The organism is Limnohabitans sp. (genome assembly GCF_040401135.1).
In the GTDB taxonomy this organism is placed as follows: Bacteria; Pseudomonadota; Gammaproteobacteria; order Burkholderiales; family Burkholderiaceae_C; genus Limnohabitans.
This window is the reverse complement of the sequence record NZ_JBBAOV010000009.1, coordinates 17,632-65,280: the sequence shown is the minus strand read 5'-3', so window position 1 is coordinate 65,280 and position 47,649 is coordinate 17,632. Positions and strand designations below refer to the sequence as shown.

General features: G+C 56.3%; 47 protein-coding genes and 1 pseudogene. 7 read left to right on the top strand and 41 right to left on the bottom strand.

Going from position 1 to position 47,649, the window contains the following annotated elements; all coding sequences use genetic code 11:
- The 29 genes and pseudogenes from hisF to pilM form a co-directional block, all read right to left on the bottom strand.
- Positions 1-470, bottom strand: a 470-nt coding sequence (hisF, locus tag ABWP81_RS04300) for an imidazole glycerol phosphate synthase subunit HisF (RefSeq protein ID WP_353139828.1), incomplete at its 3' end; no start/stop codon positions are given.
- 18 nt (positions 471-488) lie between these two features.
- A complete protein-coding gene (locus ABWP81_RS04295; protein WP_353139826.1) occupies positions 489-1,409 on the bottom strand; it encodes a D-hexose-6-phosphate mutarotase in 921 nt (306 codons plus the stop codon).
- Positions 1,402-2,142, bottom strand: coding sequence for a 1-(5-phosphoribosyl)-5-[(5-phosphoribosylamino)methylideneamino]imidazole-4-carboxamide isomerase (hisA, locus tag ABWP81_RS04290; protein WP_353139824.1), 741 nt, complete (start codon positions 2,140-2,142; stop codon positions 1,402-1,404). The genes ABWP81_RS04295 and hisA overlap by 8 nt, the downstream gene beginning before the upstream one ends.
- Before the next feature lie 14 nt (positions 2,143-2,156).
- Positions 2,157-2,807 carry an imidazole glycerol phosphate synthase subunit HisH gene (hisH, locus tag ABWP81_RS04285; RefSeq protein WP_353139822.1) on the bottom strand — a complete coding sequence of 217 codons (651 nt, stop codon included), beginning with the start codon at positions 2,805-2,807 and terminating at the stop codon, positions 2,157-2,159.
- Positions 2,808-2,819: 12 nt separating this feature from the next.
- Complete coding sequence (gene hisB / locus ABWP81_RS04280) at positions 2,820-3,425, bottom strand: imidazoleglycerol-phosphate dehydratase HisB (protein WP_353139820.1); 606 nt, start codon at positions 3,423-3,425, stop codon at positions 2,820-2,822.
- Complete coding sequence (hisC, locus tag ABWP81_RS04275; protein ID WP_353139818.1) at positions 3,422-4,564, bottom strand: histidinol-phosphate transaminase; 1,143 nt, start codon at positions 4,562-4,564, stop codon at positions 3,422-3,424. Before hisC ends, hisB begins: the two co-directional genes overlap by 4 nt.
- A 1-nt stretch (position 4,565) precedes the next feature.
- Positions 4,566-5,909, bottom strand: a complete 1,344-nt coding sequence (hisD, locus tag ABWP81_RS04270; protein ID WP_353139816.1) for a histidinol dehydrogenase — start codon at positions 5,907-5,909, stop codon at positions 4,566-4,568.
- Positions 5,910-5,933: 24 nt separating this feature from the next.
- Positions 5,934-6,614, bottom strand: a complete 681-nt coding sequence (gene hisG, locus ABWP81_RS04265; protein WP_353132642.1) for an ATP phosphoribosyltransferase — start codon at positions 6,612-6,614, stop codon at positions 5,934-5,936.
- A complete protein-coding gene (murA, locus tag ABWP81_RS04260; protein WP_353139814.1) occupies positions 6,611-7,891 on the bottom strand; it encodes a UDP-N-acetylglucosamine 1-carboxyvinyltransferase in 1,281 nt (426 codons plus the stop codon). Before murA ends, hisG begins: the two co-directional genes overlap by 4 nt.
- Before the next feature lie 7 nt (positions 7,892-7,898).
- Positions 7,899-8,144 carry a BolA family protein gene (locus ABWP81_RS04255; protein WP_353132648.1) on the bottom strand — a complete coding sequence of 82 codons (246 nt, stop codon included), beginning with the start codon at positions 8,142-8,144 and terminating at the stop codon, positions 7,899-7,901.
- A gap of 2 nt (positions 8,145-8,146) precedes the next feature.
- On the bottom strand, positions 8,147-8,926 hold the full coding sequence (locus tag ABWP81_RS04250; RefSeq protein ID WP_353139830.1) for an ABC transporter permease: 780 nt from the start codon (positions 8,924-8,926) through the stop codon (positions 8,147-8,149).
- Positions 8,926-9,843, bottom strand: a complete 918-nt coding sequence (locus ABWP81_RS04245) for an ABC transporter ATP-binding protein (RefSeq protein ID WP_353139812.1) — start codon at positions 9,841-9,843, stop codon at positions 8,926-8,928. Before ABWP81_RS04245 ends, ABWP81_RS04250 begins: the two co-directional genes overlap by 1 nt.
- An 85-nt stretch (positions 9,844-9,928) precedes the next feature.
- Positions 9,929-10,216, bottom strand: a complete 288-nt coding sequence (locus tag ABWP81_RS04240; RefSeq protein WP_353132654.1) for an STAS domain-containing protein — start codon at positions 10,214-10,216, stop codon at positions 9,929-9,931.
- Between the two features lie 3 nt (positions 10,217-10,219).
- Positions 10,220-10,894 (bottom strand): MlaC/ttg2D family ABC transporter substrate-binding protein, encoded by a 675-nt coding sequence (locus ABWP81_RS04235; RefSeq protein ID WP_353139810.1) that lies wholly within the window; start codon positions 10,892-10,894, stop codon positions 10,220-10,222.
- Positions 10,895-10,939: 45 nt separating this feature from the next.
- Positions 10,940-11,629 (bottom strand): MlaA family lipoprotein, encoded by a 690-nt coding sequence (locus tag ABWP81_RS04230; protein ID WP_353139808.1) that lies wholly within the window; start codon positions 11,627-11,629, stop codon positions 10,940-10,942.
- Between the two features lie 59 nt (positions 11,630-11,688).
- The gene (mlaD, locus tag ABWP81_RS04225; RefSeq protein WP_353139806.1) at positions 11,689-12,168 is read right to left on the bottom strand and encodes an outer membrane lipid asymmetry maintenance protein MlaD; all 480 of its coding nucleotides are present in this window, start codon (positions 12,166-12,168) and stop codon (positions 11,689-11,691) included.
- A gap of 15 nt (positions 12,169-12,183) precedes the next feature.
- Complete coding sequence (mlaE, locus tag ABWP81_RS04220; protein WP_353132666.1) at positions 12,184-12,960, bottom strand: lipid asymmetry maintenance ABC transporter permease subunit MlaE; 777 nt, start codon at positions 12,958-12,960, stop codon at positions 12,184-12,186.
- Positions 12,957-13,790 (bottom strand): ABC transporter ATP-binding protein, encoded by an 834-nt coding sequence (locus tag ABWP81_RS04215; RefSeq protein ID WP_353132669.1) that lies wholly within the window; start codon positions 13,788-13,790, stop codon positions 12,957-12,959. The genes mlaE and ABWP81_RS04215 overlap by 4 nt, the downstream gene beginning before the upstream one ends.
- A gap of 85 nt (positions 13,791-13,875) precedes the next feature.
- Entirely contained in the window at positions 13,876-15,357 is a 1,482-nt protein-coding gene (locus ABWP81_RS04210; RefSeq protein ID WP_353139803.1) for a glutamate synthase subunit beta, read from the bottom strand.
- A 42-nt stretch (positions 15,358-15,399) separates the two neighbouring features.
- Positions 15,400-20,115: a glutamate synthase-related protein gene (locus ABWP81_RS04205; protein ID WP_353139800.1), complete on the bottom strand. Its 4,716-nt coding sequence runs from the start codon at positions 20,113-20,115 to the stop codon at positions 15,400-15,402.
- A gap of 115 nt (positions 20,116-20,230) precedes the next feature.
- Positions 20,231-20,938 carry an REP-associated tyrosine transposase gene (locus tag ABWP81_RS04200; protein ID WP_353139797.1) on the bottom strand — a complete coding sequence of 236 codons (708 nt, stop codon included), beginning with the start codon at positions 20,936-20,938 and terminating at the stop codon, positions 20,231-20,233.
- Positions 20,939-20,972: 34 nt separating this feature from the next.
- A complete protein-coding gene (locus tag ABWP81_RS04195; RefSeq protein ID WP_353139794.1) occupies positions 20,973-21,845 on the bottom strand; it encodes a class I SAM-dependent methyltransferase in 873 nt (290 codons plus the stop codon).
- Positions 21,846-21,848: 3 nt separating this feature from the next.
- Positions 21,849-22,409 (bottom strand): DUF1415 domain-containing protein, encoded by a 561-nt coding sequence (locus tag ABWP81_RS04190; RefSeq protein ID WP_353139791.1) that lies wholly within the window; start codon positions 22,407-22,409, stop codon positions 21,849-21,851.
- A complete protein-coding gene (locus tag ABWP81_RS04185) occupies positions 22,406-23,539 on the bottom strand; it encodes a deoxyguanosinetriphosphate triphosphohydrolase (RefSeq protein ID WP_353139788.1) in 1,134 nt (377 codons plus the stop codon). The genes ABWP81_RS04190 and ABWP81_RS04185 overlap by 4 nt, the downstream gene beginning before the upstream one ends.
- Before the next feature lie 137 nt (positions 23,540-23,676).
- The gene (aroB, locus tag ABWP81_RS04180; protein ID WP_353139785.1) at positions 23,677-24,777 is read right to left on the bottom strand and encodes a 3-dehydroquinate synthase; all 1,101 of its coding nucleotides are present in this window, start codon (positions 24,775-24,777) and stop codon (positions 23,677-23,679) included.
- A gap of 3 nt (positions 24,778-24,780) precedes the next feature.
- On the bottom strand, positions 24,781-25,356 hold the full coding sequence (locus ABWP81_RS04175) for a shikimate kinase (RefSeq protein ID WP_353139782.1): 576 nt from the start codon (positions 25,354-25,356) through the stop codon (positions 24,781-24,783).
- A gap of 8 nt (positions 25,357-25,364) precedes the next feature.
- Positions 25,365-26,777: pseudogene (locus tag ABWP81_RS04170) on the bottom strand (type IV pilus secretin PilQ); the annotation flags it as partial.
- 134 nt (positions 26,778-26,911) lie between these two features.
- Entirely contained in the window at positions 26,912-27,886 is a 975-nt protein-coding gene (locus ABWP81_RS04165) for a pilus assembly protein PilP (RefSeq protein ID WP_353139776.1), read from the bottom strand.
- Positions 27,886-29,085 (bottom strand): pilus assembly protein PilM, encoded by a 1,200-nt coding sequence (pilM, locus tag ABWP81_RS04160; protein ID WP_353139773.1) that lies wholly within the window; start codon positions 29,083-29,085, stop codon positions 27,886-27,888. The genes ABWP81_RS04165 and pilM overlap by 1 nt, the downstream gene beginning before the upstream one ends.
- Before the next feature lie 121 nt (positions 29,086-29,206).
- On the opposite strand from pilM, the gene ABWP81_RS04155 reads away from it, so the two are divergent.
- Positions 29,207-31,582, top strand: coding sequence for a penicillin-binding protein 1A (locus ABWP81_RS04155; protein ID WP_353139770.1), 2,376 nt, complete (start codon positions 29,207-29,209; stop codon positions 31,580-31,582).
- Between the two features lie 46 nt (positions 31,583-31,628).
- On the opposite strand, the gene cyaY is transcribed toward ABWP81_RS04155, so the two are convergent.
- The gene (gene cyaY, locus ABWP81_RS04150) at positions 31,629-31,958 is read right to left on the bottom strand and encodes an iron donor protein CyaY (protein ID WP_353132706.1); all 330 of its coding nucleotides are present in this window, start codon (positions 31,956-31,958) and stop codon (positions 31,629-31,631) included.
- Between the two features lie 12 nt (positions 31,959-31,970).
- On the opposite strand from cyaY, the gene lptM reads away from it, so the two are divergent.
- A complete protein-coding gene (gene lptM / locus ABWP81_RS04145; RefSeq protein WP_353139767.1) occupies positions 31,971-32,216 on the top strand; it encodes an LPS translocon maturation chaperone LptM in 246 nt (81 codons plus the stop codon).
- Positions 32,217-32,234: 18 nt separating this feature from the next.
- Positions 32,235-33,512, top strand: a complete 1,278-nt coding sequence (gene lysA, locus ABWP81_RS04140) for a diaminopimelate decarboxylase (protein WP_353139764.1) — start codon at positions 32,235-32,237, stop codon at positions 33,510-33,512.
- A gap of 104 nt (positions 33,513-33,616) precedes the next feature.
- On the opposite strand, the gene msrQ is transcribed toward lysA, so the two are convergent.
- The 3 genes from msrQ to ABWP81_RS04125 all read right to left on the bottom strand — a co-directional run bounded on the left by msrQ (position 33,617) and on the right by ABWP81_RS04125 (position 36,075).
- On the bottom strand, positions 33,617-34,258 hold the full coding sequence (gene msrQ / locus ABWP81_RS04135) for a protein-methionine-sulfoxide reductase heme-binding subunit MsrQ (RefSeq protein WP_353139761.1): 642 nt from the start codon (positions 34,256-34,258) through the stop codon (positions 33,617-33,619).
- Position 34,259: 1 nt separating this feature from the next.
- A complete protein-coding gene (gene msrP / locus ABWP81_RS04130; RefSeq protein WP_353139758.1) occupies positions 34,260-35,282 on the bottom strand; it encodes a protein-methionine-sulfoxide reductase catalytic subunit MsrP in 1,023 nt (340 codons plus the stop codon).
- A gap of 139 nt (positions 35,283-35,421) precedes the next feature.
- Positions 35,422-36,075, bottom strand: a complete 654-nt coding sequence (locus ABWP81_RS04125; RefSeq protein ID WP_353139755.1) for a c-type cytochrome — start codon at positions 36,073-36,075, stop codon at positions 35,422-35,424.
- A gap of 228 nt (positions 36,076-36,303) precedes the next feature.
- Here ABWP81_RS04125 and yihA point away from each other — a divergent pair, with 228 nt between their 5' ends.
- A complete protein-coding gene (gene yihA, locus ABWP81_RS04120; protein WP_353132760.1) occupies positions 36,304-36,906 on the top strand; it encodes a ribosome biogenesis GTP-binding protein YihA/YsxC in 603 nt (200 codons plus the stop codon).
- A gap of 23 nt (positions 36,907-36,929) precedes the next feature.
- Here yihA and ABWP81_RS04115 read toward each other — a convergent pair whose 3' ends face one another.
- Positions 36,930-37,796, bottom strand: coding sequence for a lysophospholipid acyltransferase family protein (locus ABWP81_RS04115; RefSeq protein ID WP_353139752.1), 867 nt, complete (start codon positions 37,794-37,796; stop codon positions 36,930-36,932).
- Positions 37,797-37,798: 2 nt separating this feature from the next.
- Complete coding sequence (locus ABWP81_RS04110; RefSeq protein ID WP_353139749.1) at positions 37,799-38,665, bottom strand: lysophospholipid acyltransferase family protein; 867 nt, start codon at positions 38,663-38,665, stop codon at positions 37,799-37,801.
- A 195-nt stretch (positions 38,666-38,860) separates the two neighbouring features.
- On the opposite strand from ABWP81_RS04110, the gene metK reads away from it, so the two are divergent.
- The gene (gene metK, locus ABWP81_RS04105; RefSeq protein WP_353139746.1) at positions 38,861-40,045 is read left to right on the top strand and encodes a methionine adenosyltransferase; all 1,185 of its coding nucleotides are present in this window, start codon (positions 38,861-38,863) and stop codon (positions 40,043-40,045) included.
- 334 nt (positions 40,046-40,379) lie between these two features.
- Here the strand turns inward: metK and ABWP81_RS04100 are convergent, their stop codons facing one another.
- Complete coding sequence (locus ABWP81_RS04100; protein WP_353139744.1) at positions 40,380-42,194, bottom strand: ABCB family ABC transporter ATP-binding protein/permease; 1,815 nt, start codon at positions 42,192-42,194, stop codon at positions 40,380-40,382.
- A 38-nt stretch (positions 42,195-42,232) separates the two neighbouring features.
- Between ABWP81_RS04100 and ABWP81_RS04095 the strand changes: the two genes are divergently transcribed.
- Positions 42,233-42,643: an acyl-CoA thioesterase gene (locus ABWP81_RS04095; RefSeq protein WP_353132736.1), complete on the top strand. Its 411-nt coding sequence runs from the start codon at positions 42,233-42,235 to the stop codon at positions 42,641-42,643.
- A gap of 3 nt (positions 42,644-42,646) precedes the next feature.
- On the opposite strand, the gene ABWP81_RS04090 is transcribed toward ABWP81_RS04095, so the two are convergent.
- Genes ABWP81_RS04090 through ABWP81_RS04070 form a run of 5 tightly spaced genes read right to left on the bottom strand, consistent with a single transcriptional unit; the run spans position 42,647 to position 46,901 of the window.
- On the bottom strand, positions 42,647-43,129 hold the full coding sequence (locus ABWP81_RS04090) for a thioesterase family protein (RefSeq protein WP_353139742.1): 483 nt from the start codon (positions 43,127-43,129) through the stop codon (positions 42,647-42,649).
- A 12-nt stretch (positions 43,130-43,141) separates the two neighbouring features.
- The gene (locus ABWP81_RS04085; RefSeq protein ID WP_353139739.1) at positions 43,142-43,906 is read right to left on the bottom strand and encodes an enoyl-CoA hydratase; all 765 of its coding nucleotides are present in this window, start codon (positions 43,904-43,906) and stop codon (positions 43,142-43,144) included.
- A gap of 11 nt (positions 43,907-43,917) precedes the next feature.
- Positions 43,918-44,370, bottom strand: coding sequence for a DUF2147 domain-containing protein (locus ABWP81_RS04080; protein ID WP_353139736.1), 453 nt, complete (start codon positions 44,368-44,370; stop codon positions 43,918-43,920).
- A gap of 35 nt (positions 44,371-44,405) precedes the next feature.
- Entirely contained in the window at positions 44,406-46,202 is a 1,797-nt protein-coding gene (locus ABWP81_RS04075; protein ID WP_353139733.1) for an acyl-CoA dehydrogenase C-terminal domain-containing protein, read from the bottom strand.
- Between the two features lie 12 nt (positions 46,203-46,214).
- Positions 46,215-46,901, bottom strand: coding sequence for a TetR/AcrR family transcriptional regulator (locus ABWP81_RS04070; RefSeq protein WP_353139730.1), 687 nt, complete (start codon positions 46,899-46,901; stop codon positions 46,215-46,217).
- A 77-nt stretch (positions 46,902-46,978) separates the two neighbouring features.
- Here ABWP81_RS04070 and ABWP81_RS04065 point away from each other — a divergent pair.
- On the top strand, positions 46,979-47,649 hold a 671-nt coding region (locus tag ABWP81_RS04065), incomplete at its 3' end, for a histidine phosphatase family protein (RefSeq protein ID WP_353139727.1).

Below are 47,649 nucleotides of genomic sequence, written 5' to 3'. Positions count from 1 at the left end.
CTGAACACATCCCAGCCGGGGCCGACGGGTAAACCGTTTGCACCTGCACGTTGTTCGTCTTCTGCGGTGCGGCGTTTGGCGTCGATGGCCACCACGATGCACTGCGCGCCGTATTTGGCTGACGCATCGCGAATGACTTGTGGGTTGGCAATGGCCGCAGAGTTAAAGCTCACTTTGTCAGCGCCTGCGTTGAGCATGCGGCGCACGTCGTCAACGGTGCGCACACCACCACCCACAGTGAGAGGGATAAACACTTGGCTGGCCACGGCTTCAATGATGTGAAGAATCACATCGCGTGCGTCGCTGGTGGCGGTGATGTCCAAGAAGGTGAGCTCGTCAGCGCCTTGGTCGTTGTAGCGTGCCGCGATTTCCACAGGGTCGCCTGCATCGCGCAGCTCGACAAAGTTGACGCCTTTGACGACGCGACCGCCGGTCACGTCGAGGCAAGGAATGATGCGCTTAGCAAGCATAGAGATCCAAAGAGTTCTTCAAGAAACGGTCAAACGCTGCCAGCCAACCCATTGGCCACCAGCGGGAATCGAGATGGGGTCTAACACCTGCGCGGCTTCCACGCACAACATGCGCGCAAAGCCTTGGGCGGGCATGTCGGCCAGTGCGGCGCACTTGCCCTCGCCCGGGTTCCACACCACTGAATTGGCCCATGAGGGGCTTTGTTCAATTTGCAGGGAGCTTGTGCCGTCTTGCAGGTGCAGTGGGTTTGACGATGCGCTTTCACCCCATGAGTACACACGGTCAAACTCGCCATCAAAGTACAGCGCCTCGTCAGCTAGGCCATGCACATCGGCCACCGCATCCCATTCGGGGCGGCCGCCTAGGCCACGCAGCTCGGTCAGATCGATGTCGTCCACCGCTAGGTAAGTGTGCAGTGCGCCGGTGAAGTGCAATTCATTTAGCGTTTCGGTGTTGTTGACGATCAAGGTAACGGTCAACTGGCCTGGGGCCAAGTTGATACACATCTCGGCCACAAAGGCTTGTTGCCACAGCAACAAGGTATCTGGGTTGGTGCAGAGCGTGAAGTTCATGCTTGCGCCTTCATCGCTGACCTCAGATTCGACCTTGTGCGTGGCATCACCGCTTTGCGCCACCTCGACAAAGTGCCCAAAGTGCCAACGCATGTTGCGTGCAAAGCCATGCTTGGGCAAGGAGCCGCGTTGGTTGAACTGAGGAAAGCACACGGGCACGCCACCACGGATGGCGGACTTGCCATCCCACAGGTTATGGGGGCTTAGATACAAACGCTCGCGGCCTTGACTGACCCACGACAACACATGCGCGCCTTGCAGGGCCACCAGCACGGTGTCTCCGCAAGGCAAGGTCAAGCGCTGGCAGGCTAGACCGCGGTAAAGCTCGCCGCAGGCAGCGCTGCTGGCGGCTGTGGCATTAGCCATTGAGCTCGTCAGCGCGGGCTTGGGCTTTTTCAAAGTCCAAATCGCCGCTGTAAATGGCGCGGCCGCAGATCACGCCTTCCACGCCCTCGTCTTCTACTGCGCACAACTGTTCGATGTCGGCCATGTTGGACAAACCGCCAGAAGCGATGATTGGGATAGACACGGCTTGAGCCAACTTGACGGTAGCGTCGATGTTGATGCCACTCAGCATGCCATCGCGACCAATGTCGGTGTAGATGATGGACTCGACGCCGTAGTCTTCAAACTTTTTGCCAAGGTCAGCCACATCATGGCCAGTGAGCTTGCTCCAGCCGTCGGTGGCCACTTTGCCGTCTTTGGCATCTAGGCCGACGATGATGTGGCCGCCAAAGGCGCTGCACGCATCGCGCAAGAAGCCGGGGTTTTTCACGGCAGCGGTGCCGATGATGACGTAGCTTAGGCCAGCGTCGATGTATTTTTCAATCGTGTCGAGGTCGCGAATGCCGCCCCCCAACTGCACCGGAATGTTATGACCCACCGCTTTCAAAATGGCTTTGATGGCCGCTTTGTTTTGGGGTGTGCCAGCGAAGGCACCGTTCAAGTCAACCAAGTGCAGGCGACGTGCGCCTTTGGCCACCCAGTTGAGCGCCATTTGCGCTGGGTCTTCACCGAAGGTGGTGGATTGCTCCATGTCGCCTTGTTTGAGGCGCACGCAATGTCCGTCTTTGAGGTCAATGGCAGGAATTAAATACATGATGGTTTAAAGGTTCAAGGGTTCCAGTGCAGAAAATTTCGAAACAAGGCCAAGCCATGTGCCGCACTTTTTTCTGGGTGAAATTGTGTCGCAAAAAGGTTGTCACGGGCCACGGCGCATGTAAAAAGGCTACCGTAGTCGGTTTGGGCTGCCGCATGCGCTAAATCTCTGGGGCAAGCATAAAAGCTGTGCACAAAGTAGAAAAAGCTGGCATCGGGAATACCTTGCCACAAGGCGTGCGGTTGGGCTTGCAACACTTGATTCCAACCCATTTGCGGCACTTTGAAGCGGCTGCCGTCAGCTTGCAAGCGACCGGCTAAATCAAACTTCACCACCTCGCCAGCAATTAAACCCAAGCCGGGTGTGTCGCCCTCGGCGCTGTGGTCGAGCATCATTTGCATGCCGACGCACACACCAAACAATGGCTTTTTGTCAGCAGCATCTAACACGGCTTCCAGCAAACCCGACTCGCGCAACTCGCGCATGCAATCAGGCATAGCGCCTTGGCCGGGCAAGACCACGCGGTGCGCGTGGCGCACCACTTGCGGGTCAGAGGTGACGATTACCTCAGCATGGTCCACCTCCGAAGCGGCATGCATGACCGCCTGCGCCACCGAGCGCAAGTTGCCCATGCCGTAATCAACCACGGCCACTTTGTTATGCATAAGCGCGAGGGATCACAGGCTTCCCTTGGTGGAGGGGATCATGCCGGCAGAGCGTGGGTCCAATTCCAAAGCTGCGCGCAAGGCGCGGGCAAAGGCTTTGAACACAGTCTCAGCTTGGTGGTGCGCGTTTTCGCCACGCAGGTTGTCGATGTGCAAGGTGACAAACGCGTGGTTCACAAAGCCTTGGAAAAATTCAAACGCCAACTGGCTGTCGAACTCGCCAATCATGCCGCTCTTAAACGGCACGTGCATGATCAAACCAGGACGGCCCGAGAAGTCCACCACCACGCGGCTGAGGGCTTCGTCGAGCGGCACATAGGCGTGGCCGTAGCGGCGAATGCCTTTTTTGTCGCCCACGGCTTTGGCAAACGCTTGACCCAAGGTAATGCCCACGTCTTCCACGGTGTGGTGACCGTCTATGTGCAGGTCGCCCTTGGCTTGGATGTCGAGGTCAATCAAACCATGACGTGCGATTTGGTCGAGCATGTGGTCAAAGAAGCCAATGCCGGTAGAGAGCTTAGATTGGCCCGTGCCGTCAAGGTTGATCTTGACAATGATTTGGGTCTCGGCCGTGTTGCGGCTGACTTCGGCAATACGCGCTGGTGTTTGTGATGTCATGTCGTGACTTTCGATGAAATAAGTGCTGCTTGCAGGGCAGCCAAGAGCTGTTGGTTCTCGTCGGGTGTTCCGATGGTCAAGCGCAAGCAATTTACCAGCAATGGATGCATTTTAGAAACGTTCTTCACCAACACTTGATGAGCCTTGAGGACCTCAAAAGCACGGTTGGCGGCATCGGTATCTGAATCGGTATTGCCATGGAAACGCAGCACCATCATGTTGGCTTCGCTGGCGAAAGGCGTGACGCCCGCCATCTGCTGTAAAGCTTTGAATAAGACTTCACGCTCGGTGCGAACGGTGGCAGCTTGCAGAGCAAACACCTCGGCGTGCTCTAGGGCAAACAGAGCGCACTCGGCGTTCAGCACGCTCACGTTGTAAGGTGGTCGCAGTTTGTCAATCTCGTTGATCAGCGCTTGCGGGGCAATCATGTAGCCCAAGCGAACACCAGCCAAACCAAACTTGGATAAGGTGCGCATCAACAACACATGGGCATTGGCCGCTGGGTGTAGGCGAATTTCGCCCAACCAGCTTTTGCTGGAGAACGGCTGGTACGCCTCGTCCATCACCACCAAGCCACCGTAGGCACTGACCTGGGTGATGAGGCGGCGAATGGTGTGGGCATCCCACAAATTGGCCGTGGGATTGTTGGGGTACGCGATGTAAACAATGGCGGGCTCATGCTGCGCGATGGCGGCAGACATGGCGACTTCGTCCAGATCAAAGTCGGCCTTGAGCGGCACGGGTATGTATTGCAAACCTTGCAGCTTGGCACTCATGCCGTACATCACAAAGCCGGGCTCAGGGGCCAACACTTTGGCGTTTGGAATGGCGCAGGCCATCGACAACAAAGAGATGAGTTCGTCAGAGCCGTTGCCCAGCATCAAGCCCAAACCTGCGGGCAAATGGACGTATCGCGCCAGCGCATTTTTGAGGTCGTCGATGCGTGCGCCGGGGTAACGGTTGACTTCCACCGCGCCCAAACGCGCGCCCAACTGGGCCTGCAATTCGAGTGAGAGCGTGAATGGGTTTTCCATCGCGTCAAGCTTGACCATGCCCGCCGAGTGCTGCACGGCATAGGCGTGCATGGCTTGAACGTCGGGGCGAATGAAACGCAGGGCCTTGTTCGTTTGATTCGTCATGTCAGTCTTTCTTCAACCGAAACTCAGCCGCCATGGCGTGGGCTTGCAAGCCTTCGCCATAGGCCAACACCGCAGCAATCTTGCCCAGCGTTTGTGCGCCCTGCTCGCTCACTTCAATTAGGCTGCTGCGCTTTTGAAAGTCGTACACGCCCAAAGGCGAGCTAAAACGAGCCGTGCCGCTGGTGGGCAACACGTGGTTGGGGCCAGCGCAGTAGTCGCCCAAGCTTTCGCTGGTAAAAGCGCCCAAGAAAATTGCGCCTGCGTGCTTGAGCAAGGGCTCCCATTTATGCGGCTCGCTGCTTGACACCTCTAAATGTTCGGGTGCAATGCGGTTACTGATGGCGCAGGCTTCTTCCATGCTGCGGGTATGGATGAGCACACCACGGCCATTGAGCGATTTTTCGATGATGTCCTTGCGCGGCATTTGCGGCAGCAAACGCACCATCTCGGCTTGCACGCGGTCGATGTAAGCAGCATCGGGGCAGAGCAACACGCTTTGCGCCAGCTCGTCGTGTTCGGCCTGGCTGAACAAGTCCATTGCCACCCAATCAGCGGGCGTGGAGCCATCGGCCAATACCAGAATCTCGCTGGGGCCAGCAATCATGTCGATGCCCACCGTGCCAAACACGCGGCGCTTGGCTGCGGCCACATAGGCGTTGCCGGGACCGGTGATTTTGTCTACCGCGGGTACGGTGGCTGTGCCGTAGGCCAAAGCGGCTACGGCTTGTGCGCCGCCGATGGTGAAGACGCGGCTGACGCCGGCCACATACGCAGCAGCAAGCACCAATGGATTTTTCTCACCGCGCGAGGCGTTGGCCGAGCTTCTGTCTCTTGCTGGCGTAGGAACCACCATGATGATCTCTTGCACGCCCGCGACGTGCGCAGGAATGGCGTTCATCAACACGCTGGATGGATAAGCGGCTTTGCCACCGGGCACATAAATGCCCACGCGGTCGAGGGGTGTGACTTTTTGGCCCAGCAGCGTGCCATCGGCATCGCGGTAGGTCCAACTTTCGCCGCTGGCCTTTTTTTGCGCCTCGTGGTAACTGCGCACGCGTGCGGCGGCGGCTTGCAAAGCGTCGCGTTGCTCGGTGGGCAAGCCATCAAAAGCGGCCTTCAGTTCGGCTTGCGTCAGCTCCAAAGCGGCCATGTTGTCGGCCTTCAAGCCATCAAAGCGCTCGGTGTATTCGAGCACGGCGGCATCGCCGCGTTTTTGCACGTCGGCCACGATGTCGGCCACGCGCTGCTCGATGGCCGCGTCGGTGTCGGCAGACCAATGCAGACGCGCTTTGAAATCGGCTTCAAAGGTGGGACTGGTGGTCGAGAGACGAAGCGGTTTGGCCATCTTGTGTGCGGTAGTGGTGAGAGTTTATTTACTTGCTGATGAATACGCAGGAAGGGCTGCAGAGAAAGCGTCGATGATGCGGCGAATGTCGGCCTGCTTCATCTTCAGCGCGGCTTGGTTGACCACCAAGCGCGAGCTGATGTCCATGATGCGCTCGACTTCCACCAAGTGGTTGGCCTTGAGCGTATTGCCAGTGGACACCAAGTCCACGATGGCATCGGCCAAGCCGGTGAGCGGGGCCAACTCCATGGAGCCATAAAGTTTGACCAAATCCACGTGCACGCCTTTGGTGGCGAAGAAGTCACGCGCGATGGTGGTGTATTTGGTAGCGACCTTCAAGCGCGCGCCTTGTTTGACTTTGGTCTCGTAGTCGAAGCCTGAGCGCACCGCCACGCTCATGCGGCATTTGGCAATTTGTAAATCAAGCGGTTGGTACAAGCCCGTGGCAGCCACACCCGCTGCAACGCCACCGCCGTGTTCAATGAGGGTGTCAAGGCCAGTCACGCCCAAATCAGCGCCACCGTACTGCACATACGTGGGCACGTCAGACGCACGCACCAACACCACGCGCACGTTGGCGTGGTTGGTGGGCAAGATGAGCTTGCGAGACTTTTCTGGGTCCTCCAACACTTCAATGCCCGCGGCTTTAAGCAGCGGCATGGTTTCATCAAAAATGCGGCCTTTGGAAAGAGCGAGGGTAATCATGATTTGACCCTTTCAATGTCAGCGCCGATGGTGCGCAGCTTGGCTTCCATCTTGTCGTAGCCGCGGTCCAAGTGGTAGATGCGGTCCACCAAGGTTTCACCGTCGGCCACCAAGCCTGCAATCACCAGCGAGGCAGATGCGCGCAAATCGGTGGCCATCACGGTGGCGCCAGACAGCTTTTGCACACCTTCCAGCACTGCCACTTTGCCTTCAATTTGGATGTTTGCGCCCAAGCGCACCAACTCGTTGACGTGCATGAAGCGGTTTTCAAAAATGGTTTCTGTCACCTTGGACGTGCCCTTGGCAATCGCGTTCAAGACCATGAACTGCGCTTGCATGTCGGTAGGAAATCCTGGGTATTCGGTAGTGCGAAAGTTTTGCGCCTTCAGGTGCGCATACGCAGGCGCTGCGCCTTGGATGCGAATGCCGTCTTCATTGGCAGTGACCACAGCACCTGCGTCGCGCAGCTTGTCGATGACCGCATCCAAATGGTCGGCACGGGCGTGACGCAAAAACACATCACCGCCGGTGGCAGCCACGGCACACAAAAACGTGCCGGCTTCAATGCGATCGGCCACCACTTTGTGGGTGCAACCCTGCAAACGCTCAACGCCTTGAATGCGAATGCGGCTCGTGCCGTGGCCTTCAATCTTCGCGCCCATCGCGATCAGCATTTCGGCCAAGTCTGGGATTTCTGGCTCTTGCGCGGCGTTTTCGAGAACAGTTTCGCCTTCGGCCAAAGCCGCAGCCATCAGGAAGTTTTCTGTGCCAGTGACGGTAACCATGTCGGTAGCAATGCGCGCGCCCTTGAGGCGTGTGCGACCGCCGTTGAGTTTGGCAACCATGTAGCCGTGTTCGACTTCAATCTTGGCACCCATGGCTTGCAAGCCTTTGATGTGCTGATCCACAGGCCGTGAGCCAATGGCACAACCGCCGGGCAGCGACACCTTGGCGTGGCCAAAGCGAGCCAACAAAGGGCCAAGTGCTAGCACCGAGGCGCGCATGGTTTTCACCAGCTCATACGGGGCTGCGGGATTGTTCAACGCGCCGGCATCCAAACTGACCGTGCCGTCATCAGCGCGCTCGGCGGTGACGCCCATGTTGCGGATGAGTTTGAGCATGGTGGCCACATCTTGTAACTGCGGCACGTTGTGCAGAGTCACAGGCTGGTCAGTCAACAAGGCAGCGCACAGTTCGGGCAAGGCCGCGTTTTTAGCGCCCGAAATCAGCACCTCACCATTGAGGGTGCGACCGCCGCGAACGAGTAATTTATCCATAGTTTTCTTAGGCTTGAGGTGCAGCTTGCCACTCGGCAGGTGTGTAGGTTTTCATGGACAAAGCGTGAACTTCGTCTGTTTTAATTTTTTCACCCAAGGTGGCGTACACCTGTTGGTGGCGCTGGATGAGGCGCTTGCCTTCAAACTCGGCGGACACCAAGGTGGCATACCAATGACGGCCATCGCCCTCGACGTGTAAATGTTCGCAAGACAGACCTGCAGCGATGATGGCTTGTAATTGTTCGGCGGTCATTCTTATCCTCTAATTTTGTAACCCGTGCGCAGCAAGTGCAGCGCGATGGCCGACACCAACGTTGCGCACACACCCACCACACCTAAACTTAACCATGGCGACACATCGCTTTGGCCAAAAAAACCAAAACGAAAGCCGTCGATCATGTAGAAGAACGGGTTGAGATGGCTCACGCTTTGCCAAAAGCTGGGCAGTGAATGGATGGAATAAAACACACCGCTCAAAAACGTCATCGGCATGATGATGAAATTTTGGAAGGCCGCCATTTGGTCAAATTTATCGGCCCATAAGCCTGCAATCAAACCCATTGAGCCCAGCATGAGCGCCCCCGTCACTGCAAAAGTGATGGCCCACAAAGGCTGCGAGGGCAAGAGTGAAAAATCGAGCACCGACGATTGCCACACAAATAACACGCCCGCCAACAACACACCGGCACCCACCAACAAGCCGCGCACCATGGCCGACAGCGCATAGGCAAAAAACCAACTCCAGTGCGACAGCGGTGTGAGCAGCAAAAAGACCAAGTTGCCCATGATCTTGCTCTGCACCATGGACGACGAGCTGTTGGCAAATGCGTTTTGTAACACGCTCATCATCACAAGGCCAGGAATTAAAAACGCGGTGTAGCTCAGGCCCTCGTACACCTGCACGTGCTCTTCAAGCACATGGCCGAAGATCATCAAATACATCACCGCAGTAAGTACAGGTGCTGCCACCGTTTGGAAACCAACTTTCCAAAAACGCAGCACCTCTTTGTAAAACAGCATGGTCCAACCGGTCATCATGCTTGTCTTTCTGAATGTTGGTGCATCACGTCGAGGAACACATCTTCCAAGTCGGCTTTGCGAATTTCCACGTCTTGCGCGTTCAAGCCCGCCTCGCGAACAGCTGCGAGGTAGTGTTCGATTTCTAACGCGTCATTGGCTGGGAACTGCACGATGCGACCCGTCACACGCGCCTTGGCCGCGAGCAGCGGTGGCAACTCAGCATCAAGCTTGAAGCGCAGCACATTGCTCGACGCAGCTTTGAGCAACTCGGTGGTACTGTCAAGCGCCACCACTTTGCCGTTTTTCAACATGGCAATGCGGTTGCACAAGGCTTCGGCTTCTTCGAGGTAATGCGTGGTCAGCAACACGGTGCTGCCATCGCGGTTGAGCTTGGCGATGAACTGCCACAAGGTTTGGCGCAGCTCAACGTCTACCCCCGCCGTGGGCTCGTCGAGGACGATGACAGGCGGCTTGTGCACCAAAGCCTGCGCCACCAACATGCGGCGCTTCATGCCGCCAGAGAGTTGGCGCATATTGTGGCTGGCTTTGTCGGCAAGGCCAAGGCTGTGTAAGAGCTCGTCAATCCAGTCGTCGTTGCGCTTGACACCAAAATAGCCCGACTGAAACTTCAAGGCTTCGCGCACATTGAAGAACGGGTCAAACACCAATTCTTGCGGCACCACGCCCAGCATGCGGCGGGCTTTGGCAGATTGGGTGGCCACATCGACGCCGTGTACCAACACCGTGCCAGAGGTGGCCTTGGCTAAACCGGCCAAGATGCTGATGAGGGTGGTTTTGCCCGCGCCGTTGGGGCCTAAGAGCCCAAAGAATTCGCCTTTTTGGACATCAAATCGAACACCATCGAGCGCCTGAAACGGGCCTCGATCGGTAAGAAAAGTTTTGGAGACGGATTGGAAAGAAATAGCGGGCATAAGCAGCATTACATTTTAAGGCTTTACCAATGCCCTGAGCCTTGAAGGCGCCTAAACGACGCCGAAAGAACGCCTAAAAACCGTTTTAGTGGAGCAATGCGCTCAGGCCATAGACCTTGGCTAAGGTTTGGGCACGCTCTGGCAGGCCCGTGACACGCAACTGCGCACCTTTGGCCTGCACCGCACGATGGCAAGCCAAGATGACAGCCAAAGCTGAGGAGTCAAACTGGGATAAGGCCGATGCGTCCAACACCGCTTCGCCGCCTTTGGCCAACTGCGCAGTCAAAGATGCAACCAAACCATTGGCCACCGACTGAGCTTGGGCTTGCAACAAAACAGCGGGCAAAGCAATGGAGGCGGTCAAGGTGTTCATGTCTTATTTGGATGCCCGGGCATTGGCTTTGTTACGCTCGGCCAAACTGGCGATCAAACCATCAATACCTTTGGTGTTGATTTCTTGGGCAAACTGGCTTCGGTAGTTTTCAACTAACCAAATGCCCAGCACATTGAGGTTGTAAATACGCCAACCCGATGGTGCGTCATTTGATTTCTCAACGCGATAGTCCAGCTGAATGGGCTCACCTTTGCCACGAATCTCGGTGCGAACCACCACCTCTTTGTCGTCTGCAGCAGCACGTAAAGGCTTGACCACAATAGTCTGATCATTTAACTGGCTCACTGCGCCAGAATAGGTGCGTATCAGCAGAATTTTGAATTCTTCTTGCAAGCGTTTTTGCTGCTCTGGCGTGGCTTGACGCCAGCCCGGACCGACCGCCGAGGAGGTCATGCGTTGAAAGTTCACATGCGGCATCACGCGCTGGTCCACCAAAACAGAAATCTTGGTCACATCGCCAGACAAAATAGATTTGTCGGCTTTCACAATGTCCATCAACTCAGTTGTCAGGCGCTTGATAAAAAAATCTGGCTCTTCGTACGCTGCATGCGCGAGTTGCCCCGTCAGGGACAAGCCAAGAGCAAACCCAAGCGAAACAAGCTGACTCAGCCATGAACGGCGACTGGCAGCCAATGTTGAAAATCGAATACAACCCATAAAACCCAATTCCTTACCGTAGATCAATTAAAACGTACCGAGCACTTATTTGGATGACTGAGATGGCGCTTGGCTTTGATCGGGCAAGTCTTCTTCGGGTGGATTTCCATCAAAGATTTGTGAACGCCTGCGCTGCAAATAGGCATCGCGCAAGAAGGCGTATTTGTCAATCGACGCCTCATTCAACATATTGCCAGCCGCCAAAAACGATGTGCGCCTGTCGACGATGCGCAGAATCTGAGTTTCTGGACCAAAGCTAGCGATCCGTGCGTTGCTGACGGGATCCACCTGCCAATCCACAGGAAGGCCTGCGGTGTCTCGAACCGTCGAGGGGCCAAGCAAAGGCAGAACAAGGTAGGGGCCACTATGAACACCCCAATATCCCAAAGTCTGGCCAAAGTCTTCTGGGTAGCGCTCAAGCTTGATCGCAGTAGCCACGTCGAAAAGGCCATAGACACCCACGGTGGTGTTCACCACCACGCGCATCAATGACGACGCCGTTTGACGCCCCTTGAGTTGCAGGCCATTGTTCAAAACGGCAGACACATCAGAAAAATTATTGAACACATTGCGCACGCCGGTCTGAACCAGGGTTGGCGTGTAGTCACGGTAGCCGGTTGCGACAGGCTTGAGCACGTTTTCGTCTAAGGTGTCGTTGAAACGAAAAACGCTGCGGTTGAGTGGCTCAAGCGGGTCTGCGGGGTTTGTTTGTGGGCCCGAAGCGCAACCTGTCAAACACAAGATTGAACCCACAACGAGTAGGCCCTGAACTGATCGAGAGAAAAGCCGAGAGATCATTTGTCACCACCTTTCGTGGCGGGCTTGGCCGCAGAGTTGTACAAAAATTGGCTGATTAAATTCTCCAACACTACTGCGGATTGGGTGGACTGAATACGATCACCATTGGCTAAATTATCAGCCTCAGAACCCGCCTCAATGCCAATGTATTGCTCACCTAACAAACCGCTGGTGAGAATTTTCAAAGAACTGTCTTTGGGAAATTGGTAGCGTGTATTGATGCCCATGGTGACCGTGGCTTGGAAGGTTTTATCGTCAAACGTGACGGACTCCACACGCCCGACCACCACGCCTGCGCTCTTGACGGCGGCTTGGCGCTTCAAACCACCAATGTTGTCAAAGCGGCCCGTGACGGTGTAGTTGGATTGGAAATTCAAACTCAGCAAATTGGCTGACTTCAAAGCTAGAAACAAAATGGCCGCTGCGCCCAAGAGCACAAACAAGCCGACCCACACATCATTTTTGGAGCGTTGCATAGCTTCCTCGATTCATCAAATACTAAACATCATGGCGGTGAGGATGAAGTCCAACCCCAACACCGCCAACGAAGCGACCACCACCGTCTTGGTAGTGGCTCGCGAAACACCTTCAGGCGTGGGCTGGGCTTCATAGCCTTGCAACAGCGCCACAAACGTGACGGTCACACCGAACACGATGCTCTTGACCACGCCATTGCCCACATCTTTCCATACGTCCACGCCACCTTGCATCTGGCTCCAGAATGAGCCGGCGTCTACGCCGATCATCAACACACCGACCATCCAGCCACCCAAAATGCCCACAGCGCTGAACACCGCCGAGAGCAAAGGCAAAGCAATGATGCCGCCCCAAAAACGAGGGCCCAAGATACGTCGCACGGGGTCGACCGCCATCATGTCCATGGCGCTGAGCTGCTCGCCCGCTTTCATCAAACCAATTTCAGCAGTGAGCGATGTACCGGCTCGGCCTGCAAACAACAAGGCACTCACCACAGGACCCAGCTCGCGCACCAAACTCAAAGCCACCAACAGGCCCAAAGCCTCGGACGAGCCATAACGCTGCAAGGTGTAGTAGCCCTGCAAGCTGAGTACAAAGCCTACAAACAAACCCGACACCGCAATAATGGCAAGCGAGTAATTGCCCAAAAAATGCACTTGGTCACGCACCAAACCAAAGCGGCGCATATTGCTGCCAAACTCTGCAACGAGGCGCACAAACAAACGAGCGCCCATGCCCAAATCGGCCAAATAGCGGCGCACGGCAAAGCCTAGGTTGGCGATGAATGTCATGCTTGCGCCCCCATGCCAAAGTCTTGCGCAACAGAAGGGCCTGGGTAATGAAATTGCACAGGTCCATCAGGCGCAGCGGTGACAAACTGCTTCACCAGCGGATCAGTACTGTGGCGAACTTCGTCAGGTGTGCCTTGCGCGGCTATCTTGCCGTTGGCCAACACAATCACTTGGTCGGCAATATGGAAAGTCTCATCCAAATCGTGCGACACGATGATGCTGGTCAGGCCCAGTGTGTCGTTAAGTTGGCGAATCAAACGCGCTGCCGTGCCCAGAGAAATAGGGTCTAAGCCAGCAAACGGCTCGTCGTACATGATGAGTTCAGGGTCTAGCGCCATGGCACGGGCCAGGGCAACACGGCGTGCCATGCCGCCAGACACCTCGCTAGGCATCAAATCGCGTGCGCCACGCAGGCCCACGGCTTCGAGTTTCATCAAGACGATGTCACGAATCATGGACTCGCTCAGGTCAGTGTGTTCGCGCAGCGGAAAGGCCACGTTGTCAAAAACACTCAAATCGGTGAACAAGGCGCCAAACTGAAACAACATACCCATGCGACGCCGCACGGCGTACAAATCTGGGGCATTAAGTGCTGCCACTTCTTGACCATCAAAAGTGAGGCTGCCTGATTGGGCGCGGTATTGACCGCCAATCAAACGCAGCACCGTGGTTTTACCACCGCCGGACGCGCCCATGAGTGCCGTGACTTTGCCGCGCGGCACAGTCAGGGTGATGCCATCGAGAATCAGCCGTTCGCCATAGCCAAAGCAGACGTCACGCAATTCGACCAGCGCATCAGGGTTTGTGTTTAATGGGGAAGTGGTAGTCATAGAAACAAAAGCTGGCCTATTAATAGAACAGACCAGCTTTCGCTATTTTAGAGCCAAGCCGTAAAAGGCTTGTAAAGATGAGAAATTAACGCGGCAGATCGCTCGCGCCCATCAAAAACTCATCCACCGAGCGTGCCGCCTGCCGGCCTTCGCGAATGGCCCACACGACCAAAGATTGGCCGCGGCGGATGTCGCCTGCCGCAAACACTTTGGCCACATTGGTGGCGTAGCCGCCCGTGAAGTCTGTGGTTGCCTTGGCGTTGCCGCGTGCGTCTTTCTCAACGCCGAAGCCTTCCAAAATGGTGGCCACGGGGTTCACAAAGCCCATCGCCAACAACACGAGGTCGGCTTTGATAATTTCTTCGCTGCCCGCCACTTCAACCATCTTGCCGTCTTTCCATTCGACACGGACGGTTTTGACGCCAGTAACTTTGCCGTTTTCACCGACGAACTCTTTGGTCGAGATAGCAAATTCGCGTTTGAGCAAACCCTTCTCGGAACTCTCGTCGTGGCTGGAGCTGGTGCGCATCTTCAACGGCCAGTAAGGCCAAACCATCGGCTTATTTTCCTGCTCGGGCGGCATAGGCATCACCTCGAACTGAACCACGCCAGCAGCGCCGTGGCGTGTGCTGGTGCCCACGCAGTCAGAGCCAGTGTCGCCACCGCCGATGACCACCACGTGTTTGCCGTCAGCGCGCAATTGGTCCTTGACCTTGTCGCCGCCGTTAACCTTGTTTTGTTGGGGCAAAAACTCCATCGCGAAATGAATGCCTGCCAAGTCGCGGCCAGGGGCCGGCAAGTCGCGTGACTGCTCAGAACCGCCGGTTAACAACACCGCGTCAAAGTCTTTTTGCAATTGCGCAGGGGTGATGGTGTCTTTGGCCCAATTGGTGACCTTCGAACCTTTTGGCAATTCACCCACCATGACGTTGGTACGGAGGGTCACGCCTTCAGCTTCGAGCTGTTTGGCGCGGCGGTCGATGTGCGACTTTTCCATCTTGAAGTCGGGAATGCCGTAGCGCAGCAAGCCGCCGATGCGGTCGTTTTTCTCGAACAAGGTCACGTCGTGACCGACGCGGGCCAACTGCTGTGCAGCGGCCATACCAGCAGGGCCCGAACCCACCACTGCCACTTTTTTACCAGTCTTGTGTTTGGCGGGCTGAGCGACCACCCAACCTTCAGACCAAGCTTTGTCGATGATCGCGTGCTCGATGGACTTGATGCCCACCGCGTCACCATTGACGTTCACCACGCAAGCGGCTTCGCAAGGTGCAGGGCAGATGCGACCCGTGAACTCAGGGAAGTTGTTGGTGCTGTGCAGCACATCAATCGCGTTTTTCCAATCGTCTTGGTACACCAATTCGTTGAAGTCCGGAATGATGTTGTTGACGGGGCAGCCGCTGTTACAAAACGGTGTGCCGCAGTCCATGCAACGCGCCGCTTGTTGTTTGGCTTGGCCATCGTCCAAAGTGATCACAAATTCATCGTAGTTTTTCAGGCGTTCTTTGACGGGCTTGTAGCCCTCTTCGATACGCTCAATTTCCATAAAGCCAGTGACTTTTCCCATGATTCAAATCCTATTTAGGGGTACTTTGCAATACGTTGTGCGTTACTTAACGGCGACAGCTTTTTGGGCCGATGGAACTACCGCCTTGGCAGTCTTGGCTGCGTTTAACTCGCCCAAGGCGCGCTTGTATTCGTTGGGGAAGACTTTGACAAACTTGGTACGCGCGGTCGCCCAGTTGTCCAACAAGTCGCGAGCGCGTTTAGAGCCCGTCCAACGGTGGTGGTCTTCAAGCAACTTCTTGAGTTGCGCTTCATCGGTTTGATCACGGTGCCAAATGGCGCGTGGCAAGGTGTCTTCTTGCTGAGCAGCGGTCAAAACCTTTTCCATAGAGACCATGGCGGTGTTGCACTTCTTGTCAAACTGGCCGTCTTCGTCGTACACATAAGCCACACCGCCGCTCATGCCGGCTGCGAAGTTGCGGCCGGTTTTACCCAACACAGCCACCGTGCCACCGGTCATGTATTCGCAACCGTGGTCGCCTGTGCCTTCGACCACTGCGGTCGCGCCAGATAAACGCACAGCAAAACGCTCGCCAGCCACACCTGAGAAAAACGCTTCACCGCGTGTCGCTCCAATCATCACGGTGTTACCCACGATGATGTTGTTCACCGCGTCGCCACGAAAATCGATGCTGGGGCGCACCACCACGCGGCCACCTGAAAGACCTTTGCCGGTGTAGTCGTTGGCGTCACCAATCAGGTACAGCGTGATGCCCGCACACAAGAACGCGCCGAACGATTGACCGCCCGTGCCTTCTAGCTGAATGCGGATGCTGTCATCTGGCAAACCTTCTGGATGCACCTTGGTCAGAGCACCAGACAACATCGCACCGACTGAACGGTTGACGTTGCGGGCCACTTCCATGAACTGCACCTTCTCGCCGCGCTCAATGGCGGGCTTGGATTTCTCGATGAGTTTTTGGTCCAGTGCTTTTTCCAAGCCGTGGTCTTGCTTAGACACATGGAAGCGCGGCACTTCTGGGCCCACTTGAGGCACAGCCAACAAACGGGAAAAGTCGAGGCCCGAGGCTTTCCAGTGGTTGATACCAGCGCGCATGTCCAGTAAGTCGGCACGACCGATCATGTCGTCAAACTTCCGAACACCCAACTGCGCCATGATTTGACGCACTTCTTCTGCGATGAAGAAGAAGTAGTTGACGACGTGCTCAGGCTTGCCTGTGAACTTCTTGCGCAACTCTGGGTCTTGTGTGGCCACGCCCACGGGGCAGGTGTTCAAGTGGCACTTGCGCATCATGATGCAACCCTCAACCACCAGCGGTGCAGTGGCAAAGCCAAACTCGTCAGCGCCGAGCAAAGCACCCACAGCCACATCGCGACCCGTTTTCATTTGGCCGTCGGCTTGTACGCGCACGCGGCCACGCAAACCATTCAACACCAAAGTTTGTTGAGTTTCGGCCAAGCCGATTTCCCATGGTGAACCGCAATGCTTGATAGACGACCAAGGCGAGGCGCCTGTGCCGCCATCGTGACCCGCGATCACCACGTGATCGGCCTTGCACTTGGCAACGCCTGCGGCAATCGTGCCCACGCCGATTTCGGCCACCAACTTCACGCTGATGTCCGCGTGAGGAGCGACGTTCTTCAAGTCGTGGATCAGTTGAGCCAAGTCTTCGATGGAGTAAATGTCGTGGTGAGGCGGAGGAGAAATCAAGCCCACGCCTGGCACGCTGTAACGCAGCTTGCCAATGTACTCAGACACTTTTGCGCCTGGCAACTGACCGCCTTCACCAGGCTTAGCGCCTTGGGCCATCTTGATCTGAATTTGGTCAGACGAAGACAGGTATTCAGCCGTCACACCAAAGCGGCCCGAAGCTACTTGCTTGATGCGTGAACGCAAGCTGTCACCAGCAAGCAGAGGCATGTCCACCTCAACCACATCGGCACCGATGATGGACTTCAGGCTATCGCCTTGCTTGATGGGGATGCCTTTGAGTTCGTTGCGGTAACGCGCTGGATCTTCACCGCCCTCGCCCGTGTTGGACTTGCCGCCAATGCGGTTCATCGCTACGGCCAATGTGGCGTGTGCTTCGGTACTGATAGAGCCGAGAGACATTGCGCCTGTGGCGAAACGTTTGACGATTTCAGTGGCTGGCTCAACCTCATCCACCGAAATGGCTTTGCTAGGGTCAATTTTGAAATCAAACAAGCCGCGCAATGTGAGGTGGCGCTTGTTTTGGTCGTTGACGATTTGTGCGTACTCTTTGTACGTGTTGAAGTTGTTGGAGCGCGTGCTGTGTTGCAGCTTGGCAATCGCATCCGGCGTCCACATGTGCTCTTCGCCACGGGCGCGCCATGCGTATTCACCGCCAGCATCGAGCATATTGGCCAACACGGGTTTACCGCCAAACGCATCATGATGCATGCGAATGCCTTCTTCGGCCATTTCGAAGATGCCAATGCCTTCCACTCGGGTCGGTGTACCAGTGAAATACTTTTGTACGGTTTCGGTGTTGATGCCAATGGCTTCAAACAGCTGTGCACCGCAATAAGACATATAGGTAGACACGCCCATTTTGGACATGATCTTCGACAGGCCCTTGCCGATGGCTTTGATGTAGTTGTAGATGGCTTTGTCGGTCGACAAATCAGCTGGCAAATCTTTGTGCAAGTTGGCCAGTGTTTCAAGCGCGAGATAGGGGTGAACGGCTTCAGCGCCGTAGCCTGCCAACACTGCGAAGTGATGCACTTCGCGTGCGCTGCCAGTTTCCACCACCAAACCAGCGGTGGTACGCAAGCCTTCACGCACCAAATGTTGGTGAATGGCAGACAAGGCCAACACAGCTGGAATCGCCACTTGGGTGGCGCTTACAGCGCGGTCGCTGATGATCAAAATGTTGTGACCGCCTTTGATGGCGTCCACAGCTTCGGCACACAAAGAAGCCAACTTGGCTTCGACGCCTTCATGGCCCCATGCCAAGGGGTAAGTCATGTCCAGCGTGGCACTCTTGAACTTGCCGTTGGTGTACTGTTCGATATCACGCAACTTGGCCATGTCCGCAAAGTTCAGCACGGGCTGGCTGACTTCCAAACGCATGGGTGGATTGACTTGGTTGATGTCGAGCAAGTTGGGCTTAGGGCCCACGAACGACACCAGCGACATCACAATGGCTTCACGGATCGGGTCGATCGGTGGGTTGGTCACCTGCGCAAACAGTTGCTTGAAGTAGTTGTACAGCGGCTTGTTTTTGCTAGACAACACTGCCAGAGGGCTGTCATTGCCCATGGAGCCAATGCCCTCTTCGCCGTTGATGGCCATCGGAGCCATCAAGAACTTGATGTCTTCTTGGCTGTAGCCGAAGGCTTGTTGGCGGTCGAGCAACGACACATCGCTGGCCTTGGCGGTTTCGCCTTCGTGGCCTTTGACGTCATCGAGCTTGATGCGGACGTTCTCAATCCATTGCTTGTAAGGCTTGGTGTTGGTCAGGCCAGCTTTGAGTTCTTCGTCGTCGATCATGCGACCTTGTTCGAGGTCGATCAAGAACATCTTGCCGGGCTGCAGACGCCACTTGCGAACTATTTTGCTCTCAGGCACGGGCAACACGCCTGACTCAGAGCCCATGATGACCATGTCGTCGTCGGTGATGCAGTAGCGTGAAGGACGCAAACCGTTGCGGTCCAGTGTCGCGCCGATTTGGCGGCCGTCGGTGAACACAATAGATGCGGGGCCGTCCCATGGCTCCAACATCGCAGCGTGGTATTCGTAGAAAGCCTTGCGGCGCTCGTCCATCGTGGCATGGTTTTCCCATGGCTCAGGAATCATCATCATCACGGCTTGGCTGATGGGGTAGCCAGCCATCGTCATCAATTCAAGGCAGTTGTCGAAGGTGGCGGTGTCTGACTGGTCAGCGAAGCTGATGGGGTAGAGCTTTTTCAGGTCGTCGCCCAACACGGGGGAGGACATCACGCCTTCGCGGGCCTTCATCCAGTTGTAGTTACCTTTGACAGTGTTGATCTCACCGTTGTGCGCCACATAGCGGTAGGGGTGAGCCAATGGCCATTCTGGGAAGGTGTTAGTCGAGAAGCGCTGGTGCACCAAGCCGAGGGCGGACACGCAGCGCTCGTCGGTCAAATCGCGGTAATAAGTGCCCACTTGGTCGGCCAGCAACAAGCCTTTGTAAATGATGGTGCGGCTAGACATGCTAGGCACGTAATACTCTTTGCCGTGCTTGAGGTTCAGGTTTTGAATCGCGGCGCTGGCTGTTTTGCGGATGACATAAAGCTTGCGCTCGAGCGCGTCTTGAACGATCACGTCATTGCCGCGACCAATGAAGATTTGACGGATGACCGGCTCTTTTTCGCGCACGCGGGGCGACATGGGCATGTCAAGGTTAACCGGCACATCGCGCCAGCCCAACAGAACTTGGCCTTCGGCTTTGACAGCACGGTCGAGCTCTTGCTCGCAAGCCAAGCGCGACGCGCTTTCTTTGGGCAAGAACACCATACCCACGCCGTACTCGCCCATGGGCGGCAAATTGATGCCCTGCTTGGACATCTCTTCGCGATACAAAGCATCGGGCAGTTGAATCAAGATCCCTGCGCCGTCGCCCATGAGTGCGTCAGCACCCACAGCACCACGGTGGTCGAGGTTTTCCAAAATTTTGAGCGCTTGCCCCACGATGGCATGGCTCTTGTGACCCTTGATGTGAGCGACAAAGCCCACGCCACAGGCGTCATGTTCATTAGATGGGTCGTACAAACCCTGAGATTGCAGTTGTGCTTTATCGGCAGCCGTGGTCATGGCGCGCTCCTCAAAAAATCAGCGGGACGTTAAGAATACTGCATTGCAGCATGCATGCCAAGATAATTAATTGGGGTCAGAACCTAATTAATTGGGCTCAGATTTTCTTAATTATTTAATTGGGGACGGGTTTATCACCCCTGCTGTACGGTCGTCCCGCCTTGGTTTTAAACAAGCGTCGTTCGGTTTGGGCTTGTAAAGCGGTCACAAAATGCTCATCCCCCAGCGCCCAACCACTGAGCGTGGCGTTGGTCAATGCCCCCTGCTGGTCGGCGCTGATGCCTGCGCGCACCAACTCGGCGTAGGCCGCCTCACGCGCAAACGGCGTGTTGCCCAAGGACCAACAGAGGGCATGAGGCGTGATCAAACGATCGGCTCGAAGCCCCGCATAGTGACCGTAGCTAGACCAAGGGTAATCTTCAGGTTTAGCCACCATCTGCGCACGAACGGGGTTGAGGTCAATGTAAGCCATGCACGCCAACAAATAGCGGTCGGTTTGAATAAGCGTGGAGCGATAGCGCCCTTCCCACAACGTGCCCGTGCGTGCATGCACTTTGTTGAACACCTGCACATAACTGCGACCCACGGCCTGCATCATTTTGGGCAGGCCCTGATCTTCTTGCGGCGTGAGCAGCAAATGTAGATGGTTGCCCATCAACACATAGGCGTGAACGTCCACCTTGTGCGAACGGCTGTGCTCGAACAACAGATCGAGCATGCGCTGGTAATCAGCGGTGCCGCGAAAAATGTCTTGCCGGTTATTGCCCCGCAAAATGATGTGGTGCGGGTAACCAGTGACGGTGAGACGAGGGAGGCGTGCCATCTGCAGATGGTAATTCGAACCTGACCCCGATTAATTAAGCGGCAATTGTGAATCGCGTTTCAACTAACTCTTGCAAGCCGAACTCTTCCAGCAACGCCGTCAACCGCTCCCCCGCACTGCTCTTTTTCTGCCCCGTGTACTTGGCCAAGATGAGTTCGTTTTTCATGCTGTGCTCCCAGCCTACAAGCTCGGTCACGGTCACTTGGTAGCCCATCGCTTCTAGGTACAAACAGCGCAGCACGTTGGTCAGCTGGCTGCCCATCTCACGCGTGTGCAGCGGATGACGCCACAGCTCGGCCAGCGGCGTACGCTGCAAATTGATAGCCTTATTTTTATTCAGCGCACGCGCCAGCTCGGCTTGGCAGCACGGCACGAACACCATGTATTTGGCTTTCTTTTGCAAGCCAAACGCTATCGCATCGTCAGTGGCGGTGTCGCACGCATGCAGCGCGGTGACCACATCAATCTGGTCGGGCAAGGCATCGCTGTGTGCGGACTCGGCCACGCTGAGGTTGAGAAACTTCATGCGATCAAAGCCCAAGCGCTGCGCTAGTGCTTTGGACGATTCGACCAACTCGCTGCGCGTCTCGATGCCGTAAATACTGCCCTGCCCTAAAGCTTTGAAAAACAGGTCGTAAATGATGAAACCCAAATACGACTTGCCCGCGCCGTGGTCAGCCAAGGTGGGGCCTTGCTCGCTGGTGGGCAGTTCCTTCAATAGTTTTTCGATGAACTGGAACAGGTGATACACCTGCTTGAGCTTGCGGCGCGAATCTTGATTGAGCTTGCCTTCGCGGGTGAGGATGTGCAACTCTTTGAGCAACTCGATGGACTGACCGGGGCGTAGGTCGAGATGCGAACTAGGGTCTTGGGGCTTGGACGCTGCAGCTGGTTTGTGTTTGGACATGGGTTAATTGTGCAGTCGCGATGCGATACCCAACTTAGCCCACCCCGCGTGCCCCAGTTGATTCAACACCTCAATGTTGCGTTCAAAAATGAGCGACGCATCGGGATAGGCCTCCACCGCTTTGTCAATGCTGGCTTCACGCAGCAAGTGCAACGTGGGGTATGGCGTGCGGTTGGTGAAGTTCTCGATGTCATCCTCATCCGTGCCGCCAAATTGGTAGCGCGGATGAAAGTCGGCCACTTGCAGCACGCCTTCTAGCTCTAAGTCCATCAGCACGCTGTCGCAATCTTCGAGAAAGTCATTGAAGTCCAAAAAGTCGGGTAAGGCATTGGGCGCAATCAAGAGCGTGGTGTCTAGCGTGTCTGGGTCGGCCTCGGCCAAGTGTTGCAACTCGTCGCGCAGCATGGCCAGCACGTCGGAGGGCTCAGCAGATGCACAGACGCGGTAGCGCACCATGTCTTTGACGACCACCGCCTTGGCGAAGGGGCACAGGTTGAGGCCCACCACGGCTTCTAGCAGCCACTTTTGCGTGTCTTCGGTGGCGGTTTTTTCTAAGTCAGTCATTCGGTCAGTCTGTTGTGTTCACGCGTGGCAAAGCGGTCGGTCATGCCAGCCAAGTAATCGGCCACGGCACGCGGCACATCGCTGCGCTGGGCATAGGCGGCGGGCATTTCTTCGGGCTTGGCCAAGTAAATAGCAAACAGTTCTTGCACCATGGCGCGCGCAACATCGGTGGTTTGCATCACCTGCGGGTGACGGTACAAATTGCGGAATAAAAACGACTGAAGCGCTTTTGAGCTCTCACCCATCGCCTTGCTGAACTGAACCAACGGCGGGCATTCACGCGCTGCATCGACGCTGACGGGTGCGTGTTGTTGCAGCGCTGCGCGTGTGGCGTTGATCACGTCGTACACCTGGTCGCTGAGCATGCGGCGTATGGTTTCGTACAGCACCCGACGGCCTTGAAGGCTTGGATACTCGGCCAAAGTTTGCGCTTGGTATTGGGCAAACAACGACACGTCTTGCAACTGGTCGAGCGTGAGCAAGCCCGACCGCACACCGTCGTCAATGTCGTGGGCGTTGTAGGCGATAGCGTCGGCCAGGTTGCACAGCTGCGCTTCTAGGCTGGGCTGTGTGCCGTTCAAAAAACGGGCAGCAATGCCACCCGGCTCTTGTGCGTTGAGGAGTTCTGCATTGCGACGCGCGCAGTGCTTCAAGATGCCTTCGCGGGTTTCGAAACTCAGGTTCAAGCCGTTGAAGGCGGGGTAGCGTTCTTCCAGTTCATCGACCACGCGCAGGCTTTGCAGGTTGTGCTCGAAGCCGCCATACGCGGCCATGCACTCGTTCAGCGCGTCTTGACCAGCGTGGCCGAAAGGCGTGTGGCCAAGGTCGTGGGCCAAGGCGATAGCCTCGACCAAATCTTCGTTCAACCCCAATGCGCGTGCGATGGAACGGCCCAACTGCGCTACCTCAAGCGAGTGCGTCATGCGCGTGCGAAACAAGTCGCCTTCGTGATTCAAGAAGACTTGGGTTTTGTAAACCAGGCGTCGGAACGCGGTGGAATGAACGATGCGATCGCGGTCGCGCTGATGCGGGTTGCGAAAGCTGGGTGCGTGTGCCGGAGTCTCAGGCTCAGCGTGGCGGCGACCACGGGAGAGCTCGGGCAAGCAGGCGTAGGGGGCGAGATGAGTCATTGCTTTTGTTTTCTGTGCTCGCTGGCGATATGGGGGATGTGCCGCTTCTTCATGCTGGTCCAGAAATCATCAGCGGCACATCCCCCATACCGCCAGACTGCGAACGGCGTTGTTTCACTCGTCTAGCTTCGCCACTTTTATTTTTCACAGCAATCGTCGATGACTTGGGCCACCAAGGCGTCAGGCGCACCACGCACGATGGCGCTGCCAGGTTGTTCGATCAACACAAATTTAATTTCGCCGGCTTCGGCTTTTTTGTCCACACGCATGTGGTGCAGGTATTCGTCTGCGCCCAGCTTAGGCCCAACGATGGGTAAACCTGCGCGCTCAATGAGGGCTGTGAAGCGCGTCACAAACGCCTCATCCACCAAACCCAAACGTTGTGAGAGATGTGAGGCCATGACCATGCCGCAACCCACGGCTTCGCCGTGCAGCCATTCGCCAAAGCCCAAGCCCGCTTCGATCGCGTGGCCAAAGGTGTGGCCAAAATTCAGAATGGCGCGGATGCCGGATTCACGCTCGTCTTGGCCGACGACCCAGGCTTTGATTTCACAGCTGCGCTTGACCGCATGCGCCAAGGCTTTAGGGTCGCGTGCCAAGAGGGCGTCGAGATGGGTGTCAATCCAATCTAAAAACTGCATGTCGGCAATGGGCCCGTATTTAATGATTTCGGCCAAGCCCGCGCTCATTTCACGCTGGGGCAAGGTTTGCAAAGTGTCGAGGTCGCACACCACGCGTTGCGGTTGGTAGAACGCGCCAATCATGTTTTTGCCGATGGGGTGGTTGATGGCGGTCTTGCCGCCCACCGATGAATCGACCTGCGCCAGCAAGGTCGTGGGCACTTGTACAAACGGCACGCCACGCATGTAGCAAGCGGCGGCAAAGCCTGTCATGTCGCCCACCACGCCGCCGCCCAAAGCAAAAAGCACGGTTTTGCGGTCTGCGCCTTTGCCCAAGAGTTCGTCAAAAATCAGGTTCAGCGTTTGCCAGTCTTTGTAGCTTTCGCCATCGGGCAAGGCAACGGTGTGCACGGTTTTGTAAAGCGGCGCGAGGGCCGTCTGCAAACGCGCGGCGTAGATAGGGCCCACGGTTTCGTTGGTGACGATGAGGGCTGCTGACGCTTTGGGCAAGTCGGCCCAAGTGCTGGCAGCGTCAAGCAACTGCTCGCCAATCAGAATTTGATAGCTGCGGTCACCCAAGTCAATGGCAACGCGTTCGGGGTGAGGTGTGTTTGACATGGGTCAGATTCTGTGTGGGGGCGACACGCGGGGGCGGTCTGCAGGTGCAGGGGGCGAAACGGGTTTGATGTGACCAGCGAGTTCGAGCTGCGACACGATCATATTGACCAAGGCAGCCACGTTGGGGCGGCCAGTTTCGATAATGTAGTGGGCAGCGGAACGGTAAAGCGGGTCACGCACCTCGAACAGCTCGCGCAAACGCGATTGCGGGTCGGCCACTTGCAGCAAGGGTCGATTTTGATCGTTGCGCAAACGGCGAAACACTTCTTCGGCACTCGAGCGCAAATAAAACACTTGGCCGTGTTGTCGCAGGCGATCGCGGTTGATGGGGCGCAGCACCGAACCGCCGCCGGTAGACAGCACACCTTGGTGGTTTTGGCACAAGTCGGCGAGCACTTCAGATTCGAGGTCGCGAAATCGGTCTTCCCCTTCGCGTTCAAAATATTCGCGCACCGAGCAACCTAGACGGTGCTCAATCGCTTGATCCGAATCAACAAAGGGGAGGTGAAGTCGTCGCGCCAATTGACGCCCAACGGTTGTTTTACCGGAACCCGGCAGACCCACCAAAACCAACAACATATGCTTTCTTAACGTGCGACGGCACTGTGATCCAACATTTTAGGGGTTATGAAGACCAACAGCTCTTGCTTGGCTTGGGCGGTGCGGCGGTTTTTAAACAAATAGCCCAGCACGGGAATGTCGCCCAAGAAGGGTACTTTGTACTCGTCGTCTTGCTCGCTGGTCTCGTAAATGCCGCCAATCATGACCGTACCGCCGTTTTCCACCAGCACTTGGGTCTTGATGTGTTTGGTGTCAATGGCAAACCCAGCGGGGGTGATTTGGCCCACGTTGTCCTTTGAAATATCCAAGTCCAACACAATCCCTCCTTCGGGCGTGATTTGCGGCGTGACTTCGAGCTTGAGGTTGGCCTTGCGAAACGCCAAGGTGGATGCACCGCTGGCCGCTGCAACTTGGTAAGGCAACTCAGTGCCTTGCTCAATCACGGCTTTGGCTTGATCGGCCGTGACTACGCGCGGACTGGACACCACCTTGCCTTTGCCATCGGCCTCAAGCGCTGACAACTCAAGGTTTAGAAAACGGTTCTTAGCCGAGTTGAAGATGGACACCGCAAAGCTGGCCGATGCAAAACCATTGAGGCCGGCAGCGGGCAGATTGACAAAGCTGCCCGAGGTGTCCAGCACTTTGTCCGCGATGTTGAAACTTGTGGCTTGCTGCGCCGTGGGATTGGCATTGGCGATCGCATTGACATTGGTCGGGCCCCACACACTTTGTGACCCACCCTGCCCCATGCCGCCCAAGCGCACGCCGAGGGTTTGGCCAAAGGTGTCGCTGGCTTGAACGATGCGTGCTTCGATCATCACTTGCCGCAAAGGAATGTCGATCTTGGCAATCATTTTTGCCACCTGAGCCATGCGTTCGGCAATGTCGGTCACAAAGAGTTGGTTGGTGCGCGACTCGGCCATGGCGCTGCCGCGTGTGCTGAGAATGCGCGAACCGCCACCCATAGAGGGGAGGCCAAAAGGAGCAGAGCCAGCAGGCGGTGCATAGCCTAGGCCCGCATTGCCAAATCCTCCGTAACCGCTCACAGCAGGCATGGCCGGCAACACTGTGCCGCCTTGAATTTGCGTGAGCACATCTACCGCCTTGGCGTAATTGAGGGCGAAGCCTTGCGTTTGCATGGGCTCTAGGTTTTGCGCAGCGAGTTTGCTTTCGTATTCCAACTTTTCACGCGCAGCCACTTCAGCACGCGGGGCCACCCAAACCACGTTGCCTTGCCGCCGCACACTCAAACCCTTGGCTTGCGCCATGATGTCCAGCACTTGGTCCCACGGCACTTTGTGCAGTCTTAAAGTGAGCGCACCTGTCACGCTGTCTGACGTGATGATGTTGAGCCCCGTGAAATCAGCCAAGATCTGTAAGGCTGTGCGCACCTCGATGTTTTGAAAATTCATCGACATAGGTGCGCCAGTGAATGTGGGTTTGATCTCTTGGCTACGCAACGGTAACGTGAACGCAAACATGCAGAGCAAAACCCACCCGATAGACACAGTCACACGTCGCACCGCCACCGGCAATGGACGGCTCAGAGGTAGACCGCGCGCAAACCCGCCGCTCATGGCGTAGCCTCCTGCAGTGGCAAACGTACTTCACGGGTTTGCCATTCACCTGTAGGCGTCAGCGCCAGTTCTTGCACCAGCAACTGATCTGGCTGAACAGTCATGACTTTGCCAAAGTCCTGCCCTAAACGCTGTCCCAAACGCACGCGGTAAACACTGGTCATTTGCACATCCTTCTTCTCGCCATTCGGCGGCAACACTTTGACCAAAGCCTCCAACGCTGCACCCGATGCCATGTGCCCCACGTATTGCAAACGCTCGCGTGGAAAGGCCTCCAACGCATCACGCGGACGCATCAGTTCGGGCAGAACCAGACGCGTGTAACTGGGGTGCAGCTCGGCGTGCGCTCGCTGCGAAGTGGTCCAACCTTGCGCATTGAATGGGTCTGCCGATGCTGCACCCTCTGAGTTGACACTGGACAACTCAAAGGCTGATTCGCCCGTCATGGGCTGCACAACCACAGCCACCACCTGCGCAGAGATACCGCCACGCGGCTCGGCCTTGAGCTCTAGCAATGCCACCGTGACACCCGGCGCAGCGGTGGGCCATTGCGCCAGCCAATTGAGCCAATCGTCCCACGCACCTTGTACCTTCAAGTGCACAGGCAACTGATGAAAATGGAGTGCACTCAAGGCCGCGTTTTGCTGCGGCTTGTCAAGCCCCAACTGCGACAGCTGCAAGCCTTGCTGCTGCGCCAACCGAGTCAGCACGGCGGCGTCTGCCAACAACAAAGCTGGCTGGTTTTGCGTTTGCAATAGTTGAGCCGTTTGTGCATGCAGCGTTTGCGTGGCGTCTTGCTGCGCCTGCAATTTGGCTTGCGCTGCGTTCGCCTCATCCCACGCTTGCCAGCTTTGCAGCCACCAAGGGCTGACTAACAACACACCCAAAACACCTGCGCCCACAAACAAAACGTTCTGAAACGCCCGAGGCCAACGCCAAGGTTGACGCCAATCCAACTGCTGCAAAGACATCACACACCCTCTTTCAAATCAGCCTCGATGCGAAACTGCCACACAGGCAAGCCCGTGGTTGGCACAGCAGGCATCACTTGCAGTTGCGGCAACTCGGGGGCTTGCGCCCAGATGTCAAGCGCCTTGAGCTGTTGAACCAATTGCTGCGCATGGCTGGATGACAAGGCTTCGCCCTGCACCGTCCAGTGCGTGCCTTGCTGCTTCACGCTGTATACCCACACGCCTTGGGCTGCCTGACTAAGCACACGGCTCCATTGAAGGCTTTGTGATTGCACGTCTTGGCGGGTCTTGAACCAACGGCCCTGCGCTGCACGACGCTCATCCATCGCCTTGGCTTGCGCGTGTGCTTTTTGCGCATCATCCAATGCACGGGACAAAGCGACGGCATCGTCCAAATGGTGGTGCTGGGTTTCAGCGGCAGAAGCAATCACTAGCGCAAACCCTGCTGCCAAAAAAGCACCGCCTATGGCACACACGGCCACACCCAGCAACCAAGTGCGGCGCAACCTCTGCTGCGCATTCTCGCGGTATGGCAAAAAGTTGGTCCCCTCGTCATGCCACGCACGGAGGGCCAAGCCAAAGGCCTCGCTGTAGTGCAGCGCCATGGCCGCACTGACCGACGGTAGGGCAGCCAGGGCATGGTTTTGCTCAGTGCGACGAACGGCATCGTGTCGCGGCTCAACCGCACACGCTTTTAAACCTGCGGCCTGGGCCACTTGCTGCAAAGCATCTACTTTCGATCGGGGCGCTGCTTGTACCGAATAGCATTGATCGCCAGAAGATGCAGGATCGGGGCCGACGGAGAAGTCGATGCAGACCTCGGCAGCATGTTCGGGCAACACCGACTGCACCTCGGCTTGCAGTTGAAACGCCACATCGTCTATCGCCAAGCCAGCGACTAAGGTGACGGCGTGGTGAGACACGCAAGCGCCATCTAGCCCGATGTAGGCCTCACGGGGCTGATAGTCGCAAGCATCCAAATAGTTACGCAGCCACAGCCCCAAGGCCACCGACTGCAGCACCTCGCCATGAACCACCATGCCGTCTGGCAGCACCAAACGTTCAGCACAGTTCAGCGTGTCAGGCTGGCTAGCCGAGCCGGTAAGCACCACCAAACTGCATGACTCTGGGCCCATATCCAGACCCAGCACGCTGAAGCGGCGCGAGCGTGAACGTGGTAGCCATAAAGTCCAGCGCATAAAAACATCCTTTGATCCCAATGGGAATGCTTTGCATTTCAACGCGTTGACAAACGATTGCGGCGGTGTTTGACTCGTGACTTTTGTGATGTCAGCATGGTTTTTATAATCCTCATCACTTATGGCCAAAAACCACACCCCTGAAGGTTCGAAAGAACACGCCGCCGCACCTGCCGCGCCCCGCTCTTTATTGGGCTATGTCTTGCTGTGGGCTTTCGGGCTGGCGGCGGCTGGCGCCCTTATCGTCGGTCTGCTGGTGGCCGTGGCGCTGGCCATGGCCTACCCTCAATTACCCGACATCTCTGACTTGGCCGATTACCGCCCCAAGCTGTCGATGCGGGTGTACTCGGTAGAAGGCACACAGATTGGCGAGTTCGGCGAAGAGCGCCGCAACCTCACACCTTTCAAAGACATTCCCAAGGTCATGAAAGACGCGGTGCTGGCCATTGAAGATGCGCGTTTTTATCAACACGGGGGCGTGGACTACATCGGTTTGGCACGCGCAGCCTTAGCCAACTTGGGACGCGCCAAAAGCCAAGGTGCTTCGACCATCACCATGCAGGTGGCACGAAACGTGTACCTGTCATCAGAAAAAACATTCACTCGCAAAATTTATGAAATCTTGCTGACCAGCAAGCTTGAGCACTTGCTCAGCAAAGACCAGATTTTTGAAATCTATCTGAACCAAATTTATTTAGGCAACCGCGCCTACGGCTTTGCCGCCGCGTCCGAAGCCTACTTTGGCAAGCCACTGAAAAACATCAGCATTGCCGAAGCCGCCATGTTGGCGGGTCTGCCCAAAGCGCCGTCAGCCTACAACCCCATCGTGAACCCCAAGCGCGCTCGTTCGCGCCAGCTCTACATCATTGAGCGAATGGAAGAAAACGGCTTCATCACCAAAGAACAAGCTGTTGCTGCCAAGCAAGAAGAACTGAAGATTCGCACGGCCACCAGTAACCTCAACACGCACGCCGACTTCGTAGCCGAAATGGCTCGTCAACTGATGTTTGCGCAGTACGGCCCCGAAATTTATACACGCGGCTTGAACGTCTACACCACCGTTCGCGCAAGCGACCAACAAGCGGCGTACTTTGCGCTGCGCCGCGGCATCATGGACTTTGAGCGCCGCCAACACTATCGCGGCCCAGAGCGTTTCATTACTTTGCCCGCCAAGCCATCCGAACTAGAAGACGTGATTGACGACGCCTTGATCGAACAAGGCGACAAAGGAGATTTACTGGCCGCCGTGGTGCTAGACGCCACGCCAAAAAAAGTGCGCGTGATGCGCCAAAACAGCGAAGTGCTAGAAATCACGGGCGAAGGTTTGCAACCTGTGCAATCGGGCTTGTCTGACAAAGCTGCACCCAACATTAAGTTGCGCCCAGGCGCACTGGTACGCATCACCAAAACTGCCAAAGGCGGCTGGGAAATTACCCAACTGCCCGAAGTGGAAGGCGCATTTGTGTCCATCGACCCTCGCGACGGCGCCATTCACGCGCTGGTGGGTGGCTTTGACTTCAACAAAAACAAGTTCAACCACGTGACACAAGCGTGGCGGCAGCCTGGCTCTAGCTTCAAGCCTTTTATCTATTCAGCCGCTCTGGAAAAAGGCTTAACGCCCATGACGGTGGTGAATGATGCACCTCTGTTCTTTGATGCCAGCGTGACAGGCGGCCAGCCTTGGGAGCCCAAAAACTATGACGGCACGTTTGAAGGCCCCATGACTTTACGCAAAGGTTTGGCTAAATCGAAAAACATGATTTCGATTCGCGTGCTGCAAACCGTGGGCGCACAAAACGCGCAAGACTGGATTGCCCAGTTTGGCTTTGACGCTGAAAAACACCCGCCTTACCTGACCATGGCGCTAGGTGCTGGCTCGGTCACGCCGCTGCAAATGGCCTCCGGCTATTCGGTGTTTGCCAACGGCGGCTACCGCGTCAACCCCTACCTCGTGACGAAGGTGACCGACCAAATGGGCAAGGTCTTGTCAGAGTTCACACCGCCCCCACTAGAAGAGTCGGCCCGCGCCATCGACGCACGCAACGCCTTTGTGATGACCAGCTTGCTGCAAGAAGTCACCCGATCAGGCACGGCTGCACGCGCGCAAGCCACCTTAAAGCGCAACGACATTTATGGCAAAACTGGTACCACCAACGATTCGATGGACGCTTGGTTTGCCGGCTACCACCCCACGCTCACAGCCGTTACCTGGATTGGCTACGACACACCGCGCAAACTAGGTGACCGTGAAACCGGTGGCGGCTTAAGCTTGCCCGTGTGGATCAGTTACATGCAGCACGCCTTGCAAAACGTGCCAGTGGCTGAACCTTTGCCCCCTGCAGGCCTGAGTCATGACGGTGGCGACTGGGCGTATTCCGAATTCAGCCGTGGCGGCGGTATAGGGAGCCTGGGACTAGAAAGCCGCTCAGGCAACAACAGCGAACCCCTGCCAGCCAACGACGAGAAGAAAAAGATTCTCGATTTGTTTAGAAACTAAAAACAAGGGCGCTCATGGCGCCCTTGTTTTTTGTGAAATTCTGAAGTCAAGCTTGAAAGCCAAGCGCTTGCCCCGTCTGGGTGCTGGCGTCTTGGGTGAGGCGTTCAAAAAACTCACCTTGGCCTTTGGTGTCGACCCATTGCAAGCCGTCAAACTTGAAGTGATAGCCGCCCGAGCGAGCTGCCAACCAGACCTCGTGTAAGGGCTTTTGCAAATTAATGATGATCTGGCTTTTATTCTCAAACGACAGGGTGATCATGCCGCCCGAGCGCTGGTTGTCGATGTCGGCCTGACCCTCGTCGTTGATGCGGTCACACGCCAATTCAACGGCTTTGAGCAGAAGTTCTGCGTGGTCTAAGAATTCGGGATCGGTCATACAATTTGCGCCATGGATATTAAGAAAATGATTCTAGTCAGAGGTGCTAGCCATGTTGCGGCTGTGGCCTCTGCCGTGTGCGTGGCGGTTGCTTTGTCAGCCTGCGGCCAAAAGGGCGCGCTCTACATGCCCAACGACCCCGAGTTCAAACAACGCGCCACATTGCCCGACATTGTGCGCCGTCAAATCCCTGGCAACACCACCGCCCCTGTTGCCACATCTCCCGCCAGCGCTGCGTCTGCCGCTACGGGTCGTTAATTTTTCAAGAGCCGTCAGATGACCCACACCACGCTTGCCGGTGCGCCCTTTGTGGCCACACAGAACAACGATTTGTATTTAGAAAGCGTCAAGCTCGCTGATCTCGCGCACGCGCACGGCACGCCACTGTTTGTGTACTCCAAAGCCGCCATGCTCAGCGCGCTAGCCGCTTACCAACGCGGGTTTGCCGGCCGCAACGCCCGCATTTGTTATGCCATGAAAGCCAACTCCTCACTCGCGGTGCTACAAGTTTTCGCACAAGCCGGCTGCGGCTTTGACATCGTGTCGGGGGGTGAGCTCGACCGCGTCATTGCTGCAGGTGGCGACGTCTCTAAGGTCATCTTCTCAGGCGTGGGCAAAACACGCGCTGAAATGATCAAGGCCTTAGACGCTGGCATTGCTTGCTTCAACGTCGAGAGCGAAGCTGAACTCGAAGTGCTCAGCGATGTGGCCCAAAGCATGGGCAAACGGGCGCCCATCAGCATTCGCGTCAACCCCAACGTGGACGCTAAAACCCACCCCTACATTTCCACGGGCCTGAAAGGCAATAAATTTGGCGTGGCACACGAACGCGCCTTGGCCACTTACCAACGCGCCGCCAGCTTGCCAGGCCTGCATGTGAAGGGCATTGACTGCCACATCGGCTCGCAAATCACCGAGTCCACGCCCTACCTCGACGCGATGGACCGCGTATTGGATTTGGTCGATGCCATTGAAGCCGCAGGCATTGCCATTCACCACATCGACTTTGGTGGTGGCCTAGGCATCAACTACAACGGCGACACGCCGCCAGCTGCAGACGCGCTCTGGGCACAACTCTTGGCCAAGCTCGATGCACGCGGCTACGGCCAGCGCCAGCTGATGATCGAACCCGGTCGCTCACTCGTAGGTAACGCAGGTGTGTGCTTGACCGAGGTGCTGTATTTGAAGCCCGGCGAGCAAAAGAACTTCTGCATCGTCGATGCAGCGATGAACGATCTGCCTCGCCCAGCTATGTATGAAGCCTTCCACCAAATCGTGCCTGTGACGGAGCGTTCGGGTGAGGCTGTGATGTATGACGTAGTCGGCCCGGTGTGCGAAAGCGGTGACTGGCTGGGTCGTGACCGTGCGCTGACGGTGCAGTCGGGTGACTTGTTGGCTGTGTTGTCAACCGGCGCGTATTGCGTGGCGATGTCTAGCAACTACAACACGCGTGGGCGGGCGGCTGAGATTTTGGTGGACGGAACCAAAGCGCATGTGATTCGTCGTCGTGAAACAGTGGCGGATCAGATGGCTTGTGAGTCGTTGGTTCGTTAATCAGGCGTTGACTGGCGCACAACTCCGATGCGGCTAAGGGTGTGCGGCCCCTGACGATTTCTGGTACTCCAGCATGAGGAAGGGGCCGCACACCCTTAGCCGCATCAGCGAATGACGCCAACCGAGCGCAACAAATGACGCCAAGCAGAAGAGTGGACAACCCGCCAAGCCAGCAAAGCAAACAAAACAGCGGCATACACAAACACCTCTGCAAAGTCACTCTTCCCCGCCCGCATCCAAAAAAAGTGCAACACCGCCAGCACCGCCACCGCATACACAAGGCGGTGCAACCATTGCCAGCGCTTGACACCTAGCCAACGAATAGCACGGTTGAACGAGGTCAAGGCCAAAGGCGTGAGCAGCACAAATGCACCAAAGCCCACCAAAATAAATGTGCGCTTGGCGATATCCGCAGCAATGTCGCCCCACTCAAACCCCATGTCGAGCCAGCTGTAACACAGCAAATGCAGCGCCACATAAAAGTAGGTAAACAAGCCCAGCACGCGCCGAAAGCGCAGCAACTCTGGCAAGCCCAACGTCACACGCAACGGGGTCACAGCCAAGGTGATGCACAACAGGCGCAGCGTCCAATCGCCAGTGGCGCGAATCAAATACTCTGCGGGGTTAGCACCCAAGGCGTCGTTAGCAGCACCCCACACCAGCCATGCAAAAGGCGCTAGCCCCAACAGCCACAGTACGGGCTTGGCGTTGCTGTGTTGCAGTGCTGTGCGTAAGGCGACATTCACTTCAATAGAACTTGCTCAGGTCCATGCCTGCGTAAAGTTGGCCCACTTGGGGCTCGTAACCGTTGAACATCAAGGTCTTGCGCTTTTTGGCAAACAAGCCGTCTTCGCCAATGCGACGCTCGGTGGCTTGGCTCCAGCGCGGGTGGCTCACACTTGGGTTGACGTTTGAAAAGAAGCCATACTCTTGCGGCGCTGAGCGGCCCCAAGAGTTGATGGGTTGCTTTTCGACAAAGCGGATCTTTACCAAACTCTTGGCGCTTTTGAAACCGTATTTCCACGGCACGACCAAGCGCACAGGCGCACCGTTTTGGTTGGGCATTACCTCGCCGTACATGCCAAAACTCAGCAGGGTAAGCGGGTGCAGGGCCTCGTCCATGCGCAGGCCTTCCACATACGGCCAGTCGAGAACGCGCGAGCGCACACCGGGCATATTTTTGGGGTCGACTTGAGTGAAGAATTCCAAATACTTGGCGCTGCCCAAAGGCTCCACCCGTTTGATAAGCTCGGCCAGCGAATAGCCCACCCACGGAATCACCATCGACCAGCCTTCGACACAACGCATGCGGTAAATACGCTCTTCCATCGGGCTGAGTTTGAGCAAAGCGTCTAAGTCGAAACGACCTGGTTTCTTCACCAGACCTTCAACTTCTACTGTCCAAGGTTTGGTCTGCAAGGTGTGTGCGTATTTCGCAGGGTCTGACTTGTCAGTGCCAAATTCGTAATAGTTGTTGTAGGTGCTAGCATCAGCATAGTCGGTGATTTTTTCCATGGTGTTGGCACCACTCACGCGGCTCACGGCTCCTATCAACGGGGCCAACTTACCTGGGCGCATCACCACTTCGCTGGGCGTTTGGGCCAAGGCCTCACGCGAACCCCAAGCGGCCATTGATAAACCGGCAGCACCTGCGGCCATGTGCTTGAGCCAGTCGCGACGCTGCGCATAGGCCAACTCTGGCGTGATGTCGCTGCTCAAAGGGTGCACAAAGCCCGAGTCACTGCTGTTCGAAAATTGCTTGATTCGCACGACGACTCTCCTTGAACTAAAAAGACTTTTAATTGTGAGGCAAAGTTAATAACCTCGGGCTCCGTTCCAAACCCTTGATAGAGACAACAAAAAAGCTGGCACAGGGCCAGCTTTTAAATGGAAACGCAATGGTTTTGAATTAACGCAGACCAGAGATGTAATCAGACACAGCTTTGATTTCGCGGTCGTTCAATTTGGAAGCCACACCACTCATTTGAGCGCTGTTACCACGGCCTACGTTTTGATCTGGGCCTTTGTTGCCGTGTTCACGGAAGGAATTCAACTGTGACACGGTGTAGTCGGCATGTTGGCCAGACAAACGTGGATACTGAGAAGGGATGCCTGCGCCAGTTGGGCTGTGGCAGCCTGCACAAGCAGCGATTTGACGCTCAGCCACACCACCGCGGTAAATGCGCTCACCCAACACAACCAAGTCTTTTTCTTTGGCAAAGTTTGGCTTGGCTTCTTTGGATGCCAACCATGCAGCCACGTTCTTCATGTCCGATTCAGACAAGCCTGCAGCCATACCGCTCATGATGGCGTTGGCGCGCTTGCCCGATTTGAATTCTTGCAATTGCTTGACCAAGTAACCCGGATGCTGCTGTGCCAGCTTAGGGTTGGCAGGCGAGCCAGAGTTGCCGTCTGCGCCATGGCAAGACGCGCAAATCGCCGTGTAAGTGGCTTCGCCTTTGGCTAAATCAGCCTTAACAGCAGGGGCCGCAGGTTGAGCAGCGATGGAGAGGGTGGGGGCTACCAAGGCAGTAGCAATGAGCAAAGATGCAATCAGCTTCATAAGTGTTCTTTGGTTAATGTGTCTCAAAGACGTCGAAAAACTTGCGTGATTCTACAATGCTGCATGAACCTGCCTGACCCACATGACACCCAAGTCCCTAATGACAACTCTGAGGTTCCCGAAATAGCGGTCTTGAACGCTGAATTTGAAGCCCAGCGCGAAGCTGAACGCGCGGCGGCCAAAGCTGCATTTGAGCTTTTAAGCCCGGCCGACCAAGCCAAATACGCCATGGGATGGTTGCACACCGCGCGGTTTTTGACCACAGCCGCCCAACTCCACCACCTGCCCACCTACGACTTGTCCGAAATTGCTTTTGTCGGCCGCTCGAACGCCGGCAAATCCACTTGCATCAACGTTTTGACTCAGCAAAAACGCTTGGCTTACGCATCCAAAACACCAGGCCGCACGCAACACATCAACTTGTTTGCCATGGGCCGACATGGCAAAACCGATGCGGTACTAGCCGACTTACCCGGCTACGGCTACGCTGCTGTGCCCAAGCAGGACAAGATCCGCTGGCAGCAAGTGATGGCCAACTATTTGCTCACCCGACCCAACCTGCGTGCAGTGGTGCTGATGTGTGATCCGCGTCATGGCTTGACCGAGCTGGACGAGATTTTGTTGGACGTCATTCGCCCACGCGTGGCAGAAGGCATGAAGTTTTTGGTGTTGCTCACCAAGGCTGACAAGCTCAACAAGACCGATGGCGCAAAAGCTCTACAAATCACCAAACTGCAAGCGGGCGGTGGTGAAGTGCGCTTGTTCTCTGCGCTGAAAAAACAAGGTGTGGATGAAGTGGCTGCCACCTTGTACAAGTGGATGCACCCCTGATTGAATTGGGGGCTTGACCTTAGTTAGTAAAGCTCTGCCGCATCCAAGGGGCGGGTTTTGAAGCGTTTGTGCACCCAAAAGTATTGAGCAGGCATGGTGTTGATCAGTGCCTCTAAACGTTGGTTCATGGTGGCCGTGTCGGCCTGAGCGTCGTCTGTTGGAAAGTCACTCCAAGCGGGATGCACCACTACCTCGTAGCCGGCATCCGTCATGCGCGTGATGACGGGCACCACGCGGGCTCGGCCTAGCTTGGCAAAGCGTGACAAAGAAGGCACCGTGGCCGCTGGCTCGCCGAAGAACGACACAAATATAGACTCGCTTGCACCAAAGTTCATGTCGGGCAAAAGGTACAGCAGCTCATGTTGGCGCAGGGCGGCAATGATGGGCTTGACGCCATCCTCGCGACGAAACAAACGCACTTGCCCAAAGCGTTCTCGGCCCTTGGCTACCCAGGCATCCACTGCGGCATTCGACTGCGGCGTAAAGATGGTGGTGAAGTGCAATGGCAGCTGCAGGGTGAGCGCAGTCCACCCCACATCCAAGCCCACGAAATGCGGCGCAAAAAGCACCGTGGGTGTGGCCTCTGACAAAGCGGCTACGGCGCCCGACAACTGCACGCGCGACTGAATGCAAGCCGCACTGCGATGCCACAGCCAGCTGCGGTCCAACCAGGCTTGCGCGAAATACACAAAGGTTTGGCGTGTGAGGGCATCACGCTCCGAAATACTCAAATGCGGAAAGCACACACGCAAATTGGTTTGCACCACGCGGCGACGAGATGGAATCACCACCCACAGCAAGGCGCCTAAGCCGGCACCCAAAGCACGCAACCCTGACAAAGGCAAATAGCCTAAAGCGCGCAACAACAACAAACCCAATTGGCTGAACATGCTTAACCCTCAGCTCGCGGTTGCTTGTCGCGCGCGTAGCCCCACAAGTATTGGCCGGGTGCATGACGCACCATAGCCTCAACGCCACGGTTGACCGCAGCAGCAGCCACCTCTGGCGACACCGCTGTGTCTTGCATTTCAGGCGCATCAAAAGGTCGCATGTGCATGCAAAAACCTTGGCCTGCGGGCAAGCGCTCGCACCACGTCATGATGATGTGTGCGCCGGTTTGCTGGGCCAATTTAGCGAGCAAAGTCATGGTGTAAACATCGCGGCCAAAAAACGGCGCCCACACACCTTGACCCAGCGGCGGCACTTGGTCGGGCAAGATGGCTGTGTAGCCCCCTTTGCGTAGCGTGCGAATAAGCGTGCGCACACCCGCAAGTGAAGTGGGCGCGGAGTCTAAATAAGGACGGGTCCGGGCATTGGCCACCAAGGGCTCTAGCCACGCTTTGCGTGCAGGTCGAAACAATGCGACCAACGGGCCATGCGCAGGGCCAAATTTTTCGGCAATCGCTTGTGCGCCGATCTCCCATGAACCCAAATGCGGCGACATGATGATGACGCCCTTGCCCGCTTTCATGGCTGCTTCAAAGTGCGCAGCACCGTCCCACGTCACCAAGCTTTCAAGCGTGGCGCTATGAGGACGCATCCACACCCAAGGCAACTCGGCCACCATCGCTCCAATGGCGGCCACTGCTGGGCGAGCGTCATGCCAAGCCACACCGGCCGCTTGCACATTGGCTTTGAAATGACGACGATAGGCCGGCGACAGCCACCACACCAACCATCCCAAACCAGCGCCCAGCCGCTGCATCCAAGGCAAGGGTATGCGCGCAAGAAACTGAAAAATATGGGAAACGACAGACATGAACTTTTTACTAACTTTGATAAATCCACTAGAATTCTGATTGTCGCTGAGTTACAGAACAACTTGCAGGGCGACAACACACCAAGGTGTGACGGCTAAGAGCAATCTGGGCCACTCTGCTAAAGCGTTCGCTAGGCTCCAAGTTTTCAGGGTCGGCAACGCCGAACAACCCAACGAAAACAAGGAGCTTTTTTTATGTCAAGCAATTACCTCTTCACTTCTGAATCCGTTTCAGAAGGCCACCCCGACAAAGTCGCGGATCAAATTTCTGATGCGATTTTGGATGCCATCTTCACGCAAGACCCGCTCTCACGCGTGGCTGCCGAAACGTTGACCAACACCGGCTTGGTCGTGTTGGCGGGTGAGATCACCACCAACGCGCACGTCGACTACATCCAAGTCGCACGCGACACCATCAAACGCATCGGCTACGACAACACCGAGTACGGCATCGACTACAAAGGCTGCGCCGTCATGGTTTGCTACGACAAGCAATCCAACGACATTGCCCAAGGCGTGGACCACGCGTCTGACGACCACCTCAACATCGGCGCGGGCGACCAAGGCCTGATGTTTGGCTACGCTTGCAGCGAAACGCCAGAACTGATGCCTGCCCCCATCCACTACGCCCACCGTTTGGTCGAGCGCCAAGCCCAGTTGCGCAAAGATGGGCGCCTGCCTTTCCTTCGCCCTGACGCCAAGAGCCAAGTGACCATGCGCTACGTGGACGGCAAGCCTCACAGCATTGACACCGTGGTGTTGTCGACCCAACACAGCCCTGACCAAAGCGAGTCAGCCACCAAGATGAAGGCCAGCTTCAATGAAGCCATCATCGAAGAACTCATCAAGCCTGTGTTGCCCAAAGAGTGGTTAAAAGACACCACGTATTTGATCAACCCCACAGGCCGTTTCGTCATTGGCGGCCCTCAAGGCGACTGCGGTTTGACGGGCCGCAAAATCATTGTGGACACCTACGGCGGCGCATGCCCGCACGGCGGTGGCGCTTTCTCAGGCAAAGACCCATCCAAGGTAGACCGCTCTGCCGCTTACGCTGCACGTTACGTCGCCAAGAACATCGTGGCCGCAGGCTTGGCCACGAAGTGCCAAATTCAAGTGGCGTACGCCATCGGCGTGGCTCGCCCCATGAACATCACGGTGAACACCGAAGGCACAGGCGTGATCGCTGACGACAAAATCGCCGCTTTGGTCGCCGAGCACTTTGACCTGCGCCCCAAAGGCATCATCCAGATGCTCGACTTGCTGCGCCCGATCTACACCAAGACAGCGGCCTACGGCCACTTTGGTCGTGAAGAGCCCGAGTTCACATGGGAAAGAACAGACAAGGCCGCTGCATTGAAGGCGGCTGCTGGCGTGAAGTAAACGCTTCTGCGCTTATTTGGCTTTGAGGGTCTCTTGTTTTTACGAGAGGCCCTTTTTGTTTGCTTCTTCGATTCTGGGGGATGCGAGTTGGGGTAGAAAGACGCGGCTTACATCGCTTCGCGACGAATGGCGCCGCATCTGCCTACCCCAACCCGCATGTTGTTGTTCGGAAAAGTTCAAGCTCAAAGTGATTGCGTTTAACTGCGCTCGCCCATAGAAGCTTGGGTGGCGCGCTCCAATAAGGCGCCATTCGTCGCGTAGCGATGTAAGCCGTTTGGGGTGCGCCACCCAAGCTTCGCTTCAGCCAACAACGCACAAAACTAGAGCAGAAGCGTCAAACCTCCGAAGACTGCTGCAACGCCCACATCTGCGCATAACGACCGTTCATAGCGAGCAAAGCCAAATGACTCCCGCGCTCCACAATGCGCCCCGCATCGAGCACCAAGATCTCATGCGCATCCACGACCGTCGACAAACGGTGTGCAATCACCAAGGTGGTTTTGTTCTGCGCAGCGCTTTGCAGCTCAGCCTGAATCGCTCGCTCATTGGCGCTATCCAAAGCTGACGTCGCCTCGTCAAAAATCACAATCGGCGGGTTCTTCAACAAGGTGCGTGCAATCGCGACGCGCTGTTTCTCGCCACCCGACAACTTCAAGCCACGCTCGCCCACCATGGTGTCGTAGCCCTTGGGTGTAGAAGAGATGAAATCGTGAATGTGCGCGGCGCGTGCGGCTTCCTCCACCTCAGCCACAGACGCATCGGTGCGGCCATAGGCGATGTTGTAACGCACGGTGTCGTTGAACAGCACCGTATCTTGCGGCACGATGCCCATGGCGCGGCGCACGCTGCTTTGAGTGACTTGGCGTATGTCTTGACCGTCGATGGTGATTGCGCCAGAGCCTACGTCGTAGAAGCGAAACAACAAGCGCGCCAATGTGGACTTGCCAGATCCCGATGGCCCAACCACCGCCACGGTTTTGCCGGCAGGGATCTCGAAGCTAATGCCGTGCAGAATAGGTCGCGCGGCTTCATAGGCAAACACCACCGACTCAAACTTCACCGTGGGTGGCCCGCTCAACACAAGCACGGACGCATGGGGCGAATCAGCCACCTCACGCTCTTTTTCAAGCAGCGTGAACATGCGGTCTAAATCAGTCAAGCTTTGCTTGATCTCTCGGTACAGCACGCCCAAGAAATTGAGCGGAATATAAAGTTGAATCATGAAAGCGTTGATCATCACCAAGTCGCCCAAGGTCATTCGACCCTCGACCACGCCTTGTGTGGCTCGCCACAGCATGCCCACCAAGGCCACGGCGATGATGAGCTGCTGCCCCGTGTTGAGCAACGACAACGACGTTTGCGCTTTCAAGCGCGCACGACGCAAAGCCTCTAGGCTTTTGTCATAACGGGCTGCTTCGAAGGCCTCGTTGTTGAAATACTTCACCGTTTCGTAGTTGAGCAACGAGTCCACGGCTTTGGTGTGCGCTGCTGAATCAAACTCATTGGCTTGACGGCGGTACTGCGTGCGCCACTCGGTCACGCTGATGGTGAACACGATGTACAGCGCCAGCGCCGCCAAGGTGATGCCGGCAAACCACACATCAAACTTCACCGCCAAGATGCTGAGCACCAAGGCCACTTCAATCAACGTGGGCACCACGCTGTAAAGCGAATAGGAAATGAGCGACTCAATGCCGCGCACGCCGCGTTCGATGTCGCGTGTCATGCCGCCAGTTTGACGCTCTAGGTGAAAGCGCAGGCTTAGGCCATGCAAATGCTGAAAGGTTTCCAATGCAATTTGCCTGGCCGCACCTTGCGTGGCTTTGGAAAATACCAGCTCTCGCAACTCGGTGAATGCCGACACCGACAACCGAAGCACACCATAGACAAACAGCAAGGACACAGGCACCACGATGACGGCCATCGGGTCGTTGGGCTTGAACGACATGGCATCGATCAACTCTTTGAGCAACAAAGGCACGCTCACGTTCGCCAATTTAGCGCCCACCATGAAACTGAGCGCAGCAACCACCCGCCATTTGTATTGCCACAAATAAGGGAACAGACGCTTGATGGTTTCACTGTCAGGCCGTTGTTGGTGAGGCTGCCCAGCAGGTGTGGACTCAGAAGAAAGGGCGTGATGACGCATATTGCACAATGCCTAAAAATAATTCTTCGATTGTGCCTATGTCCACCCCCCTGAATCCACACGCTGTCCCCTTGCCCACCGATCAAGAGCTGGTTTTAAAGGTCATTCCCATGCCCGCCGACTGCAATCAAAACGGCGATATTTTTGGCGGCTGGGTCATGGCGCAGGTCGACTTGGCGGGGGCGGTGCTACCGGCCCGTTATGTGCGAGGACGCATGGCGACTGTGGCGGTGAATGAATTTATTTTCAAACACCCCGTCAAGGTGGGTGACATCTTGAGTTTTTTCTCGCGCGTACAGCGCATTGGCAATACCTCCATCAGCGTGAAGGTCGAAGTGTTTGCCGAGCGTTTCAGTTCGCAGGGTGAGTACATGAAAGTGACCGAAGCCACCCTTACCTACGTGGCCATTGACGAAGTGGGCAAGCCACGCGTCATCCCCAAAGACTGAACTTCAAGAGACGATGTAGGCGCCCGTGCCGGTGGACATCAGTGTGCCATCTGGCCCGCGAAACTCCATGCGCGAAGTGCCCACGCGCGAGCCCACACGCAGGGCGTGCGCATGGATGGTGAAGTACTCCCCAATGCCAGGGCGCAAATAGTCCACCCGCAAATCAATCGTGCCCAACTTAGCAAAGCGCTCAAGGCGCTCGGCGGGTTTTTCTTTCATGTGTTTGGCGGCAAAGCAGGCCATGACTGCCGCACTGCCAATGGCATCCAGCACCGCACTGATAACGCCGCCATGAATGCGGTTGTAAGCATAATGCCCCACCAACTCTGGGCGCATATCAATACGCGCCACCACTTCGTCAGGGGTGATGCTCACCAGTTTCAAGCCGAGTGTTTTGTTGAAAACAATTTTTTCTTCGTAGATGTCGCGAAAGCCTTCGAGGTAGTCAGGCTCAAACACAACAGGACTAGCAATGGTTTGCGTCATGCCTTATCGCGATCAGAGCTTAGAGAAATCCGGCTTACGCTTTTCCATGAACGCACCAAATGCCTCCTTAGCTGCAGGCTCGGTCAGCATGCGTCCAAACGATGCAGCTTCTTCGTTCATTTGCTTTTGTACCAACGCGGCTTGACCGCATTTCATCAAACGCTTGGTTTCTAGCAAGGACGACAAAGGCTTGGCGGCCAGCTTGCGCGCTTGCACTTGCACGTAGCTGTTCACCTCGGTGGGAGGCAACACGCGGTTGACCAAGCCAATTTCCAAAGCCGCTTCAGCCATGAAGGGCTCGCCCAGCAACAGCGCTTCTGCTGCGCGGTGGTAGCCCATCATTTGCGGCGCCAACAAACTCGATGCGGCCTCGGGGCACACACCAAGGTTGACAAACGGCATGGCAAACGCGGCGTTGTCACCCGCATAAACCAAGTCGCAATGAAACAACAGCGTAGTGCCAATGCCCACGGCTGGGCCAGCCACCGCAGCTAAAACGGGCTTGGGAAATGCTGCAATGCTGCGCAGCAAACGAAACACGGGCGCATCTGGCGAAGAGGGCGGGTGATGCAAAAAATCAGCAATGTCGTTGCCCGCACAAAACACAGTTTCGTGGCCCTGGAACACCAACACGCGCACCTCTGGGTTGTGCTCAGCCTGCGCCACGGCATCGGCTAGCGCGGTGTACATCGCCGCGGTGAGAGAGTTCTTTTTGTCGACGCGGTTGAACGTCAAGGTCATCACACCGGCGTCGATGTGGCTCAATAATTCTGTCATGACGGTCCTAATTACTGGGCACGCAGCCAAGTTTGTGTGCGGTAAAACGGGCCAATGTAGCCGCGCACTTGCAGCTTTTTACCGCCCTCTTGCGGCACCATTTTGACGGTGTAGTCCTTGCCGTTTTCTGGATCCAAAATTTTGCCGCCACTGGCCCATAGGTTTTCACCCGAGGCATCAGGCTTTACACCGCGCACAATTTCCATGCCAATGATGGCTTGTCCCTTGCGGTCGTCTTTGCATTCGTCACAAGTTTTCTTGGCGTTGGGGTCGTTACGCAACGACTTGACCACGCGGCCGCTGAGCGCACCGTCTTTGTCGACAATTTGTATTTCGGCTTTGGCTTCACCCGTTTTGTCGTCAATCGAATGCCAAGTGCCCACAGGCGTCATTTGGGCAAAGCTGCTGCCAGCAGCCAACAGGGCCAAGCCCACAAGAGTTTTAAAAAAGTGTGTGTGTGTCATGGTTTGAATTTACTCGAATTAATCAACAGTGCAATTCAGGCAAACACTGCCTCTGTCTCCATCAGCACAGCTGAGCCGGCACGCGCAGTGAGCATCAGCGACGCGGTTTCGGGAAACAGCTTGGCAAAGTAAAAGCGTGCGGTTTGCACCTTGGCTTGATAGAACGGGTCGCGATTGCCCTCTGCAATTTTTTGCAATGCCACTTTGGCCATGCGCGCCCAAAAATAGCCAAACACCAAATGGCCCGCCACGCGCAAATAGTCCACGGCCGCAGCGCCCACTTCGTCTGCATTTTCTAAGGCTTTGTAGCCAATCTCGCCAGTGAACTGCGTCATCTGCTGGCCCAACTTGGCCAGCGGGTTGACGAACTCGGCCATGTCCTCGTCGCCCTGCGCCTCGGCCACCAGTTCAGCAATGAGTTTGCCAAACTTCTTGAGCGACGCACCTTGGTTGCCCAGCACCTTGCGACCCAGCAAGTCCAAGCTTTGGATGGTGTTGGTGCCTTCGTAAATCATGTTGATGCGCGCATCACGCACGTATTGCTCCATGCCCCATTCGCGAATGAAGCCATGGCCACCAAACACCTGCATGCACGACGAGGTGGCCGTCCACGCGTTGTCGGTGATAAAAGCTTTCACGATGGGCGTGAGCAAAGCCACTTGTTCAGCCGATTCGGCACGCACCGCTTCGTCGGGGTGGCTCAGTTCGCGGTCAATCAGCAGGGCGCAATGCAACGCCAGCGCTCGACCGCCTTCGGCGTAGGCCTTGGCTGTAAGCAACATCTTGCGCACATCGGGGTGCACCAAAATGCTGTCAGCCGGTTTGCTTGGGTCTTTGGCGCCCGTCAGGCTGCGCGACTGAATGCGGTCTTTGGCATAGGCCACCGCGTTTTGATAGGCCACTTCGGTCAAACCCAGTGACTGCATGCCCACGCCCACGCGGGCGGCGTTCATCATCACAAACATGGCCGCCAAACCTTTGTTGGCTTGACCCACCATTGAGCCCACTGCGCCGTCCAACACCATTTGGCAGGTGGCGTTGCCGTGAATGCCCATCTTGTGCTCTAAGCCACCACAGAAAATACCGTTGCGCTCGCCCACGCTGCCGTCGGCATTGACATGAAACTTGGGCACCACAAACAAGCTGATTCCTTTGCTGCCCGCAGGCGCATCGGGCAAACGTGCCAACACCAAGTGCACGATGTTGCTCACTAGGTCGTGTTCGCCCGCGCTGATAAAAATTTTGTTGCCCGTGATGCGGTAGGTGCCATCCGCTTGTGGCTCGGCCTTGGTGCGCAACAGACCCAGATCGGTGCCGCAATGCGGCTCGGTCAAACACATGGTGCCCGTCCATTCGCCACTGGTGAGCTTGGGTAAGTACAGCGCTTTTTGCGCATCGCTGCCGTGTGCGTGCAACGCCTCATAAGCGCCGTGCGTGAGGCCGGGGTACATGGTCCACGCTTGGTTGGCGCTGTTGAGCATTTCATAAAAGCACTGGTTCACCACGATGGGCAAACCTTGGCCACCGTACTCGGGATCGGCACTCAAAGCGGGCCAGCCGCCTTGCACGTATTGCTCATAGGCAGCTTTGAAACCATCAGGCGTTTTGACGTCGTGCGTGTCGCGGTTGAGCGTGCAGCCTTGTTCATCGCCCACTTGGTTGAGCGGAAAAATCACTTCCGACGCAAACTTGCCGCCCTCTTCCAACACGGCCGAAATTGTGTCAGCATCCATGTCGGCATGCTTGGGCATTTGCTTTAAGTCATCGGTCACGTGCAGCACTTCGTGAAGCACAAATTGCATATCGCGCAAAGGCGGGGTGTAGCTGGGCATGGTGGTGTCTCCTTACTTTTTGGTTGAGGTGGTGCGCTTGGCACTTGTTTTAATGACGGGGTCAACATCGTTCGCGCCATAGCGCAGCAAGATGTTTTCAAATCCTTTGAGGGTGCGTGCCAACGATTTGGACGAACGCAAAAAACGGGCTTCGTATTGCAAAGCCAAGATGAGGCCGTGCAACTCAAACACCATTTGCTCGGCATCCATGCCAGCGGCCAAGTGCCCTTCTTCACGCGCTTGTGCCACGGTGCGATGCACGGCGGCCAACCAAGTTTTTACCGAGCTGGCCAGTGCGTCGCGCACGGGGCCGGGGCGGTCATCAAACTCGGCTGCGCCGCTGATGTACAGGCAGCCCGAATCAATCTCGGCAGAGGTGCGCTTGGTCCAGTTGGCAAACAACTGGCGCAAACGTGGCAAGCCGCGATCGGCTTGCAAAATGGGCAAAAACACCTCGGCTTCAAAGCGCGTGTGGTATTCGCGCACCACCGAAATTTGCAACTCCTCACGTGAACCAAAGTGCGCAAACACGCCCGACTTGCTCATGCGCGCCACTTCGGCCAAGGCGCCAATGCTCAAGCCTTCTAAGCCAATTTGCGTGGCCAAGCCCAAAGCGGCGTCAACGATGGCGGCCTTGGTTTGCTGGCCTTTTAAAAGAGCCTTGCTTTCGGGGGCGTCGGTTTTGCGAGTGGCGGTCATGCGTGACTTGCGAGGAAGATCTATAAAAGAACGATCGTGCTATTTTGCACGATTTTGAATCTTTAAAATAAACCCCTATGCAAGCCACAAGAATTCTCGCCATCCGTCACGGAGAAACCCCATGGAATGTGGACACCCGCATCCAAGGGCACATCAACATTGACCTGAACGAGACAGGCCGCTGGCAAGCCGAGCGCGTGGGACATGCCTTGGCAGAAGAACCGATTCACGCCATTTACAGTAGCGACTTGCGCCGTGCGTTTGAGACCGCGCAAGCCATTGCAACCGCACCCGCACGATTAACTGCCCGCACACCGACACCCGCGCAAGTGACGCCGCACTTGCAATTGCGCGAGCGCCACTTTGGCCACTTACAAGGCAAGACTTGGGCGGAAATAGAAACCGAACACGCCCAAGAGTGCAAACTGTGGCGCGATCGAGACCCGCACTGGGCCCCCTCTGGCGGCGAGTCACTGACGGTCTTGCGCGAACGCATTAGCCAGTGCGTGACCGAGTTGGCCAGCCAACACCTGGGCGAACAAATTGTGCTGGTCGCACACGGCGGTGTGATGGATGCGCTGTATCGCTTGGCCACCAACCAATCGGTGGAAGCGTCACGCACTTGGCACTTGGGCAATGCCGCTATTAACCGATTGCTGTGGACGCCTCAAGGCTTGAGTTTGGTGGGCTGGGGCGATGTATCGCACTTTGATGAGGCGTTTGGTGCGCCACTCGAAGAGACCACCAC

Excerpts from the sequence above, each read along its gene's own strand:
- ABWP81_RS04190 (WP_353139791.1), bottom strand. The coding sequence starts at position 22,409 with ATGACTGACTTAGAAAAAACCGCCACCGAAGACACGCAAAAGTGGCTG.
- hisA (WP_353139824.1), bottom strand. The coding sequence starts at position 2,142 with ATGTATTTAATTCCTGCCATTGACCTCAAAGACGGACATTGCGTGCGC.
- ABWP81_RS04200 (WP_353139797.1), bottom strand. The coding sequence starts at position 20,938 with ATGGCACGCCTCCCTCGTCTCACCGTCACTGGTTACCCGCACCACATC.
- ABWP81_RS04070 (WP_353139730.1), bottom strand. The coding sequence starts at position 46,901 with ATGACCGCCACTCGCAAAACCGACGCCCCCGAAAGCAAGGCTCTTTTA.
- hisD (WP_353139816.1), bottom strand. The coding sequence starts at position 5,909 with ATGGCCAAACCGCTTCGTCTCTCGACCACCAGTCCCACCTTTGAAGCC.
- ABWP81_RS04215 (WP_353132669.1), bottom strand. The coding sequence starts at position 13,790 with ATGACTACCACTTCCCCATTAAACACAAACCCTGATGCGCTGGTCGAA.
- ABWP81_RS04125 (WP_353139755.1), bottom strand. The coding sequence starts at position 36,075 with ATGAAGCTGATTGCATCTTTGCTCATTGCTACTGCCTTGGTAGCCCCC.
- ABWP81_RS04210 (WP_353139803.1), bottom strand. The coding sequence starts at position 15,357 with ATGGGAAAAGTCACTGGCTTTATGGAAATTGAGCGTATCGAAGAGGGC.
- mlaE (WP_353132666.1), bottom strand. The coding sequence starts at position 12,960 with ATGACATTCATCGCCAACCTAGGCTTTGCCGTGCGCCGCTATTTGGCC.
- lysA (WP_353139764.1), top strand. The coding sequence starts at position 32,235 with ATGACCCACACCACGCTTGCCGGTGCGCCCTTTGTGGCCACACAGAAC.
- hisB (WP_353139820.1), bottom strand. The coding sequence starts at position 3,425 with ATGACATCACAAACACCAGCGCGTATTGCCGAAGTCAGCCGCAACACG.
- mlaD (WP_353139806.1), bottom strand. The coding sequence starts at position 12,168 with ATGCAACGCTCCAAAAATGATGTGTGGGTCGGCTTGTTTGTGCTCTTG.
- cyaY (WP_353132706.1), bottom strand. The coding sequence starts at position 31,958 with ATGACCGATCCCGAATTCTTAGACCACGCAGAACTTCTGCTCAAAGCC.
- ABWP81_RS04100 (WP_353139744.1), bottom strand. The coding sequence starts at position 42,194 with ATGCGTCATCACGCCCTTTCTTCTGAGTCCACACCTGCTGGGCAGCCT.
- ABWP81_RS04090 (WP_353139742.1), bottom strand. The coding sequence starts at position 43,129 with ATGACGCAAACCATTGCTAGTCCTGTTGTGTTTGAGCCTGACTACCTC.
- yihA (WP_353132760.1), top strand. The coding sequence starts at position 36,304 with ATGGGATGGTTGCACACCGCGCGGTTTTTGACCACAGCCGCCCAACTC.
- ABWP81_RS04255 (WP_353132648.1), bottom strand. The coding sequence starts at position 8,144 with ATGACCGCCGAACAATTACAAGCCATCATCGCTGCAGGTCTGTCTTGC.
- ABWP81_RS04080 (WP_353139736.1), bottom strand. The coding sequence starts at position 44,370 with ATGACACACACACACTTTTTTAAAACTCTTGTGGGCTTGGCCCTGTTG.
- ABWP81_RS04240 (WP_353132654.1), bottom strand. The coding sequence starts at position 10,216 with ATGAACACCTTGACCGCCTCCATTGCTTTGCCCGCTGTTTTGTTGCAA.
- metK (WP_353139746.1), top strand. The coding sequence starts at position 38,861 with ATGTCAAGCAATTACCTCTTCACTTCTGAATCCGTTTCAGAAGGCCAC.
- ABWP81_RS04155 (WP_353139770.1), top strand. The coding sequence starts at position 29,207 with ATGGCCAAAAACCACACCCCTGAAGGTTCGAAAGAACACGCCGCCGCA.
- ABWP81_RS04085 (WP_353139739.1), bottom strand. The coding sequence starts at position 43,906 with ATGACAGAATTATTGAGCCACATCGACGCCGGTGTGATGACCTTGACG.
- hisC (WP_353139818.1), bottom strand. The coding sequence starts at position 4,564 with ATGACGAATCAAACGAACAAGGCCCTGCGTTTCATTCGCCCCGACGTT.
- ABWP81_RS04250 (WP_353139830.1), bottom strand. The coding sequence starts at position 8,926 with ATGACCGGTTGGACCATGCTGTTTTACAAAGAGGTGCTGCGTTTTTGG.
- ABWP81_RS04165 (WP_353139776.1), bottom strand. The coding sequence starts at position 27,886 with ATGTCTTTGCAGCAGTTGGATTGGCGTCAACCTTGGCGTTGGCCTCGG.
- hisG (WP_353132642.1), bottom strand. The coding sequence starts at position 6,614 with ATGATTACCCTCGCTCTTTCCAAAGGCCGCATTTTTGATGAAACCATG.
- murA (WP_353139814.1), bottom strand. The coding sequence starts at position 7,891 with ATGGATAAATTACTCGTTCGCGGCGGTCGCACCCTCAATGGTGAGGTG.
- ABWP81_RS04295 (WP_353139826.1), bottom strand. The coding sequence starts at position 1,409 with ATGGCTAATGCCACAGCCGCCAGCAGCGCTGCCTGCGGCGAGCTTTAC.
- aroB (WP_353139785.1), bottom strand. The coding sequence starts at position 24,777 with ATGTCAAACACACCTCACCCCGAACGCGTTGCCATTGACTTGGGTGAC.
- lptM (WP_353139767.1), top strand. The coding sequence starts at position 31,971 with ATGGATATTAAGAAAATGATTCTAGTCAGAGGTGCTAGCCATGTTGCG.
- ABWP81_RS04205 (WP_353139800.1), bottom strand. The coding sequence starts at position 20,115 with ATGACCACGGCTGCCGATAAAGCACAACTGCAATCTCAGGGTTTGTAC.
- ABWP81_RS04195 (WP_353139794.1), bottom strand. The coding sequence starts at position 21,845 with ATGTCCAAACACAAACCAGCTGCAGCGTCCAAGCCCCAAGACCCTAGT.
- ABWP81_RS04175 (WP_353139782.1), bottom strand. The coding sequence starts at position 25,356 with ATGTTGTTGGTTTTGGTGGGTCTGCCGGGTTCCGGTAAAACAACCGTT.
- ABWP81_RS04110 (WP_353139749.1), bottom strand. The coding sequence starts at position 38,665 with ATGTCTGTCGTTTCCCATATTTTTCAGTTTCTTGCGCGCATACCCTTG.
- ABWP81_RS04095 (WP_353132736.1), top strand. The coding sequence starts at position 42,233 with ATGTCCACCCCCCTGAATCCACACGCTGTCCCCTTGCCCACCGATCAA.
- hisH (WP_353139822.1), bottom strand. The coding sequence starts at position 2,807 with ATGCATAACAAAGTGGCCGTGGTTGATTACGGCATGGGCAACTTGCGC.
- ABWP81_RS04235 (WP_353139810.1), bottom strand. The coding sequence starts at position 10,894 with ATGGGTTGTATTCGATTTTCAACATTGGCTGCCAGTCGCCGTTCATGG.
- ABWP81_RS04185 (WP_353139788.1), bottom strand. The coding sequence starts at position 23,539 with ATGACTCATCTCGCCCCCTACGCCTGCTTGCCCGAGCTCTCCCGTGGT.
- ABWP81_RS04075 (WP_353139733.1), bottom strand. The coding sequence starts at position 46,202 with ATGCCCAGCTACACCCCGCCTTTGCGCGATATGCAATTTGTGCTTCAC.
- ABWP81_RS04115 (WP_353139752.1), bottom strand. The coding sequence starts at position 37,796 with ATGTTCAGCCAATTGGGTTTGTTGTTGTTGCGCGCTTTAGGCTATTTG.
- pilM (WP_353139773.1), bottom strand. The coding sequence starts at position 29,085 with ATGCGCTGGACTTTATGGCTACCACGTTCACGCTCGCGCCGCTTCAGC.
- ABWP81_RS04245 (WP_353139812.1), bottom strand. The coding sequence starts at position 9,843 with ATGCCCGCTATTTCTTTCCAATCCGTCTCCAAAACTTTTCTTACCGAT.